This is a genomic window from Microcoleus sp. Pol8_D6 (assembly GCF_036700965.1).
Taxonomy (GTDB): domain Bacteria; phylum Cyanobacteriota; class Cyanobacteriia; order Cyanobacteriales; family Microcoleaceae; genus Microcoleus.
This window is the reverse complement of record NZ_JAUBPW010000058.1, coordinates 1-47,960: the sequence shown is the minus strand read 5'-3', so window position 1 is coordinate 47,960 and position 47,960 is coordinate 1. Positions and strand designations below refer to the sequence as shown.

The following is a 47,960-nucleotide window of genomic DNA, read 5'->3' as shown; positions in this document are numbered from 1 at the left end:
TTTGCACTTTACCCTCGCTCTCGCGAGCGCATAACCCAGGCTACGTCAAGTGCCATCGATATATTCAGCAAGCCCTATTTAATTTTTGTGGAACAGGCATCTTGCCTGTTGCTGACATTGGTGCAGTTTTTTACCCCAAGCGGATTCATGCTCAAAATAATATTTTAAATTATTTGAACCTTTTTCGCGATCGTCCTGTCTAAACACTTCAGATAACGAACTGGTGGGGGAGACTTCACAGGTGTTAGCTGTGTCAGCCAATGTTTTCATCGATAACTGTTCCGACTCGGACTTAGTTGCTGAATGTTTAAAGGGCGATCGCACCTGCTTTCGCCACCTTTACCAACGCTACCAACACAAAGTCAGGTCAACCCTTTACCAACTCTGCGGGCCCTCGCTACTTGACGACTTAACGCAAGAAGTATTCCTGCGAGTGTGGAAAGGATTGCCAAAACTCAAGCACCAAGACAACTTTTCTACTTGGCTTTATCGAATCACTTGGAATGTGGCTTCTGACCAAAGACAAGCAGTTGCTAAGCAGCATTCTTTTGATTCCAAACTCAAAAATCAAGAACAAATGGATCGGATTGTTGTCACAGATCGTACCTCTGACTTGATGCAGTTGCACTATCAAGATTTAGTGCAGCGAGGATTGGAGAAATTGAGCTTTGAACACCGCAGCGTTTTGGTGCTGCACGACTTAGAAGACATCCCGCAAAAAGAAGTAGCTCAAATTTTGGGACTGCCGGCGGGAACCGTCAAATCTCGCGTGTTTTATGCCCGAAATGCTGTGCGGCAATTTTTGCAAAAAGAAGGTGTCAGCGAGCTATGAATAATCCAAGCAGCGACCAAGAGTTAGTTAATTTCTTGAAGCAACATCGCCCAAATTTTCCTGAAGCTGCACCAGATTTAGAGCGAAAACTCCTAGCAGCAATCGAAAGTAATCAGGCGAGTATTTTCCATGAAAATCACCGCAAAAAAACGCGATTAATTGCGTCAGCCAAGTCTGATAACAGGTTAAAAATATTCTCTGTTTCTAAGTGGGCTTTGTCATCTGCGCTTGCTGCTAGCCTGCTAGTTTTTTGGTCTGGCTACCGTCCGTTTAATACTGCACAATTGCCAGATGAGGAAACAGCTAAGTTAGAAGCATTTTTAGTTACTAACTGGGAGGGTGTTCTCCATGATTCTACCCAAGAAAGTATGACCGATCGCTCGCAAACAGACTGGTTGAATGTCAGCCCTAGTGCTGACAGCCAACCGCCAACAAGTAAGTAATATCAAAGAGGTAATTTTCATGTCAATTCATCGTATTTCTGCCCTAGCAGTTTTAATGCTGACTCTCGGTAGTACAGCTGCAGCAATAGCAGTTCCTCATCCCCTCGAACCGGAAACATTTGCACAAAATCAGCGACCAAATCGACCTGCTGGCAAGGAAGGTGGGATGTTCGAGAAACTGAATTTAAGCGCTGACCAAAAGCAGCAAATGCAAGCAGTTCGCGATCGCTACAAAGACCAAGTTTCCCAGCGGATGCAAGCAATCCGCCAAGCGAGACAAGAATTGGAAACGATGATGTCCGGGACGGCAAATGCCAGCGAAATGCGCGAAAAACACCGTCAAATAATCGGATTGAGGCAGCAGTTGGAAGAGGTGCAATTTGAAAGTACACTCGCAATGCGAGAAGTGCTCACAGCCGAACAGCGCAGCCAATTAGCTCAAATGATGCAGCAGCGCCGACAAAATGCTAAAAATCGGATGCAAAACGGTCAAAAACCGCAGTAATAGTTCCATTTTGTTCACGGCTTATTAGAACCCCGACTTCTTTAAGAAGTCGGGGTTCTGGGTGTTATACTTAATATTTGTTGTTAAATATCAATTACTGAATGAATTTAAAAAACCATTCGAGTTACATTTATTTACACGGATTTGCATCAAGTCCCGATTCCCTTAAGGCAAAATATTTCCGTGATCGCTTTTCGTCCCTAGGAATTGACCTAAAAACTCCCGATCTCAATCAAAACAATTTTTCCTGTCTCACCCTCACCCGCCAGTTGCAGCAAATAGAAACAGAATTTCTGCAAACCCCATCCTCCCCATCGGCCGACAAGGTAAAACAATTAGGGGGAGTTACAATAATTGGGTCGAGTTTTGGGGGACTGACCGCGGCTTGGTTAACCCAGCGACAATTGTCAGTAAAGCAAATAGTTTTGTTAGCGCCAGCTTTTGACTTTATCTCCCACTGGCTGCCACTGTTGGGACAGCAACAGTTAGAAAAGTGGCAGTCTGAGAAATATTTGCCCGTTTACCACTACGGCGAACAGCGTTATCTGCCACTGAATTATCAGTTTGTGGCAGATATGGCTCAATACCCTGAAGAAAAATTAATTCGCTCAGTCCCTACGTTAATTCTTCACGGCAAACATGATACAATAATACCGATTCAAGCTAGCAGAAATTTTGCCGCTAACCGTCCCTGGGTGCAATTAATCGAATTAGAAGACGATCATTCTTTGGGAAATGTCCTAGCGGAAATTTGGGAAGCGATTCAAAAGTTTTGCCAATTCAAAAATTAAAATTTTACCAACTTGCAAGTCTCAACAATCAAATGACTGAACAAGATCGATCGACTCGCACCTTAGCCGTGGATATTGGCGGAAGCGGCATCAAAGTTATGGTTTTGGACAATGAAGGCGATCCCCAAACGGAACGCAGCCGTTTAGAAACGCCTCAACCACCGAAACCCGAACCCGTACTAGAGGCGATCGCCTCTTTAGCCAGCGGACAAGGAGAATTTGACCGAGTATCCGTCGGTTTTCCTGGAGTCGTGCGTCTAGGCGTCATAAAAACCGCAGTGAATTTAGATCCGTCTTGGATAGATTTTGACTTACAAACTACTCTCAAAGATCGCTTGGGAAAACCTGTGCGAGTGGCTAACGATGCAGATATTCAAGGATTGGGAGCAATTGCTGGGACGGGGGTAGAATTAGTAATTACCGTTGGCACCGGTTTTGGTTCTGCCTTATTTGTCGATGGGATCTTGGTGCCAAATCTAGAGTTAGGACATCACCCGTTTCGCAAAGGGGAAACTTACGAACAGCAATTAGGGCGATCGGCATTAGATACAGTCGGTTCCAAAAGATGGAATCGCCGTCTGGAAAAAGCGCTCACCTATCTGCAATATCTCTTTAACTGCGATCGCATTTACATCGGCGGCGGCAATACTAAAAAGATTGTTTTTGAGTTACCGCCGCAGGTTAAAATAGTACCAAATGTGAGCGGTTTATTGGGTGGCATTGCTTTGTGGCGGGATTGAATAAACTTTGTGGCCAAAATTCCCATCAATATCAAAGAAACCGGATTTTTTGCTCGGATTAAAGGCAATAATCCAGTCTTTCGGTAAAAAACCCGGTTTCGGAATCCACGACGGTTGATTTGTTTTTTGGCTTGTGCGACCGCCGTTTAAACAATTATTCGCCCATCGGATCGCGGTAGCGTTTGGGTTCGTCCTTGCGAAACAGATTCGCCAAACCGAGGATGCCCAACAAACCCAAAGCACCCCAATGATTGTTGTCTTCCTTGCTTTCTTGAAAGGGAGTTCTGTCTAGAACAACTCCATTAGAATCAGTATTGTTCTGGGCAGGAGCTGACTCCGTTTGAGCTGAGGCAGGCATAGCTGAAGGGAGAACAGCCAAACTCAAAGCTATGAGGGTAGCGGCGGCATTTTTAGATATATCGGAAGGCTTGACTTTCATACTTGGTTTCCACATATTAGCAGTTACTTTCTAAGAATAATCAATTGGCCACAGCCGACGCATCAATCGATCGACAGAAACTAAATGCCGCATCTCCTCTTGCTTTCGAGATAGAACAAGCTCTATGCTAAGTTCAGATGCTTCTAAGCAGATTATCTAAAATAAAAAGTCGTAAACTATACCATGCTTCCCTTTATCCGAAAAGATTTAGCCGAACTTACCGCATACACTCCCCATCCGGGCGGCACATCAGGAGAACCAGCGCACTCCGAAAGTGCGATCGATCGCCTCGATACCAACGAATGCCCCTACGACTTGCCCGAGGAATTAAAAAAAAAGCTAGCTTGGACTTACCAGCAGTTAATTGAGACCAATCGGTATCCCGACGGAGGCCACGCAGCGCTCAAAGAGGATCTCGCCCAATACGTCAATGAATCAATCACAATCCCCCCGCTAGAGGGGGTTACACTGCCAAAAACCGCCATTACAGCCGATAATATTTCTGTGGGTAACGGTTCCGACGAACTAATTAGATCCCTCTTAATAGCTACTTGTTTAAGCGGTCAAGGCTCTATTTTGGTAGCGAATCCTACATTTTCGATGTATGGAATAATGGCCCAAACCCTCGGCATTCCCGTTGTGAGTGTTCAGCGGAAAGAGGAGAATTTTGAAATCGATATCGAGGCGGCTAAAAGGGCGATCCTCTCCGTTGGCGTAGCCCCCGTAGGGGCGGGCTGCGCTAACGACCAAAATCAAAATCCCCCCGTGCGCGCCGTCTTTGTCGTTCATCCCAATTCCCCTACAGCCAATGCTTTGACAACCGATGAAATAGAATGGTTGTCAACTTTACCCGAAGAGATATTAGTAGTAATTGACGAAGCCTATTTTGAATTCAGCCAAAATACTTTAGCAGACCAATTGCACCAGCATCCGAATTGGATTATTTTACGCACATTTTCCAAAGCATTTCGACTGGCCTCAATGAGAGTCGGATATGCGATCGCCCATCCCGAACTCATAGCCACCTTAGAAAAAATCCGTCTCCCCTACAACCTTCCCAGTTTCTCGCAAACAGCAGCCGAGTTAGCCGTAGCGCAGCGGCAGTTATTGCTAGCAACCATTCCCCAAACTCTATCAGAAAGAGCCAAATTAATTGCAGCGCTAACTCAGCATCAAAAATTGCAAGTTTGGCCGAGTGCGGCTAACTTCGTTTACCTGCGGGTGAAAGCTGGCGATGGCGAATCTGCTGAACAGGAACACAAACAAATCATGCAGCAGCTAAAAGATCGAGGTACTTTAATTCGGCACACTGGAGGAGGTTTGCGAATTACGGTGGGCAGTCCCGAGGAAAATCAGCGAACAGTCGATCGAATAGGAGAAATTTTTGACAACTCATAATATTCGGTATCCAGTTTCTGCTTAACACAAAAATAACTTTGGAGAAGATGTATATGCTTCAAGGAAAGGTTTTACGGGTTGCTCGTCCAACGGATTGCCTCGATCGAGTTGTTCATTTTTACACAGAGGGTTTAGGGCTGCAAATCCTCGATCGTTTTGAAAACCATGAAGGTTTTGACGGAGTAATGGTTGGAATGCCAGGAGAAAGCCACCACTTTGAATTCATCCATCAACGGGGACATATTGTAGGTGGCGCTCCAACTCAAGACAATCTTATCGTCTTTTACCTTCCTAACCAACAAGAATGGCAGCAGGCTGTTGAGCGAATGAAAGCAAGTGGATTTGAGCCTGTAAACTCCTACAATCCCTACTGGGACAAAGATGGAGTTACCTTTGAAGACCCAGATGGCTATCGAGTCGTTTTGCAGAATGCCGAGTGGAGCTTGTAGCAGCGCGATCGCAGCATAACTCTCTTTTGTCACTCTGGGAAATTAAAAATGAGAACCAAATTTTCAACTGTAGATAGCTCAAGGATTTGAGCATTTATTTTCTAACAGAATGGCTGAAATCAAGGTTTTTGGTAAAAGTCTTATGATATAACCATCCCAGATTATTTTCTGCCGACACTGACAAAAGAGGGATAAGGTATCTACACCAATTTATAACTGATCATTTCCTTGCCGTGCCGCCCGAATAGTCTGGGGAAATACGCCTACTAAAAGTGCCAAAGCTTCATCGGGAATTTGTGCCACCGTTTCCGAATCCAAATATTGTTCAAACTGAGTTAAAACCATTTGTGCGCGTTCCAAAGCTGTCGGCTTTGCCGTTAACTGTTCCATTAACCGCACCCACTGCCGCCGAATTCCAAAAGCTTTCTGTATTTCTTCGGGAGATTGAGGGCAAACCAAACAAAAATCGCCCACGGGAATTACCTGCTGAGAGTCAACCTCAAAAGCGCCGCCAACGGCAGCCCCAGGCCCGGCAAACTCCGCGTGGAAACGTTTAATCAAAATTAGACCGTTCCGGCGACGGCTATCTATCATCAACAGCTTGCCGCTGTTGATTTCTGCGAGAATATCAGAGGAGTGGGGGTGTTCTGTCAAATCTGTGCCAAGGTTTCGATGTCGCAAGTCCGGGCCAGCAGAAAGGCCGGCGCGGACAATATAATTAGAGGTAAGATTAGAGCTGGATGAAGTATCGATTTTTTTCTCATCCCGCTGCCGATCGAGATTATTCATTTAAAGTTATAAATTAATACTGTCACAAGGTGGTAGTTTGAGCGCGATCGAATATCAAATGCAGGTAGAACAAGCAGTAGACACCCTCAAAGCGGAGCTCCCGACGCTGTTTGAGAAAGACATCTCCTACCACATCTACACAAAAGATGTTTATTTTCAAGACCCTGTTAACAAATTTAAAGGAAAAATCAACTATCGCATTATCTTTTGGACTCTGCGATTTCACGGCCAGCTATTCTTTAACGAGATTTACTTCGACCTGCACGACGTAGGTCAGACAGCCCATGATAATACTATTGTGGCAAATTGGACTGTTCGCGGGACACTGCGGGTTCCCTGGAAAGCTCGGATTTTTTTTAACGGCTACTCTACTTATAAATTGGATAAAGACGGCTTAATTTACGAACATATCGACACCTGGGACAGAGAACCCGGAGAGATTTTAAAGCAGTTTTTCCGCAAGGGGGAGGAGGCGACCCAAGTATAAGCCCAAAAGGTCGATCGCGCCCAGCCATCAGAGCCAGCAACCGCATTTAACTTATAATGGCTCAAATAATCATCATCCCTCCGATTCATTTTCTGCTATTTGTAAATTGCTAAAATTATCGTCGCCACAGATTTATTTTCTACTATTTGCACTCCTGAAAAACATCATGCCTGATATTGTCGAGACTGTCACCAATGCCGGTTCTTTCAAAACACTCGTAACTGTTATTGAAGTGGCTGGTTTGTTAGATTTATTGCAAAGTCCGGGCCCCTACACCCTCTTAGCACCCACTGACGAGGCATTTGCCAAAATTCCTACGAACACTATTACGTCTTGGTTGGAAGACATACCCAAGCTCAAGAAAATTCTGACTTATCACATTCTGTTTGGCGAGGTACTAACTGAGAATTTGCTTGAGTTAAGTTCGGCAGAAACAGTTGAAGGTTCGGTGGTAGGAATGGATAGTTCTGACGGCCTTAAAGTGAATGATGCTAAAGTTCTCACTTCCAATATTCTTGCTGACAATGGCGTCATCCATATCATTGATTCCGTGCTACTACCAGCAATGGTTGCAGCATAATCAAACTTGCGACATCTCTAAATTTAGTAGGGTGATTATGGCGCACCTTACATTTTAAACTAGAGAAATTACGCAAGTGTCACAATTAGTAAGGTACCTCAGAACCAAAACCATCGATCATCGGTTCATAACTCGGTCTAACGCACCCTACAAGTCGATTGGAGCGTGACACTTGCGTAATTGCTGAACTAATTATCCGAACCTAAAATCAATCCTGAGCGCGCCGGCAGCATCAATTCTAAAATGCGAGTTTCCCCGTCACCTTTCCAAACAAACTCGCCTTTCCCAAACAGCAATTTATCGTGAGGAGATTTCAACTTAGCTGGCTCAAAGCTAATATTAGCTGCTTCTGTCGCGACATTGACAGCAACAACTATTTCCTCATCCCCCAAAATTCTGGCAAAAACGTAAACCGTTCCCTCAGCAAACAGAATTTGGTACGAACCAGTGCGGAGGGCAGCGTATTTGTGCCGCAAAGCTATCAACTGCTTGTGGTAATCTAAAACATCAAGTTCCCAGTGACCTTGTAAGGGGAAACCGCGGCGAGAATCGGGATCTAGAGCACCGGGCAAACCAACTTCATCGCCGTAGTAAATGCTGGGAGCTCCAGGAAAAGTTAACAGTAGCAAAGTAGCGAGTTCGACGCTAGCTTTATCGCCTCCTGCAATTGTTAACAACCTCGCAGTATCGTGACTAGCCAACAAATTAAGTTGAGTTAGCTGTATCGGCCACGGGTACAGTTCCAAAACGTGCTGAATTTTGTCGCCGTACTCTTTAGCAAAAAGCGGCGGATAGGGATGATAAGCACGGCCTTCAATTTGAGTTAAATCTACCCTGTCCCCGGCTGCAAAAGCAATAGTCGGTGCAGCAAAAAGATAATTCATCACGCCGTCAAATTGAGTGCCGTCGAGCCATTCTCTCGCATCTTCCCAAACTTCGCCGACAATGTAAGCTTCGGGATTAACTGCTTTAACTCGGTCTCGAAATTCCTGCCAAAATCCCGGGTTTTTAATTTCAAAAGGAACGTCCAGCCGCCAGCCATCGACGCCGAATTTAATCCAATATTCGGCGATTTCCATGATGTATTCTCGCACTTCTGGATTGTCGTGATTGAATACAGGAAGGGCTCGATTCCCGTCCCAACCAGCATAATTAGCAGGAAAATTGCCGTCGTAGGCCGATAGCGGCCAGCCTTCAATTTTAAACCAATCTACCCAAGGAGAATGGGGGCCGTTTTCGAGGATATCATGAAAGAAGAAAAAGCCACGGCTGGCATGGTTAAATACGCCGTCGAGGACAACTTTGATGTTGCGATCGTGAGCGGCGTCTAGAAGCTCTTTAAAAGCCGGATTGCCACCCAACATCGGATCGACTTGATAGTAGTCGTGGGTGTGGTAGCGGTGATTGCTGGCCGACTGAAATATGGGGGTGAAATAAATTGCGTTAATGCCTAAGTCTTGCAAGTAGTCTAGCTGTTCCATCACGCCCCACAAGTCGCCGCCTTTGTAGCCTTGCAGGGTGGGGATTTCGTGCCATTCTTCCCACATGAAGTTTTGCAGCAGGCGTTTGCGAGGCTGTTTGCTTTTGGCGAAGCGATCGGGGAATATTTGGTAGAATACCGCGTGTTTAACCCAGTCTGGCGTTTGAATTTGCATACACTTTTTTTAGCTTTTAGGGGTTAGGCTACAGTAGCAGATGTTTGTTGCGGATCTAGCTTTTGGTAGAGAATAGACATTTTATCCCCTTTGGTCGATCGACAAATTGTAAAATATTACACAAATTTGCGGTCAATCTAAGATAGAAAACTGACTCTACCTAGAAGAAATTTATCGTCCCGACGGGGGGCGCTTCCTGAATGCTGTGGAGTCGGAGAAACTCAAATAACAGAAACGCCCGCAAAAAAAACCGGCTCAAACTCAAGCAGAACCAGAGCGCTAAGAAGGGCCCATACAGAGCGTCAGCGCCCGTGGTGGCGCGATCGACCTGCCTTGAAAAAGAACAACAGCGCCATGAGCCTCGATTGATAAATTGTGAAAACGGGGAATTTACCCAAAAGACTTATTATTAACAGCCCAAACCCCGAACCTTATTCTTTCCTTAAACTGCCTTTATTTATTGAAGGGTATTTTAAGTCACAACTCAAAACTTTTTTAAATATCCATTCTGGATAGATGGGTATTTTAACTCACAACTCAAAACTCCTAACTCCAATCCAGGACGTACTCTAACTCTGATAAACCGGGTTTTTTAACTCTTATTGAGAGTTTGAAGAAGTATTTGGATTAAACAACCTGGTTTCTGTGTAAACGACTCAACTCCTAACTCAAAACTCAAAACTTCCTTGCTCCCCCCCCTTGTCAAGAAGCCCTCACCATCCGACACTGTACTTGGAGAGTTAATCGACCCTAGGGAGAAAGTTCCTTGAAAAAAGTTTTAGCCATCATCCTCGGTGGCGGTGTAGGCACCCGCCTTTACCCCCTAACCAAACTGCGAGCCAAACCCGCAGTTCCCCTCGCAGGCAAATATCGCCTCATCGATATTCCTGTCAGCAACTGCATAAACTCGGAAATAGTCAAAATCTACGTCCTCACCCAATTCAACTCGGCATCCCTCAACCGTCACATCTCTCGCACCTACCAGTTTTCCGGCTTCACCGAGGGATTTGTTGAGGTGCTCGCCGCCCAGCAAACTCAGGAAAACCCCAACTGGTTTCAAGGGACAGCCGACGCGGTTCGCCAATATCTCTCGCTGCTAGAACAGTGGGACGTTGATGAATACTTGATTCTTTCGGGCGATCACCTCTATCGCATGGACTACCAGAAGTTTGTGCAGAGACACCGCGAAACCAACGCGGATATCACCCTCTCGGTTTTGCCAATGGACGAGAAGCGGGCGTCGGATTTTGGTTTGATGAAAATCGACGACACCGGCCGCATTGTTTCTTTCAGCGAAAAGCCAAAAGGCGATGCGCTCAAACAAATGCAGGTGGATACTACTACACTGGGATTGACAGCGCAGCAGGCTCAGGAAAGTCCTTACATTGCTTCGATGGGGATTTACGTCTTCAAAAGAGAAGTTCTGATTAAACTCCTGAAAGAATCTCCAAACCAAACTGATTTTGGTAAAGAGATAATTCCCAATTCTGCAAAAGACCACAACGTTCAAGCTTATTTGTTTGACGATTATTGGGAAGATATCGGAACCATTGAGGCTTTTTACGATGCTAACTTGGCTCTGACAAAACAGCCTCAGCCGCCTTTCAGTTTCTACGATGAAAAGGCGCCAATTTACACTCGCCCGCGTTTCTTGCCGCCGACTAAGCTTTTAAATACTCACGTGACTGAATCGATTATTGCTGAAGGCTGCATTCTCAAAGAGTGCCGGATCGACCATTCTGTGTTGGGAGTTCGATCGCGCATTGAAGCTGGATGTACGATTCAAGACACCCTGGTCCTGGGTGCTGACTTCTACGAACCCGACGCCGAACGGCATTCGAGTTTGGACAACGGCGGCGTCGCCCTTGGTATCGGTGCAGATACTACAATTCGCCGCGCGATTGTGGATAAAAATGCTCGCATCGGCCGCAATGTTCAAATAATTAATAAAGACCGAGTGGAAGAAGCCAACCGCGAAAACCAAGGTTTTTACATCCGCAGTGGCATTATCGTAGTTCTGAAAAATGCCACGATTCCTGATGGAACTATCATTTAGTTATTAGTCATTAGTCATTAGTCGTCAGTCATTAGTTTTTTAAGTTAAAATCTGTTACCTGCTTTTCAAGTGACTGATGATAAATAATGAAATTAGTGACAGATCACCAATGACCGATGACTGATGACTGATAACGAAATTCATTCTTTTTTTTGTTGATTATTAATTCCTACCGCTGATGCGAGTTTGTCGAAATACTTGGCTTTATTCAAAGGCTCGCGCATTATTAATAAGCGACAGTCTCTGTTACTGTCTGCCGCGATACAGATATGTCCGCTCGCCTGCGTCTGGCGAATAGCTTCTGATTCTTGTACTTGCGCTGGTAGCACGACTGACAAATGCGCTGCCCGTTTCTGAGTACCACAGCACTCTCGGAACTATCTTTCCAATCGTCGCAGCAGCCACAAGGCCAACTTAGCAAATAATTCATAATGTTAGCACCCTAGTAGCGTTAAAAGCTTATCGCTCTACTATCCTATCTTAATGTTTTATACAAGTGTGTGATTTAGCTAACAGACAGCGAAGAAATTATGTTATATTACTTTGACTTAAATGTATTCAGAGGTTGTAAAAATAAAATTCTCTAGCAGGGGTATGGGGTGAATAAAAAATATCTAGAAATTCTGTGTAAAAACGGCGCAATTTAGGGTATTATATAGTCACAATTCATAAACCAGATTTGACAGAACTTGCTGATGGAAACCTGCTAAGATTTATATGGGGTATCAAGCTCATATCGAGAAGTTCGTAGGCGTAAGCCGGGGCGTAGCCATCGCACCGTGCCCCGGAAAAAAAGACCAAAAAAAGTATTGATCGTCCGCGCCAGTCAACCCTCCTAGGCTCGCGCCCGCAACAGCAGCAGCTTTCCCCCCTCACCTCAACCGGGCTGCAGCCTCCCGAAAGCCCTAAGTCTCATAACTCCCCAAAAGTATTCGCTGCAGGAGTTTCACCGTCTCAAAGCTCACAGGTATAGCAACGCCCTGGAGGGTAAGGACGTTCTTAATTAATGAAAGCTATTGTTTGTGTTGTCCAATGCCAAAAGCATTTCTAGAGGCTGCTGCTTCAGCTCCCTTGGGCACGAGAGAGCCGAATGCTATAAAATCTTAAACAGCAGGGGAGTGCGGAAATTGCGATCGAACGCCAAGCAACAACCGAACTCGATCGAGTCCAAACCTTTGATAACCTATAATTTGAATGAGATGCCGCAGGCACTTCGGCTCCTGGCATTATACTAATGCGCCATCCTGCGGGTAATTTGGGATTTATTCTTTCTAACAACTAACAACTAACAAATAACAACTAATAAAGAGGGGATTGCTTAATGGCTGCAACAGATTTTAAAGACTATTACGCTATTTTGGGACTCAACAAAACTGCCAGTTCTGACGAAATTAAAAAAACTTTCCGCAAACTAGCCCGCAAATATCACCCGGACATGAACCCCGGCAACAAAGAAGCAGAAGCTCGTTTTAAAGAAGTAAACGAAGCTTATGAAGTGCTCTCAGACCCTGAAAAACGCAAAAAATACGATCAATACGGTCAATACTGGAAGCAAGCTGCCACAACTCCAGGCGGATGGCCCGGCGGGGGCAGTACGAATGTAGACTTTGGCGGGGTTGACTTCAGCGAGTACGGCAGTTTTGACGAATTTATCAATGCCTTGCTAGGTCGCGCAGGTAGTAGTCCGGGTAATGCTCGCAACGCCAAGTGGAATTACAGCAACTACCGCAGCACCAGCGGCGGGCCCACAGGTTTTGGCGGCTTTGAAGATTTCGCGGGGTACGAAAACCGCAGCGCAGTCAGCTCTCTCGACACCGAGGTGGTGGTTTCCCTGACTTTAGGGGAAGCATTTCGGGGCACTTCTAAGCGAGTCGCCACGGGCGAAGTTTCGATTCCAGCAGGAGTGAAAACCGGCAGTAAAATTCGGGTAAAAGGTAAAGGTCAAGTTGACCCGTACACGAAGCAACAGGGAGATTTGTACCTAAAATTAGAAGTGTTGCCTCACGCTTTCTTCCAGTTTGAGGGAGAGAATTTGGTCTGCGAAGTGCCAATAACTCCCGACGAAGCGGTGTTGGGATCTTCAATTGAAGTGCCGGCGCCTGAAGGTATGATCACTGTGAAATTTCCAGCCGGGATTCGTTCGGGTCAGTCTTTGCGGTTGCGGGGCAAAGGATGGCCGAAACCGAAGAAAGACGAGCGGACTGATTTGTTAGTAAAAATTGCGATCGTGCCACCGAAAGAAATTAGCAGTGTAGAACGCGAATGCTATGAAAAACTCAAAGCAAATCGCACTTTTAATCCTCGCAGTAATCTCAATCAGATGGTGCTTTGAAAAAGCGTGCATTTCTCGGACGGAAATAAGATTCTTTCTTCACTATTTCATCGGGACACAGCATTGTTGTGTCCCTAGTGTATGCAGGCGCGATCTCATTTGAAAAAAACCCTGTTAATAAGTCAACTTTTCTTCGCCCATAATTTGCACTTTCCCACCTTCTCAAGACTCTTCGCTAGCTCTTAACTGAGTAGGTTGGCTACCTTGTTTGAGGTTGATGGTAATTTTTTTAGCTCCTTTGTTCTCCAGGTCTCGGATGTAGCTGGTCGATCTGTCAGAAGCTTCCTCTCTGCTGTCATAGGGCCCAAAGTAATAGGTACGCTTTGGCGAATCTGTATCAACTTCTACCCACCATTCGTCGCGTCGAGTGCTGCTAGCAGGTTGAGCTAGTAGCCAAAAAGCCGTGAAAAACATACCCAACATAGAGATTTCAAACATATTTACCTCTGAGAATACTTAAGTAGTTTTTACTCTTCTCAATTTATCAACGCAAGGGGAGCGATCGGATCGTCCTCAGTGCTGATTTGACGCAGGTAGTTTTTGAGAGTATCTGCTGTCTAAAATCAGCATTTTGGTGGAGAAGAATTTTAGGCTGGGTGGCTGTAAGTCACTGGTAGACATACAAAGTCCGCAAGCTAAGGACTAGAAGAAGAGTGTGTTTATATTATTGTTGAGGTTTGAGTTAACTCAAAACTCAACATCCTTAAATCGCTACAGTTTCTGAGACTTCTTCTTCGCAAATGGTCAGATGCGAAGGCTGACACCGTTTGATGCGGATACTAACCCTTTTAGCTCCCTCGCTTTCCAAGTCTTCGATGTAGCCTGGAGTATTGCTGGAAGCTTCTTTGTCGGTATCGAAGGGGCCAAAATAGTAGGTACAGTGGGGCAAATCGGTGACAATTTCTACCCACCATTTCTCAGACCGGCGGTGGCCCGGCCCGGCAAACACGGACAAGACTGCGACGTAGATACAAAATAAATAAAATCCGAGCATCTTTATTCTTGAGAGTGGTTTAATTTATTATTTGAATCTATCAAAATAATTTGCCCAATCGAATCAACCTCAGTGCTGATTTTGCGTCGCTCGACTTTAGATGCGAGATTTTAGATCTTAGATTTTTCTTCCCATCTAAAACCTAAAGCAAAACCCGCCGGTGCGGGTTGTTTGCTAACTGAAAATGCTCTTTTTCCAAACTAGATGGCTGGGCAAACCTCAGCCTGCTGAGGTTTAGCGCTTGCCTTTGGGAAACTGTTCGATACCAGCCCAACCGTAGAAAACCAGCTCGTCGTTCTGAACTCGGCAGCGGTCTACTCGCAGTTGAGTGCCTTCTAAGGCAAATTTGTCTAAGTCTAGCAAGTTATTTACGTGGGCAATTATAGCTTGACCCAAGTCTACTGCTTGCTCGTCACCGCCGTAAGTAACGCTGACAAATTGGATTTTACGTCGGTCTTCTACTTGCAATTGAGCTGTAATATCTATTTTGACCGGTTCGCTGGCATCGCCTACGGTAATTTCGGACTGAAGCCGAATTGATTTGTCGGTTCCGAAGCTGACTTCAGTGTTTTGAAAGTGCAGAGATTGCTCTTGGTACTTCAGCTTCTGGAGTTTTTCAACTACAAAAGGTGTATTGAATGAGGTGGTTAAATCCGATCGACTTAAGACTACTCGCATATTTGCCTGGGTAGGCTGCCGCAATTTCACTTGACCTGCAAAAATCGCTCCAAAATCAATGGAGAGTGCTTGCAGGTAGAGTTCCATCACTTCTATGCGAAGGCCGTTGTACATCAACATACCTTTGCCAACGAAGTCAAAACCGTCGATGCTTCCCTGCAAGAGTTTGGCTACTGGTTCGACTCGGATGTTGGCCTCGGCCTTTTCAGAACGCTTGAATAAGGCTGCGATCGCAGCTCCTGCTACTTTACTAACAAGGCGATCGCCACTTTGACCTTGAAAGGATGTACCGCTAAACAAAGCTGCTACCATTTATTCGTTTGCTCATCTACAGTCGCCATTATAACCTCATATTAAGAAATGTAAAAATAGCTTGTGCTTATTCACCTCATAAGCAGATATTGTTTTTTGTATGTCTTCAAAACAACATTGTTGAAATTTAAAGGCTCAGGGGGGTGCCTTGGAGACAGGCGCGATCAAGCAACGCTCCATCCCAAAGGGTTTGTTCGATCATGGCGCAAAGCAAATTAGCCCCCGTCAGGTTAGCGCCGCGCAGTACGGCTCCATTTAGGATCGCTTCTTCCAAGTCAGCTCCCGACAAATCAGCGCCTGACAAATTGGCATTGCTCAAATCGGCGGAGTGCAAAATTGCCCGAGCCAAAGCAGCGCCCCGCAAATCAGCGCCGCGAAAATCGACACCGCTCAAATCCAAATTGCCGATGGATGCTCCCGTCAAAAAAGCACCCCCAAAACTTGCGTCGCGGACTAAAGCGTTAGCGAAGGAAGCTCCCCGCAAATCGGCATTGCGAAAATCTGCGCCTCGCAAGTCCGCCCCGCTCAAGTCAGCGCCACGGAGGTTGGCTCGCAATACGGCCCGCTGCAAGTTAGCGCCGGCGAGATTAGCTCCACTCAAGTTGGCTTGAGACAAGTTAGCATCGGCGAGATCGGCTCCCGCTAAGTCTTTGCCGGCTAAATCAGTGCCGGCCAACATCAAAATTTTGCCTTTACGTATGGCTTCGAGGTCATTAGTCATTAGTCAGTTGTCAGTTATTGGTTGTCAGTTGTTGGTCAACAGTCAACAGTCAACAGTCAACAGTCAACAGTTAACAGTCAACAGTCAACAGTCCAGTTATTTTATAATGCCGGAGCGGTCGCGGTCGTTCGATCGCCCAAATCCTCCAACCACACGTTAGGCAGTTGGCTGGGGCGGTTCGGTAACTGCATCAAACCCATTTCTGCCAGCCTGACGACGTTGCTGAGAGTTTCCACCAAAGCCGGATCGAAGCGAGTGCCCGACAGTTCGCGGCACTGTTCCAAAGCTTCGCTCAAACTCAAAGCCGCACGATCGCCACGCGGTTGAGTCAATTCTTGAAAATCAGCGACCAAGCCCAAAATCCGCGAAGCAACGGGTATGGTTTCGGCTCGCAAACCCTCTGGCCTGCCGCTGCCATCCCAATATTCGAGTTGATGCTTGACAATTTCCGCCACAGGTGCTAGTTCCGGCATTGCTTGCAGCAGTTGGGAACCAATGAAACTGCGATCGCGCCAAAAAGAGAAAGTTGCTGGGTCGAAAGCATCAGGAGTGCGATCGAACACCTCATTCGGGGCCGAAATTAAGCCGACTCGAAATAGCAATCCAGCCAGCCGCAGCCTCCGCAACTGCAAAGCCGGCAAATCCAGTAGTTGACCCAAAGTTTCCGACAAAGCCGCCACCTGCAAAGACGCTGTAGGATTGGAGGTATCGCGTTCGTCCACCCGCTGGGCCATCCGCAGAAAAGCTTGAAGTTTGTTAGCGTTCAAATTGCGGCTGACGCGCAAAGCTTGACCTTCCAATTCCCACAATTCGCGGGTTTGGCGGTTAATTGCCACCATTTGCTGCTGAGAACTTTGCAGGTAAGTGACTATCCGCGATACCACGCCACTAATATCTGCCAAGGGCGGACCTTTGGTTGCCAGGATTTCGTGGTACATTTCCAGCAAACTGTCGGCTAGCGGGGAGTTGTAATGTCGCGTCTGTTCTATAAAAATTTCTGCCGAGGCCGACACCAAAGACTGGTCAAACGACCACAAACCGTAGAACTTTCGTTCTGTATCGACTTCTGGCTTGCCCTCGGGCAAGTATTCCTCGGCTGAAAGTTCGCGGCAAAGCACCATTGCTTTGTATGTGGGGGCGACGATGATTAAATTCCATTCTTGGATTAGGGGGTCGCTCTCATCGAGATTTATTAAAGATACATTTTCTAATTGACCCGTTTTGTGGGTAGCGAAACCGCTGTCGGCTACTGCACCGATGACAACGCACCGAGAGGCATTAGCAATATCTAGGTAGCGATCGGCTTCCTGTAAATACCATTTTCCCTGCTGAAACGTTACCAAAACTAAGGGTTGGAGTTCGCTCTTGTCCCCGCCACTGGTTTGCAAAATGTGGTCTTCTAGGGCGTGACATAGGGCTACTAGGGTGTTTTTGAAGTATACCCCGTAGCTAGAAGGCAGTTTTCCGTCGGGAAGTGTAGCTTGTAGTCTAGCGAGAGTTGATTCTGAATTCATTGCAAAAAGCGGTGCCGGCTCTTACTTATTGTAGCGGGCGATCGAACTTCTAGAAAAGACTTTGGGCAAAAGTCCGAGTTTTTGAGTTTTCACCGCTTCGCAACCGAGTCAATGTAGAGTGCGCCGAAGAGTACCTGATTAATTTTAGTAATTTTCTGGAAACCCTCTGTCTTTGGCTGAGTTTTTTTCAGACGATAAACCTGCCGGGAGGAAGACGGTAAACGACTTAAGTATTAACTACTATTTCTTACAACAATATTATTAGGAATTCTGAGCGTGCTTCAACAAAATAGAAGTTTAGGGGAACAGGCGATCGACAAAGTGGCAGAGATTGCTATTGCGAGCAAATTAGACGAATCCGAAACTTTGTCTGTCACAGTTAACACCGATCCTGGCCAGCTAGCCCAAGGAGAAGTAGAGGCCGTTGCCGTTGAGGGCAAAGGATTGGTAATGCAACAAGATTTGCGCGTGGAAGAATTGCAAATTCACGTCAAGGATATTGCAGTCAATCCTCTTACCGCTATGTTTGGCAAAATTGAACTGAACGGGCCTGCCTTCGGTGGGGCGCGCGCAGTTTTAACAGAAAGCGATATCAACCGCGCTTTTAATTCCGAATACATCAGCAGGAAACTGAAAAACTTAAAAGTTAATGTTGACGGACAACAGCAGACAATAGACGTTAAAACTATTGAGTGCAAATTGCTAGCTGGAAAAATCGCTTTAAATGCTGAGGTATTGGTGCGGGAAACGGCCTCCACGGAAAAGATTTATTTCACAGCCAAACCTGAGATCGCAGCGGGCGGTTGGGCAATTTCTCTTCAGGATGTCGAGTATCCCGAAAACAAGGAATTTTCGCCGGAGTTAACTGAAGCTTTGGCTGACAAAGCTGGTGAAGTTTTAAACTTGCGAAATTTTGAACTTGAGGGAATGTCCCTGCGAATTCAGCAGCTAAATGTGGAAGCTGGTTTGCTGACCTTGCAAGCTGAAGCGAAAGTCGAAAAATTCCCTAATTAGGATCTTGTAGGGTGTGTCACAAACAAAAAAGCTCTTCAATTCCAGCAACTATTGGAACGGGCGCACCCTACCATTATGCTTTGCTTTGGAAAAATCTCCGCAGTTTATTCAATCCCTCTAAAGTTATAAAAAAGTCGATAGCAACTCGCAGCAAAATATCACCGCCGTTAGAGGCAGCCCTGGAGAGTTTACTTTTACTCTTAACAACTAGTAGTTGAAAAATGGAAACTTTTTGTGAACACTGTAACTGCTTTTTTGAAAAAACTGCGTAACGGTCAATTTTTGACTCAATTTTTGACTGTATTTATGGCAGGTGTGCTGCTGTTTACCAGCACCGCTTGCAATGCGGGCGATGTTCGAGGTGCTCGGCCTGATAATCCTCCCGTTCAAGCTGGAGGAATGAATAACCCTCACAAGGCGGGTGGGGATGGATACACGAATTATAAAACATCCACTGATCCTCAAGTAAATCAGTCGCCTGCTCAAGCAGAAAAGAATCGGGCTGATTTGTCGATGGTGGGCGATCGTCTCCTGGCCTCGACTACCGCTGAATCTAATTCCTCAAAGCTGCTTTATCCGGGCTCTGCACCCCTGGAAACTGACAAGTTCGACCTCGAACTCGGCGGAGATAAAACTCTGTTAGACGGGCCAGACGGACAGCCGGCTAAGGCTCAACCCGTATTCGATCGCAGCGATCCCGATGCCAATATTTTAGAGAAAGTAGGCGCCGCCTTTAAGGATGCTTCTGGTTTCCTGAAAGATAGCGCTGAAGATGCCAAGGAAAGTTCGGTTACGAAACTCAATCCGCTGCAAAAATAAGCAAGCAGAACCACAAATGATGTAGGGGCTGTCTGAAATTAGCCCCTACATAAATCATATAATTTATCGAAATTAGATAAACGCTTGTAGAGCTGATATTTGCTAAAAAAAATTACTCTTTTTCTTCTTTTTTAATATGATGAAAAGCAATATATTTGACATTTTTTATGATTGAGGCTGCGATTACAGACAGTATTTTTGGTAAATTTTAATCATGTTGAATATATTTAAAACATATTGATCAACATGAACCATTTTACCATAAATTAAACTAACTGGGTTGTTTAATTTCGTGAGCGCCTCCAGCGACTAACTGTGCTAAAATCGACATTGGTTCGGAGTGAATTAGCTGAAGATGCCAAGGAAAGTTTTGTTAAAAAACTTAATTAAATTTTAAAATTATTTTACATATCTATAGCAATCCTAAATGAGTCGTAAAGGTTTGACCCCACCCCAACCCTCCCCTTATCAAGTGGAGGGAGTAAGAACTTCGCAAATGATTGAGGATTGCTATATTAAGGGTAATCAAATACGATTTTTAGGGGGTCATTTTTGCAATTTTTGCCTCCTATATCATTTTATAATTACCTGGGAGGATGACTCCAAAAAACGGTGAAAATATTCGCTTAGGTGGGTTAATTGGTGGTTCGTTGACAGGCACGGGCATTTGGGCAATGCACTTTTTAGGAATGCTGGCTTATCACCGGCCATTAGTGATCGCCTAGGATTTACCCATTGTGATTGTCTCTTGGCTTTGCCTAGTCATTGCATCTGGTATTGCTTTCTACAACTTCCATTGAGGTTTTGCACACAGGTTCTCATTGTTAATCCCCGGTATTCTCATGGGCTATGGCATGGGAAGTATGCTTTATATTGGCATGGCGGCGATGCCAGTACCTGCCGAAAGGCACCATAATTACTCGATTGTGGCACTGTCTTTCTTAGTTGCCGTTATTTCCCAATCTATAAGGAAGTCCGATGTACGACTTGACGAGATTCACTTTAAGGGACATGGCCGAATGCGGGTTGGCTCTACGCCAGTTCGGCTTGGGGGTTGAAAGTATGGAAGAGGCGAGTAACAGAATTGTTAGGTATCTTTACGAAAATTTCTGTACTAAGCCAACTGGTGAGAAATCCTGCGCCCTCGTCCGTTTGTTCAAAACTCACCCTTATGAAGACTTAGAAGTCGAACTTGCCGAGTATGCCCGTAGTATGTTGGACCACTATCCCCCTTTGCCTGGCATGAAGTGCATGAATCTACTGGCAACGGTAGGAGAACAAACGGAATGGAACTCAAGACACACATCCGTTGGACACAAAGCTATTCCACTGGCAAGCGAATCTGTAGTCGCTCAGATGCCGATGATCTCACAACTCATCAGACAGCTCGGCTTAGATATAAAAACAGTTATCAACCCTGACCCGAATCTTTTGGTAGAAATCGAGCAGAGGAAATACAACGTCTTCTATGTACCTGAAGCGATTGGCAGCCCCTATATTCCCGCTCAGGACTCCTTTGTGATTCCCTTCGGAATCAAGTCTGTGTTGGGGTTTGGTGGTCTATTACCTTCAGGCAATATGTTTGCAATTATCATGTTCTTGAAAGTCCAGATTCCCCATAGCACGGCTCAGATGTTCAGCACTCTGGCGCTGAACGTCAAGACAGCACTGCTGCCCTTCTATCGAGGAGTTGTCTTCGCTCAAAAAGATGAATCTGCTACAGCATCTAGGCAAATATTCACAAGAAATACTGAGCAGGAGCTAGCGCAGCTTAAATCCAAAGTAGCGACTTTGACGCAGTTGCTGGATGTTTTTGACCAATCGATCTTTGTACAATCCGATCGACTCGAACAAGCCATAGAGCAACTGGCGGACTCCGCGCAAAAGTTAGATACCCTCAACGAGAGACTCAAGGAAGACAATCTCCGCATGGGTGCTGAATTGGATATCGTGCGTCAGATGCAGCAAATGATTCTGCCCAATGCTGAGGAACTGGAAATTGAAGGACTCGATATTGCTGCATATATGGAGGCTGCCGATGAAGTCGGCGGCGACTACTATGATGTTTTAAACACCGATGGCGTTGTCACTCTGGGCATCGGCGATGTCACTGGACATGGACTCGAAAGTGGCATCTTGATGCTGATGGCGCAAACCGCCGTTCGCACCCTCAAGGAAATCCCCGAAGTAGACCCCGTTCGGTTCCTAGATGCGCTCAACCGCACCCTCTACAAAAACGTGCAGCGCATGAAGTCCGAAAAAAGTCTCACCCTAGCAATTTTAAATTACTCCGAAGGACGGGTCAGCATTAGCGGTCAACATGAAGAAACAATTATTGTGCGCCTTGGTGGACAGGTAGAACGTATCGACACGATGGATTTAGGTTTTCCGATTGCTCTTGACGATGACATTGTTAAGTTCATCAGTCATATTTCAATGGAGCTACACCCAGGAGATGGTATAGTGCTATATACCGATGGTATTCCCGAAGCAAAAGACATTAAGAGAAAACAGTATGGCGTGGAGGCGATGTGTGAAGTCATTAGCCAAAACTGGGATTTGTCTGCTGAGGAAATTAAGCAAGCGGTGATTGACGATTTACGGCGACATATCGGCACTCAAAAAGTGTTTGATGATATTACATTGTTGGTTTTGAAGCGGACCCAATTAGGCGTAGAAAAAAAGTCACACCCTCAAGCCACCGGATTGCTTTAGAGCGATTGCCCATACCTCGAAAAAATAAACTTATGACGTTAAACTGAGAAATAATCGTCGGGGCGATCGCCTTATCCGCCAAATTTACGAATAGGTGGTGAGATGTCTCTAATGCAGCCTCCCCAAAGAGGCTGAATCTGAAAATAAGCTGTTACGCATTCAAATTGGAAATTTTGGACTGGCTAGAAGCCCGTCCCACAAGAGTTTTATTGATTTTTGACACACAGTTTAAATGTAGAACAGCTTCACTCCAAAGCTGTAGTGAACGTCTAAATTTCTCTGATTAAATCTATCTAATGATCTCTTGCATCAAGGTCAATCAAGGGTTCGAGCGCGGGATGAGAGCTCGCTTTATTGACATTAGTGCTTTCGGTCAATTAAAACTCTTCACTCAAAGCTTTTATATATAGGAGCGTAAGGCGCGCCGAGGCGCACCCTACCTAGATATATAAGCAAGGGTAATTTCTATTCCTCTCAAAGCTTTTTTTGCTCTTAAATAGCTTTGTTCTATTTTTTCTTTGAATCAGAAACCTCAGCAATCAAATCGTCTTTATCAACTTTCGGTACAAAATCAGGGCGTTCTTTGGATTCCCAACCAGGTGGGCGCTTGGAGTTGTACCAGGCGATCGAGCCGATCGTAACTGCGGCAATAAAGCCAGCGACAAGAACTAATATTGGGGTCGTCAAGCTGACATCTGTCATGATAGTTAAATCCTTATCTACTCTACTTTTACATTATCTTAAGTGCTAATGCCGTCTGGTTGATATATCGGAAGACAGAAAAATTGACAGAATTGCCGTCATAATGTTTAGAGGTTGAAAATAGGAGAGCTGATTTTATGCCGTTGCCGACAATAGCATTGCTGTTGGCTGCTAGTTTCAGCCTGGGTGCTCTACCGCTAACGGGATGGGCGATGCGAGTGTTTAGCCGCCGAGATTTGAGGGCGCTGGGCACGGGGAATGTGGGTGTGTCGGCAGCTTTCATTCACGGGGGGAAATTAGCGGGAATTGCGGCGGTGTTGGCGGAAATTGCCAGGGGTATTTTGCCAATTTTGGCGGGGCGATTTTTCTTTCCGGATGCACCTGCGATCGCGATCGCCCTGTTAATTCCGCTAGTTGCGGGCAGATATGCGATCGCCCGAGGTGGAGGCGTGACCAACGCTGTTTGGGGTCTTTTGGTATTTTCGCCGCCGGTGGCTGTATCATCGGGCATTTGGGGGCTGCTGGTGTGGGGTTTGGCACAGCGCTGCTGGGGTGAGGGCGATCGGGCGAGACTCTTTGCTTCCCGTTGCGGGTGTCTGTTTACTCCTATCTGGGTTTGGGTGTGGGGACAATCAATGCCCGAATTTTTAGCAGCAACAGGATTAGCTTTGTTGTTAGCAGCAATTAATTTCAATCAGGGTGATGATATGGCTTTATCTAAATCAGAGCAATTGTTTTCTCTTGATGACTCCTTAGATGCTGCAATCTGCGGTGATAAAGCGGCTAAATTGTCTCAACTCAAACGCGCAGGTTTTAACGTACCTGCGGGTTTTATATTGCCATCGAAGGAAGAGGGAAGTTCGGCAACGGATTATGTAACGGATGTAACGGATGGAAGCCAGAAAAAAGAAGTCCGACGGAAGAAGGAAGAAGGAAGAGGGGAAAAGAAAAATGCTGACCATTTGTCAAGTATTGATGTTTTAATCCAAAATCTAAAATCCAAAATCCCAAATCGAATGATTGTGCGTTCTTCGGCTGCGGGAGAAGATGGCGATACGAGTTCTGCCGCTGGACAATATCAAACTATTGGCCCTGTTTTTACTGAAGCAGAATTGCTCGACGGCATTAATCGCTGCCGCCAGTCTTATTGGACTTCCGAAGCTGTGGCTTACCGCCGACAGCGACAATTACCCGACACCCAAATGGCTGTATTAATTCAGCCTTATATTGACAGCCAATTTGCGGGAGTCATGTTCAGCCGCAATCCTTTAGATGGTGGTTCCCAGGTAATTATAGAAGCTTTACCGGGAGGAGCCGAAGCTGTTGTCGGCGGACAATGTACTCCGGTTCATTTAGAAATTGATTTTAGTCAACCTGAATTATTAGAAAAAAAATTAACTGAACTTCAAAGTAATTCAATTATTGCTCAATCGATTTTAACAGAATTGGTGAAACAAGCCCAAGCGATTGAAGCATTTTTTCACGGAATACCGCAGGATATTGAGTGGAGTTGGGACGGGGAAAAAGTTTGGATTTTGCAAAGTCGCCCAATTACTAATTTGCAGCCGTTTTGGACGCGCACTATTGCAGCGGAAGTGATTCCCGGTGCAATTCGTCCGCTAACTTGGTCGATTAATCGGCCGCTGACTTGTGGCGTTTGGGGAGAAATATTCAAGGTGGTTTTGGGCGATCGCGCGATCGGCTTAAACTTTAATGAAACGGCAACTTTGCTCGGTTCTCACGCCTATTTTAATGCGACTTTGTTGGGCGAAATCTTTCGGATGATGGGATTGCCGGAGCAGGGTTTGGAATTTTTGCTGAGAGGGCAAAAAATGGGCAAGCCACCTTTGGGGAAGATTTTGTCTTCTTTGCCTGGTTTGTGGCGTCTGGTGCAGCGGGAGAGGGCGCTGAATGCACAATTTAAGGGCGATCGTACTTCTCTTTTTATCCCAGCGCTGCAAATTATGGAGAAGGAAGAAGGAAGAGGTTCGAGCGAAGAAATATTAATGCCCAATGCCCAACGCCCAATGCCCACTTATCAATATTTGTCGGAATTGTTGGAGAAAGCCGAGCAAATTCAGGAGTGGCTAAAACCGATTACTTACTACAATATATTAGGGCCGATCGGGCTGGCTATTCGCAAGGCTATTTTTCGCGTTTCTGATGAATGGCTGGACAATGATAGCGCTCCTGAAATTGCTTCTGTGAGAGCTTTGCAGCAGTTGGCTCATAAATTGCGCCAAGCTGCTGTTTCGCAGTCTGAAAAAAATGTTTCAGTATCAGATTTAGCACATATATTTGCAGGAACTCCGGCTTTACAAGCAGAATTTAAAAAGTGGCTTGATACTTACGGATATTTGAGCGAGGTGGGAACGGATATCGCTGTTCCTACTTGGCGAGAACAACCGGAAATTTATCAAAAGTTGGTAATAACTATGGCTCAAAAAGCTGAAAATAATTTAATCGAAAAGCGTGAAAGAAGATTGACTTTTTCGCAGAAGTGGCGATTAGATAAATGTCAGGAAAGAGCCATCGTCAAAAACGAAATTAGCGAAATTTACGCGCGGTTGTTGGCTCATTTACGCTGGACTTTTTTGGAGATTGAAGCTTGCGGATTGGCAATGCAGGTGTTTCAGGAAAGCGGAGATATTTTTTATCTGGAATTTGGGGAAATTCAGCAGTGGATTCGCAGCGGTGCGAGTGTTTCGTTTAAGGATACAATTAGGGAAAGGCGCGATCGCCTGGTAGCCGATCGCGATCGCCCGATTCCCCCTGTAGTCTACGGCAATTTGCTGCCAAATTCTCAGAAAAGGGCGATCGAACTTACCCAATCCGCAACTAATATCATCCAGGGAATTCCTGCGAGTATCGGCCGTGTCGAAGGCTTTGTCAAGATTTGCCGAACTGCGAGCACAGATTTAGGAGAAAATGCGATCGCAGTAGTCCCCTACACCGATGCAGGTTGGGCACCGCTGCTATTAGGAGCAACAGCAATTATCGCCGAAGTTGGTGGCCAACTATCTCACGGAGCAATAATCGCTCGCGAGTACAAAATTCCCGCAGTCATGAATATTTCTGAAGCTACAACTCGCTTGCGAGACGGTCAAAAAGTCCGAGTCGACGGGTATCTGGGTACTGTAGAATTGCTCGAATAAACGGGAAGAGGAGTGTAAAAACTTGTTTGTAGTAACGTGAGTTTGACCGTCAGGCGATCGCCCTGGTAAACTCAGAGTGCGATCGGCATTTCTCACTCAACTTTAACTAAAGTGTAAGTAGTTGTATAAAAATAATGTACATCTTCAAAACCCCAGTTTCTTGGAGAAACCGGGGTTCGAGAAATTACCCAGTAGTTGTTAATTAGTCTCACGAACTTCCGGGGTAATTCCTTCAGGTTTTGCTGTTCTAGTCAGAAATTCCAAAATTTCGTCAGGAGTTAGGTTTGGATTCGCCTCAAGCATTAGAGCAACTACACCTGCAACATAGGGAGCAGCCATAGACGTTCCCGGCAGGAATCCATAACCTACGTTTCCCGGCGTAATCGGAATTGTAGATAAGACTTCACGGCCCGGAGCAACCACAAAATTTGTTGGTATCGAACCAGCAGGATTGGAAAAAACTGTTACCTGTTTGCCTGGAAAACTTGTTACTGCTCCGACAGCTATTCCCAAATTATCGAAAGCATAAAATGCGGGAAAGTTTGGTTCGCTAGGGTTGAATTTGTCCCTGTCATTTCCCGCTGACATCACCACAAAAACTCCTTTTTCCTTAGCATATTCTAAGGCTTTCCGTAGATTTGGATCGAGGAAATTTGCTCCGCCCAAACTCATATTAATCACATCTGCGCCATTGTTTACCGCATAGCGAATGCCGTCAATAAGATTTGGAACAGATACATCACCTCCAACACTTCCGACCCTAATCGGCATAATCTGAGCATCATAAGCGACCCCATTCATTTCCAGTGTAGGATTGGGAGAATTGATGTCAATTCCATTTCTTTTAGCCCCAATGATTCCTGCTACGTGAGTTCCGTGAAACCCAAGCTGATCGTTTGAATCTGGGGAGACAGTAGCATCGCCATCTACAAAATCCCACCCATTTACATCATCAGTTTTTTCGTTGAGATCGTCATCAATACCATTCCCCGGAATTTCTGTAGGATTCCGCCAGATATTGCTCTGTAAATCGGGATGACTCAAGTCAACGCCACTATCGAGTACCGCAACCACCACACCTTTACCCGTGTATCCTGCTTTCCAGGCTGGGGCAACATTGAGGAGGTTTAAGTCTCCTATGTTATTCAATTTAGCAGCACTGGTGAGCGGGTTAGCAGCATCCAACTGCGGTTTACCAGTGGCAGCCACAACTGCCGCTGCTGCATCCACCAGTCCGTAGCCAAACAAGCTGTTGAACTTATCTGTTGCCGGTGCAGCTAAGATGCTGAGGTTGTAGGGTGTGCTGCCTACAAAAGGGTTGACGCCGAGATAATAAGTACCTGCTGATAAACCCCTAAAGAAAATTTCCTCTGAATTGTTGCCTTGCTGTTGAGGAACGCCAAGAATTTCACCAAAATCAACCTTGTTGTTATTGTTGACATCTTGAAACAGCATTAAATCCGCATCTGTACCTGTCCACATTCCCCGCAAGTTGACTTGAAGGTTGCTGGGCTGTGGGAGATCAAATTTGTAGAGTTTCGCAGGTTGGTTCTCATCAACAAAGCCGTCCCCCGAACCCTTGACTCCGCTGCTGAATGTACCAAGAGAAGTAACTTGATTCAGCAAAACCTGAATTGGCTTGAAAGTTATATTCAGGTTGTAGCTGGTGTTAGCTCCCCGTACACCTTGTCGAACTAAGACAGAGTACGTACTTGGTAAAGAAAAGCGACTTATCATTACTTCTGGCTCAATTCCCAAATTCTGGGAGTCATAGATTTCCTCTGGGCTCAGGCTACCATCTTGATTAGCATCCCTCGCAAACCGTAAATCAGCGTCCGCACTTAAACCATTGAGTTCTAATGTGATACTACTGGGTGTGTCAGTGGTGAAAGTGTAAATATCTTGGAAGTTGTTTTCACCTACGAAGCCATTCAGCCTAATTGAATTTTTCAGAGTACCGAGGTCTGTTAATCCTACTGCTGCTTTTCGTTCGGTTTGGGGTACAAAAGAGTCATTGCCACTACCACCAATTAGCGTGTCTCCACCCACATTGCTAACCGAACTGTCTTGGTCATCAGAACCTGTAAGTATGTCGCTGCCTTGACTACCGTGCAGCGAGTCTGTTCCTTGACCTCCAACGAGGGTATTGTTCCCAAAGTTGCCAGAGATGAAGTCATCAAAGTTCCCGCCCAATAGAGAATCGTTACCGCTACCTCCTAACAGGAAATTCTGACCGCCACCGCCATTGATCGATTCTGGAGATACCGAACCAATCACAGTATCATTACCTTGTAAAGGCCGCAGTCCTCCGCTGATGGGATTTAAAAGTCCTGGGGTTAGCCTGAAGTAATCAGAATTGGGAGTTAGATCTAAAAAATTACCGTCACTGCTGGAACCATTCATAATCAGATGCTCCTGGTCATCTCAATAGGTATATCTTATCTATGGAAAAAGTTTTAACCCTGAAATCGCAAAGTTTTTTAATAATACTCAAAGAAAATTCTTAGGACTCAGGCAACAATCCTATGAATAGGTTTAACCCTACATCTTGCACCATTCTCAAGAACAGGCAAGATGCCCGTTCCACAAAGAGTAGATTTTCTTGTGAAACAGGCCGGAAAGCCTGTTCCTAAAAGGCTAATTGAGAATGGTGCAAAATATAAGTTTAACCCCACATTCCGCAGGTTTTAACATTAATTGGGGATTTGTTGGTAAGAGATAGTTGTAATTTTTTCTCTACAAACCGAACGCTGATATGTAGAAATATGAGTTTTTATTAAGGAGTATTTCTGGTTTCTCTATATTTATTAATTATCGAGAATATGTTAGGAATTAAATTTCTAGGATGATGTTTGAGCGTCAAAATATTTTTGACTATGTTAAAAACTGCCGAATGTGTGTTTAACGACGGGGAATTGCCCTACAAAACGCTATATAACGCAAGTTCGAAGCGGACGAGTGCAACGGTCAACATAGACTGTTTCTAAAGGTGAGTTCGACGACGGAAATCCGAATTAATTAAAAGTGTAAATAGGAGCCTCTATGTCATACATAGATAGCTTTTGAGCCTGGTATGTATAAGCAATTAGACTTGCTACTAAATTCACCATAAAATTAGCAACGTTGCGAGGGTACTAAGGAGTTTTTTCATGAGAAACTAAAAAGTAGAGTGAGGACTGAAGTCCTCACTACAAAACTATCGGGAACTGCTACTTTCCTAAACTAAGAAATTCTGGACAACATAGTTCCCCACATTTCTACCCGCACTCAAGCCATTTACGTTAGCACTCATGAAATGGATGCCTCCGTAAATGCGACTCATGCCCGATTCGTCGGCCGCTTCGCTGAAGTTCTCGTAGGTTCGCAAACTGTTGACAGATGGATCTCCCCGATCGGCAAAGCCGTAATCCGAACCAAATACAGAACTCATAACAGGATCTGCAGCACCGCTAAAGGTACTGTGGCCCGATGTGTACTCAGGGAACGGCGGAGTAGTTAGCAGCGGCGTCCACAGGGGGTCGGCTGTCGTGTTGGGATTGTTGTCCGTGTCAGCTTGGCGGATAGCTGTCACCGGCCGCCACAAGTTGTACTCATACTTGGCATCCCAGCAACTAATAGCTGCATCGGCCAGAGCAATATTTAGCAGGGCGAACAAGCGGGCGCTATCTTCCAGGGATGTGCCGGTGAGAGTAGCTGTTTCTTCGGCGATTTGGTTCCAGTGGCCCGGAGGCGTAAACGTCCCAGCGCCGTTGGCCCAGAATTTGGCGATCACAGTTTGGTCTGGGGTGCGCGTAAGACTGTCACTTTTGCCAATTTCTTTAACGTAGTTAACTTCCTCTGCGTACTTGGCGCTGTCAAGGGCGGGCGGGCCGGCCGGGCGGAACTGAGAACCGCTAGTCATGGCAAAGGGAGTAACTTCAGCCCACTGTGGTGCCAGCGCGGCCGCAAGGGCAGGGGGAGTCGGCACCCAACTACCGGGTTCGGTTTTGGGGGTGTACTGCACTACTTTCGTGATGCCGTCTGTACTCCGCGAACTGATAATTTGGTCAGCAACTTGCTGTCCGAGGGCAATCCCGTCTTCTTTAGCTTTGCCATCGGTAATTTTAGCTAAAGACGATGCGTATACTTCGTTGAATGTGGCTGCTTGCGCTGGGTAGAGGCTGACTAGGGTGCGGTGGGCTGCGGCTGCTGTCGCGGCTTCTGCTGATGTGCCTACTGGTGCATCTATGTTGACCCGGTAAGGGCTGTATTTTTTGCTGATCGAGTTAACAGCATCGTGAATGGCTGCGTGAACCATTGCCATGTTGCGGGAGGCGAGGGGAGGCGCGGTACTGGCTGTCCGCACTGCATTCAGCATGACTCCGTTCCACTCAATGACAGGGTTTCCCGATAGCTGATTTGTGAATTGGTCGCGGTTGATTGTGTTGCTGTTGACTCCCGCCAATACTACTAAATACTCGCCCGTGAGTTTGTCTTGAATTATAGTGCTGTTGCTGTTGGCACCGGTGCCTTGCTGGATGTTTAAATCTTCAAAGCTGAGGCCGTCTAGCAATCGAATTTTGTCATTGCCGTTGCCGAAGTCGGCGATGTAGTCGGCTGTAGCTACAGTTGGGCCACCGCTGCCTTTAGCAATGGCAAATATATCATCGCCTGTGCCGCCGCTGATGGTATCGCTACCTACACCTGCGTAGATGAGATCGTTGCCGGAATCGCCACTAATTAGGTCGCTGCCTTTCCCTCCCCAGAGGATGTCATTGTCTGCACCACCAACAATCGTATCGTTGCCTTGGTCGCCGCAGATTTTGTCTTTGCCTGCATCGCCTTCGAGATAGTCGTCTCCGCTGTTGGCATAAATTATGTCGTTGCCATCCAAGGCGTTAAATCTGTCTGGTTGGATGGTTCCTTCGAGATAGTCAAATTTAGAACTGGGGTTCAGGGATGCCATGTTTATTTATTGGATATTTTGTTGATTAAAGCGCAAAGGTTCGTACCGTCTGTAGATGCTTAGGTGTATTTACCCCTGATTTAATAGTATTAAACTTTCTGATTGATAAGTAAACGCCACAACCAAGGTTTATTTAATATTTAACGGGCTTTTTATGAAGTTTTGCGCTTTGAATTTGCGTAAAAATACAGACATTGAAACTGCATTAGATACTGCAACGTTGTTAATTTTTTATAAAAAAACGTTTTTTTATCTTTAGATAAAGATAATTTTTACCAGCATAAAAGGTGCGGATTGTGTAACTGAATAAGTATATGTTGATTAAGCACTTCTCAAAGCTGCGATCGGGTCGAGTTTGGCGGCTTGGCGGGCGGGAACAACGCCGAAGAAGAGGCCAACTGCACCGGATACACTGACCGCAAGGGCGATCGCCACGGGTGATATTCCAGCTTGCAGTGGCGTGAAATTACTTACAAGCAAGATACCACCAACACCTACGCAAGTACCGACTATCCCTCCCGCAGCAGATAAAATTACAGCTTCGACAATAAATTGAAATAAGATATCTTGTTGAGATGCGCCGATCGCCTTTCTGAGCCCGATTTCCTGAGTGCGTTCGCTGACGGACACCAGCATAATGTTCATAATCCCAATGCCACCGACTAATAGGGAAATGCTGGCAACAGCAGTTAACATCAGAGTCAAAGCGCCGGAAATTGCCCCCATTCTTGCCATTAAATCTTTCTGATTTCTGACAGTAAAGTCATCTTCGGTAGTAATTTTGTGCCGCAATCTCAGCAAGTTTTCCACCTGAAATTGCGCCGCGTCCATTTGCAATTCATCTTTAATCGAAATAAATATCGACGTGACAGCTAAACCATAGGGAGATTTGCGCCCGACGATGCGATTGGCCATTGTGGTGATCGGCACAGTGGCGGAATTGTCAAAATTCGTACCAAAAGATGTGCCTTTGGGCGCCAATACTCCAATTACTTTGACGCTGACATTTTGGATACGCACCTGTTCGCCCAAGGGATTTGTATTGCCAAAAAGTTTCTCTGCTAATTCTGAACCGAGAACCACAACTTGGTTACTTTGCTTAACATCTAGTTCGGTCAAAAACCGCCCTTTTGCCATTTCAAAGCTTCTGACTTCTAGAAATTCGGGAATCGTGCCAAAAATTAGAGACGAAACATTTTTGTTGCTGTAGCGAACTATTTCGGAACTGTTAAGTTCTGCTGATACGCCTTGAACGGATGGGACTTGAGTTGCGATCGCCTTTGCGTCTGGCAGTACGAGAGTTTGAGGCGCACTTGAGATGGTACTTCGCCTAGCGTTGGGAACTCCAGGCCTCACGATTAATACATTTGTACCTAGGGATTGAACTTGTCCTGCTACAAATTTTTGAGCTCCTTCTCCAATTCCAATCATGGCAATTACTGAGGCGTTGCCGACAATCATCCCGATCATTGTTAAACTGCTGCGAGTTTTGTTGGCTAGTAGCGTTTGACCGGCCATTTTGACGCTTTCAATAAAATTCATAATTAGTTAAAAAGGAAGAAGGAAGAAGGAAGAAGGAAGAAGGAAGAAGGAAGAAGGAAGAAAGCCCTATGTCATGCTTTGCTGTGCGTCACAATCCCAGGGCATTGGGATGGCGGCGCACAGCGAAAATGACACACTTAATAATTAATTACTACAGTCAACAGTCAACAGTCCACAGCCAACCGTCAACAAACTAATTAAGCACTTCTCAATGCCACAATCGGATCTAATTTAGCAGCTTGTTTTGCAGGTACGATGCCAAAAAATAAGCCGATGCTGCCGGAAACACCGACTGCAAGTGCGATCGCCATTGGCGAAACACTAGCTTGCAGGGGAGTAAAAGCAGCTACTAAAAGCACGCCACCGATACCGAATCCAGTGCCGATAGCACCGCCTGCTGCCGACAAAATCACAGACTCGATCATAAACTGAATTAAGATATCTTGCTGAGAAGCTCCGATCGCCTTTCTCAATCCAATTTCTTTGGTACGTTCGGTAACAGAAACCAGCATTATATTCATAATCCCGATGCCACCGACAAACAGCGAAATTGCCGCCACGAAAGCTAACATCAACGTCAAAGCACCAGTAATACTGCCCAACGTCTTCATCAAATCTTTCTGATTTCGGACAGTAAAATCATCTTCCTTAGTAATTTTATGACGCAATCTGAGCAGATTTTCTATTTGAAATTGGGCAGCTTGCATCATAGTTTCATCTTTAATAGCCACCGAAATAAATGTTACTTTTGTACCGTAGGGAGATGAGCGACCTACGATGCGATTTGCCATTGTTGTCAGCGGCAAATAAACATTCATATCTTGATTGTCTCCAAAACTTGAGCCTTTTGCCTGCATGACTCCAATCACTTGAAAGGTGGAGTTTTTGATACGAATGTATTGACCAACTGGCTGTGTATTGCCAAATAATTGTTCGGCTGCTTCCGATCCTAAAGCAACCACATTTTCTTGTCTTTCTAAATCTAATTTGTTTAAAAAACGACCTTGACCCACATCAAAGCTTCTGACTGTCAGAAATTCGGGAGTAGTTCCGACAATGGAAGATGAGACATTTTTATTGCGGTAAGTAACGATTTGACTATCATTAAGAGTTGGTGCGACTTCTTGGACAGAAGGTACTTGAGATGCGATCGCCTCTGCATCTTCCACTACTAAAGTCTGGGGCGGAATCACCGGGCGGGTTTGCGCTTCAGGACTTCCGGGAATAATAAATAGCAAGTTTGAACCCAGAGAGTTAACTTGTCCCTCGATAAATGTTTGAGCTCCTTCGCCGATACCGATCATAGAAATGACAGAAGCATTGCCGATGATAATTCCTAACATCGTCAAGGTGCTGCGAAGCTTGTTTGCCATCAAAGTTGTGACGGCCATTTTGACGCTTTCAACAATATCCATAATTCGATTTTAGATTTGGGATTTTAGATTTTAGATTAGGGAATTGGCATTATTGGTGTCAACTTAATATTTAAACCCATCATAAATCTCGCTTGTAGTCGAGTCTCGCTCCTCCTAAATTCCCCTTAATAAGGGGGACTTTGAATAGTCTTGTCCCCCTCTTATTAAGGGGTGTTAGGGAAGAGCTTGGGGCTTGAAAACACCATAGAGCGATCGAGATAATGCCCCATGTCCTATGCCCTATGCCCCATGCCCTATTTCTGATTCTTGATAATATCCTCCAGCTTTTTACCTTGAGGAAGTTCGGTAAAAACGCGATCGCCCGCTTTTGCACCCTCTAAAATCTGAATCTTGTTGCCAATAGTCGATCCAACCGTAACAGCCTTAAACTTCGGCTGCTGTTTCTCATCGGGAACTAGCACACCTGTTTGACCTTTATTAGTCACAATTGCCACCGTCGGCACAACTAAAGCATTGCTCAGCTTTTGACCTACAAATCTCAAATCTACATTCATCCCCGATTGCAGCGACTCTTTGCCCGTATCAATGGCAACTCGCACTTGAAATAGCGTCACATCCCGTTCCTTAACAGCTTCCGGCGCAATTAATTTAACGCGACCTTTAAACACTTTATCTGGATAAGCATCAGCCACTATTTCAACTTCTTGGCCCGGTTTAATTTGACTGATATCAGCCTCCGGGACTTTCGCCAAAACTTCCACATCTCTAGCTAGAGCGACAATCGATGTCGAAGTTGCCGAAGTAGCTTCCGAGGCCGAAGTGGCCGGAGTTACAAAAGCTCCTTGGATGGCGTACCTTTGGGTAATAATTCCCGCAAAAGGAGCGCGAACTTTCGTATCTTCTAACTGCACTTCTTGAAAGCGAACTTGAGCTTGAGCTTCCTCTAATTCAGCTTTAGCTTGAGCTATTTCTTCGGGGCGAGAACCGTTTTCTTGTGCGTCCAATTGACTTTTGGCTTCAGCAACTGCTGCTTCGGCTTTGGCGATTTCTTCGGGACGGTTGCCGTTCTCTACTTGCGCTAATTTGCTTTTAGCTTCGGCAACTTCTGCTTCAGCTTTGGCAATTTCTTCCGATCGCGTGCCGTTTTGCAATTGGTTCAATGCTTGCTGCTCGACTTGCACAGCAGCTTGCAGTTGCTGAATTTGCGACAGCCGATTTTCTTGTAGTTGTTGCAGGCGTCTTTGAGATTCTATTAATTTAGCTTGGGCTGTACGATTTTCTTTAATTAATTCATCGAGTTTATCTTTAGCCAAAGCACCTTCTTCCACTAGCGGTCGATTGCGTTCTACCCTTTGAGCTGTTAATTCGGCTTGGGCTTTACTCGAGTCAATTTGCGTTTGTGCTTGGGCAATTTCTTGTTTGACACTGCCGGTTTGAGCGTCTGCTAAACGAGCTTGAGATTGGGCTAAACGAGCTCGCGCTTGGCTGACTTCTTCAACGCGACTGCCGGCTCGCAGTCGCTGCAACCCTGCTTGAGTTTGCTGCAAGCGGGCTCTGGCTCCTGCAACTTCTTCAACGCGGCTGCCGGCTTGGGCTTGCGCCAGACTGGCTTCGGCTTGATCTAAGCGCGCTCGGGCGCTGGCGATGTCTTCCAATCGATTCCCGGCTTCAATTTTGGCGAGTTTTGCTCGCACACTGGCTTCGCGGGCTTTAGCTTGAGCTAGTTGAGCTTCTACATCGCGACTTTCCATGCGGGCAACGATTTGTCCTGCTTCGACTTTATCGCCCTGTTCGACAAATAATTCTGCGATCCGGCCGGAGCCTTTGGGGCTGAGATTCACGCGCTGTACGGGCTGCACCGTCCCGCTGGACGTGATCCGCACCGTGAGGTTTTGCGCTTCCACCGGCACTGTCATAGTGGCGATCGCATCTACTTTGGGCTGCGATCGACTTTTTGCTACATATATAGTGGTCGGTACAGCTAGCAACCCGGCTGCAACCAACCCAATCGCCCACCGCTGCGGTTTGCGCGCGGGTTTCTTCGGAGAGTGCTTTTGGGCGGTTTTATTATCTGCAATTTTGGTCTCTGCGGCCTTGGTGTCTAGAGTCTGAGAATCTTCCACTTTGACCTGAGCAGTTTCCTTTTTAGGGCTAACGATCATACCGACTCACCTAATTTAATCTCAGGATTACCTTAAAGGTAAAATTTTTGCTGATGCTTGGCATCGTCTTTCAGACTCATCCGATCGGGTGAATTTAAAAAAGTTCCCCAACCAGCACCTGTAAACAATTATAGCTAATTTTTGCAAATTATTAAAAAATGTTAAGTTTTTTCAGCCTAAAGAGGTGGGCGGGGCGAAAGTTGGGACAGTAATCGGCGGGGCGATCGCGCTTTTCGCGACGATTAGTCTGTATTTTTCCAGGGGCTATCGCTTCTCAATCTCCCATCACCAGGGAAATGCGATCGCACTTCTCCGATCGTAAATGCGATCGTATACAGTAGGCGTTTCACCATCGCCCTTCTCCCCACAAAAACGCGATCGCACTCCTGTAAATCAAACAAAAAGCGATGTCTACGACGGGCTTCGCCTACGCATTACAAGATCCGTAATCGCACTAAAACGTAGAGTGGGTTAGCGAGAGCATAACCCACCCAGTTTAATGATAGGGGTGGTGCGTTACATTGCATTAACGCACCCTACGAAGACTAGATCAAGTGAGTATGAGCTTTGGAAAAATGGAATGACGATGGCAGAAGGAGATCGCACTAAGTTTCTTTCTTTGGGTTCGGCAAAGCACTTTACTACTCGTGAAACATACTTAGTCTGGTCAGATTCTGACTTTTTCAGGCCTAGGCCTTTAGATGTGCGCTTCCTGACGTAATTCTTTATTCCTGCGTCGCACGTACACGAACAGATCGACTAAACTCAGGCCTATTTCTTTGCATATTTATTACCCTTACCGGATATATACCCATTCTTTTGGATATACATTGTTCTTTAGCGCTAGCCTGTAAATCTTCTATTTTTACGTCTATTCCGCCCGCCCTGTCGGTGATATAAAGCAATTTTAGGTTCCCCACTAAGTTATCAGTTGTCTGGAAGCAAAGCGTTGTATTCCTCATATCTTTTGGTCTTAAGTCCAATGTCTCTTGAGGACCGAGAGTCTTCTCTCCTAATAAAATCGTTTCTGCTAAGGCTGTATCGGCGAAACCACAAGAGATTCCAACAGCAGCGATTAAAACCGCTGGTAGTTTTTTGACAATACTCATACGACAATACCTTATTTGTTGAAGTTTACGTTGATTAGTGGTTTTCTCTGACCACTACCTTTAGGTAGACGTTGCCCAACCCCAACTTGGGAATTTTTCGAGTTAGCAGCAATTTTTATCCCGAAAAATTCACTCTCAACCCCCAGAAACCTTCCTGCCCTTACCTTTCAACCGCCGCAAACTCTTCTCAACCTCCCCACGCGCCGGATACAACAACTGCTGACTCACCGCACTTTCAAAAGCCTGTATCGCCCCCAACTTATCCCTCAATCCCACCAAAGCTCTCCCTAACCAGTAATCAGCTATAGCCGGATTAAACTCTCTCAATTCCTGACATCCCTCACCGGCAACTTTCCACCAGCGCTGACTAGCCCCAACATCCCCCAGCACCCGGTAACTCTCCCCCAGCCACAACGCGACCGGCACGAATTGCAGAGAAATTCCGGCTGGTAACAACTCCCATCCTTTCTCCAAAGCCTCCACTGCTTCTCGATGTTTTCCAGCTAAAGCCAACACCCGCCCATGACGAAACCAAGCATCAGCTAACTGGGGCTGAAGTTTCGTCCCTTGCTCAGAAACACTACATCCTCGTTCAATTTCTTTGAAGTGTTCCACCAACACCCGCCCCGCAGTCGCCCAAACACTCCAACGTTTAGGAAACCGTTTCAGCATCTGTTCTACCACAAAACGCAATTCTTCCCAGCGTTTGGCAGCCGGTAAAATTTCACACAATGCCCGATAAATTTCACAATCATCGGGATACAGTTGATAAGCATTCGCCATCATCTGTGCCGCTTTTTGATATTCTCCCGTGTCGAACAAGCACCGCCCATAGTGATACCAACCATAAGGATGATTGGGGTGTTCGGCGGTAAACTCTGCTAACACCTCCACACCTTGGGGCCAATCGCCTCGGAAAATGTGATAATAGGCAAGACAATTGTGAGCCTCAGCTCCATGAGGAGCTTGTAGCAGTAAAGAGGTAATCATCTTTTTCGTCAGTTTCCCCTCTTCACAAGAAACCAATCTCTTCTGAAAACGTTGCTCGATTTGTCGTTGCAGTACCCTAAAATCATTGGGAAATAAAGCTATAAGCTTGCTCAACTGCTCTGTTGCGGCGCTCATATCCCCCACCGCCAGCAGCGCATCATGGCTGTAAATTAACGCCACAACATCATCTGGGTTGATTGCCAAAATTTGCTCCACAGCATTTTAGCAGGCCAAGATGATTTTCTATCTGCTGATGCACCTGTGCCAAAGCCAGCCGGTGAACTATTTTTTCAGGTTCTAAACTAGCTGCTAAATTAAAGGCAATTATTGCTTTCTCACTCTCACGCTGACAAACTGCAATCAATCCCTTGATATGATGCTGAGTCGCTTCGTTTTCGGAACAAAATAAGGCTTTTTCAGAGACTTCTATTGCCTCTTTTTCTCGTTTCATTAGCTGCAATATTTTCCCCAGTTGCAGCCGCACACCCATTAATTTTGGTTGTCGCTCAATCACTTGATGATATTCTGCAACCGCTTCTTGCCAATCTCCCATTTGGTAAAGTAAATTAGCCAGTTCTAATCTTTTTTTCCATCCTTGGGGATATTTCTGAACATACTTACTTAAGGTGGTCAATTTCTGCTCTTGTCTAGTCGGCTTTTGTTCTAAGAACAGGTGAACATTCATCTCCAGCCCAGAGGATTCGCAGAACTGCACCAATGATGTGGTAAAGTGTCCAGACATAATTTAGACTGGCTTCTTTTTGAGTTTGGGTATTTTTGGGATTTAGTCTGTGTCGTAAATAAAAAGCGATACCGCCCTTCGTAGCGTGCACTACGACAAGCTGATCGCTTTTTCTTCAAGTTTTTGAACACTGAAATGGAGCAGCACTAAGTTGGTAATGTCCCCAAGGTCAAAGAGATTTCACTCTCACGCATTATGGATTATTTTACCTTTACATTCTTCTTGCTTCATCAAATATATTGTTTAGCTCATCGGAGTCCTTACGGTTGGCAGATTCCAATGTATCGTCTGCCCAAACTGTTAGCAGTCTAAAACATAGCTTAACTGATAACGCTTTTTGAGTGTTGCAGTGATCAAATAATCTTGTCTTCCTGTCTGCTGGATTCTTCCATATCTCGTCAAATGCTCTGAACGTCTCATATCCCCCAGGTACTCTACTCAGCATATCCCTGAACTGACCAGCAATTAAATAAGTATCTGGTGTTAAATTTAACTGCCTAGATGGAATACTTTCCACAGGAAGTTTTACCGTGTCTGACTGAAACTTTCCAGAAGTAATCGTATTGGTAGCAGCAAAGCTGCTGACTGAGGTAGATGACCACAGGAGACTTGCCACGAGTGCGATCTGGATTTTGCGGGATGTACTCATTTTTTGTTAAGAAAGATGTAACTAATGCCTGGACTCTAAGCGGTTTTCTCTGACCGCTTATTTATTAGTTAGACGTTTTCCCACCCCAATTTGGGAATTTTTCGAGTTACGGGCAAATTTTCTATCCAAAAATCTCCCCTAAAACGCTAGAACCCTTGCTCATCTTAGCGTTTAGCCGCTGCAATATTCTCTCAACTTCCCCACAGGCGGGATAAACAACGGCTGACTCAACGCACTTTCATCTCCAGACTAGAAGAGTAGTAGAGATGTAGGAATGATGGGGTAAAGTTTCCAGACATAGTACGGTGACTTGATAGCTAATTTCTTCATCGTGGCTTTTTGGGGGAATTATTGATTCGCAATTGCATTCTGGTTGAGATTTTTCTGGTAAAGGAATTACCAATTTTAAGGCGGGCGAGGAAGAATTTAAAGAAGTATCATCTTCACCTGCCAGATATTTGATTAAATGCCTTCGCAGAATACGTCCGGCTTTTCTCACGCATTTGCGGACGTTTTGTTCAGAGAATGGCAAGACCTTGGCAATATCTTGATAAGATTTATTTTGGTAGTAGTATAAGACAAAAGTATCGCGGAGTTTGGGAGGCAAGGATTCAATTTTCTGGTGGATATATGCCCGCAACTCTAAGTCTAGAATATTAGAGTCAGGGAATCCTACCCGAGAAGCAAATGCTGGATAACCTTCAAATTTAATATCGTCTATGTTTTCAATTGCTAGTGCTTCTCGCTTGCGTTTTCGATGCACATCCATGCAGAAATTATGGATAATTCGAGTTAACCAAGCTTGCGGATATTTAATTTTACTTCTATAGTTTTGCCATTCATTCCAGGCTTTAAGCATTGCTTGACTCAGTACCTCTTCGGCATCGATTGGGTTCGAGTTCATCCACTTGAGACAGCAACGGTAAAAATGAGCTTGATGCACCTGCCATTCCTGCCAAAAATCTGAGTTTATTTCTTCAGGCTCATCCCCCTGGATTGATGGAGGAACCGATCGAGAAGATGACCTGATTCTCTGAGATCTATGGGTAGTAATTTCCATTTATGTCGATCTTAGATATTAGAGAATTACTTTAGTTGCTCAGATTATGTCTTATTTACTCAAACTAAACAAGCCCAGGAATATTAATTATTATTAAAAAAATTCAATGGACTGACGCAGAAGATATCCGCCAATCCTTTTAAAAAGCTTAAAAGCCCCCTTTTTTAGCTAGGCCTTACTCACATCTTTCTTAAAAAAATTAGGCTGGACATCCGGGGGGGAATGGGTACAAACTAACTTCCATGTAGCAGCAATGCCATGCAAACGTTGCCAGCCTCGCCAGAGGGTCAAGACACCCGGTTCATCCAAGGCCGTTTCGGGGCAACCACGGGGGGATTGCCCCTACGGAAAACGTGGCTTTTGTAGGGGGTAGTACCCCCGTGCCTACCCCCCCACTAACCATCGAATGGGCATTTCAGCAATCGGGGCGATTCCCTAGGAGATAGCTTCGCTTCACGTGGGGGGTTTGCCCCTACAAAGAATGAAACCGCCCTGGGTGATGGGGGTGCGATCGCAGTTAGGATCGAGGGCGATCGGCGCCGAAAAAACTGCTCAACAGGTTAAAATGTTTTCCAAATCCCCTTAAAAATGGAAAATAAAAACAATGAATCGTCCTCAAAGCGTTACAGTTCTGGCAATCTTGCAGCTAATTAGCGGCGTATTCAGCCTCCTTGACGGCTTGTTCATCTTACTTTTTGCCGGCATTTTTGGCGGTATCGGTGCGGCTGTCGGCGGCACGAAAGTTGGCACTGTAATCGGCGGCTTCATTGCAATTTTTGCTGCGATTAGTTTTATTTTAGGTCTCCTCTCCTTACTCTTAACTTGGGGTTTGTTTCAACTCAAAAATTGGGCTTGGACTGGAACATTAATTGTCCATATCATCGCCACCCTCGCGCAAATTGCCAAAATGTTGGGCAGCGGCGGTACAGCAGTCAATTTTTTAACTCTGGGTTTTGCAGTAGCTAGCATTTACTACCTGCTGCGGCCAGATGTTAAACAAGCATTTCGTGTTTGATTTCCTTTTCATTAACGGTACTGAATTCTCGGATCTAAAAAAGCATAGGAAATATCAACCGCCAGATTAATCAGTACAAAAGTTACAGCCACAAAAATTACTCCTCCTTGGACTATTGGGTAATCCCGTGTCAGAATACCGCTATAAATCCAAGAACCAATTCCCGGCCACGAGAAAATCGTTTCAGTCAGAATAGCGCCGCCTAAAAGAGTGCCGAACTGCAAACCGATAGTTGTGACGATCGGCAAAAACGCATTTTTCAAAGCGTGTTTCAAAATCACCCAATATTCCGGCAATCCCTTAGCCCTCGCAGTGCGAATGTAATCTTGAGAAAGCACTTCCAGCATTGCAGAACGAGTGATGCGAGCTATAATAGCCAGAGGAATAGTTCCTAAAGTCAAAGCTGGAAGGATTAAATGGGCGATCGCATCTCGCAAAGCAACCAAATCCCACCTCAGCAAAGAATCCACAACATAAACACCCGTAATCGACTTAAAACCAAACCCCAAATCTACACTAATCCGCCCGCTTGGAGGCAGCCATTTCAAATAAACAGCAAACAAATAAATCAACATCAATCCCAACCAATAAACTGGCAAAGATACGCCAATTAACGAACCACTCATGGCGAGATTATCCAGCCAGCTATTTTTCCGCACAGCAGCCAAAATCCCCGCCGGAATTCCGATAAAAAGTGCTACCAACATCGCCACTACAGACAGTTCAAAAGTAGCAGGCCAGCGACTTCTAATTTCATCAATTATCGGAATACCGCTAATAATACTATTTCCCAAGTCAAAGCGAAGTAAACTCCATAAAAAAGCCAAATATTGCAAAGGTAAAGGCTGATTTAAACCTAATCTCGCTTTCAAAATTTCCACCTGTTCGGGAGTTCCCCGTTCTCCCAAAAGCACTGTGGCTGGGTCTCCCGGTATCAAATGCAAAAATATAAATACTAGCAGAGTGATTCCGAAAAGGACTGGCAATAGTCCCAGCAAACGTTTAACAATATATTGAAACATCAGTTGCTCTCATTCACCTTGCAAATTTGCCAAAATCCGATCGACCGTTTCTTCTACCGTTAGATGGGTTGAATCCAGCCAGTAGCCAAGGCGAGGAGTTTCGGTACGGAGAATGCGATCGAAGGCATAAACCATTGTTTCGTTGGCATATCCGGTTTTCGTTCTTGCTACATCCCGTGCCGCTACAACTTCTGCATTGGGACACAGAACGATCGCGGACAACGGCACATCGTGGAAAGTGGCAAGTACCTCAGCCAGTGCCGAACCAATGATGATGTCTTGATAAACGACCGTAAAACCAGCCTGGAGGTAGTGTCGCGCTGCCATTGCTGCCAGGTTATACCGCAGTTGAAGCTGCTGATATGCCTCTGCTGACAAATTTAACGTCATTTCCGCCTGTCCATTCACAATCATGCGACGAAAGATATCGCCGCGAAGGTGGACACTTTTGGGCAACCGTTCGGCAAGTGATTGGGCCACACTTGATTTTCCGGCAGCCATATTCCCGGTAATCAAAATAATTTGTGGCTGATGATTTGCAGGTTGCTGATTGCTCTCCATACCGTTTGTTAAGGTAAATTCATGTAAAGTATGATAACCCCGGAGAGGTGTCTCGATCTAAACTCTCAATTTTTGCTCACTTCCTCAAAAGACTCAGAACCCAAAGGACTCGGAATCCAACCTTGAATATTCTTGCGTTTCCCTAAAAGCGGCTGCGAATGTACGATCGGCAAACGCACAGCTTCCTCGTACAAAATATCGCTAACTTCCTCATTAGATATGAGATTTGAGATGTGAGAAGAAGAATAAAAATTGAAAATTAAATTTATGTAAAGTATGAGGAACCAAAGAGAAGATATTTTGAGCGACAGTGACATACTTACGCACATACTTACGCAGACATAGGCTGTTGTAAAATAGATTTTATTTGGGCTGAATCTTGCAGGCGATCGCACTAGCACTAGATAAAAACGAGCGATCGCACTTTTAACCGGAATATACGCATTTTGTGACATAAATGAATTTGTGAGGTGTATTATGCCTTCCTCAACAATATCAGCAAGCGCGATCGCAGATGCCGTTGCAGGTACAATCCCTGAAACCACACTGGCTATTGGAAAACTAGCGCCTAGCTTTGAATGGCTCAAGCAATTCGGCACACCCAATGACGATCGCTTCCAGAGCGCAGCACTTGACAGTGCAGGCAATGTCTATCTGACAGGAAGCACCTTTGACCCTTTGAGTGGCACCAATCCAAGTACAAATGCCTGGGTAGCCAAATATGACAGCAGTGGCAGTCAGTTGTGGCTCAAGCAGTTAGGGGGCAGTAATAACTATCCCAGTGAAGTGACTGTTAATAGTGGTGGCAATATCTACCTGACAGGAAGCACTGCTGCCGCTTCACCACTGGGATCTTTTGACAAATACGACGCTTGGGTAGCTAAGTATGACGGCACAGGCAGCCAGTTATGGCTCAAGCAGTTCGCTTTAGGAAACTTTGATGACTTTCCCTCAGATCTAGCTGTGGATACTGCTGGCAATGTCTACCTGACAGGAACAAGTGGCTATACAACTTCAGGTGCAGGTGGAGGCCCCAAAAGCGCCTGGGTAGCCAAGTATGACGACAGTGGCAACCAGTTGTGGTTGAAGAATGTCAATTCTGACACCCACGACATCTCCGATGGCATAAAAGTGGACAGCAGTGGCAATGTCTATCTGACGGGCACAAACTATAACTTTTCAAAAGGCTATCCACCGGATGTTCACACCTGGGCAGCCAAGTATGACAGCAATGGCAATCAGTTGTGGTTGAAGGAATTCCCGACTGCTGACTCTGACTACCGAGAAATCACAGCCCCCTCAGATTTAGCGGTGGATAGCGCTGGAAATCTCTACCTGACTGGAGAAACCAACGGCTCTTTGGGAAGTCCCAATGCAGGCAGTGAAGATATTTGGGCAACTAAGTACGACAGCAATGGCAATCAGTTGTGGCTCAAGCAATTCGGGACTGCTAAATCTGACTCCCCCTCAGACTTAGCAGTCGATAGCGCTGGTAATGTCTACCTCACGGGCTCAACCGAGGGCGCTTTGGGAGGCACCAATGCAGGCGGTCAAGATATTTGGGCAACTAAGTACGACAGCAATGGCAACCAGTTGTGGCTGAAGCAATTCGGGACTGCTGAATCTGACTCCTCCTCAGAATTAGCACTCGATAGCGTTGGCCATCTCTATCTCACGGGACAAACTAATGGCGCTTTGGGAGGTCCCAATGCAGGCGGTCAAGATATTTGGATTGCTAAACTCGGCACAATCACAGAGGTAGTCACACCAACGCTGACACCAACACCAGTAACAGCACCAATACTAATATCGACGCCTACTCCCACAACAACGCCGACGCCTACTTTCACACCAACTCCTACGGCCACACCAACGCCCTCAATCACTCCAACGCCCAATCCTACATCACCACCAACGCCATCTGTCACACCGACACTAACGCAGTCCAATTCTGATCCAATTATCGGTACTGATGGCGACGATTTCCTTGCAGGCGATCGCAGCAACGATACCATCAGTGGCAAACAGGGAAATGATACTATCAGTGATCTTGATGGCAATGATGGAATGTATGGTCATCAAGGTAATGATTTTCTCGAAGGTGGTAATGGGGATGATAGCCTTTACGGTGGCAAGGGCAATGATACTTTGCTTGGCAATAACGGTGAGGATGTTTTATTTGGCGATCGCGCTTCTGACAGTCTCATTGGCGGTGAAGGGAATGATACTCTCTACGGCGGTAAAGGAAATGATACCCTATTTGGCAGCTTGGGAAATGATTGTTTAATTGGAGGTTTGGGGAGCGATCGATTCCTCTTAGGACTTGATGCTGGAACGGATACCATTTTAGATTTTGAAGACGAGAAAGATTTACTCACACTTGCTAGCAGTATCACCTTCTCTCAATTAGCAATTACTCAAAGTAACAGTGCAACTTTAATCCGGTTTGTACCAACAGGAGAAATCTTGGCATCTCTGAGTACGATATCGGCGAGTCAAATTAATGCTGCCGACTTCACTTTCCTCTAAAACATGACTTACCCATAACCTCTATCTGTAGGGTACATCTCGCTCTAACTTCTCAATTTTTGCTCACTTCCTCAAAAGACTCCGACCCCAAAGGACTCGGAATCCAACCTCGAATATTCTTGCGTTTCCCCAAAAGCGGCTGCGAATGTACGATCGGCAAACGCACAGCTTCCCCATGCAAAATCTCGCTAACTTCCGCATAAATTTTCGCCCTAGCTGCTTTATCCCCACTCGCCCTCCCCCGATCCAAAAGTTCCAGAACTTTCGGATTTTTCCAATTTCCCAAATCCGCCGTCGAACCCGGCCCGAAGTGAGGATAATAAAAATTGTCTGGATCGCCATAATCTCCCGTCCAACCCATCATAAAAGCTTGAAATCCCGGAGGCTTGAGCCGATCGGCTAAATAAGCAGACCAATCCTTTGTCAGCAATTTTACCCGAATCCCGATCGCGCTCAAATCCGCCGCCAAAGCCTCAGCGATCGGCTTCGGCGTGGGAAAATAGGGACGGCTGACAGGCATATACCACAAATCCAAATCAAAACCGTTCGGATAACCGGCTTTCACCAGCATTGCTTTAGCTTGCTGTGGGTTAAATTCATAATCTTTAACTTGATCAGACGCCGCCCAATTCAGCGCAGGGGGGATAAATTGGGAATCATGTTTTCCGAGTTCTCCCCAGAAAGCTTGGACTATTGCTGGCTTGTTAATTGTTTGGGCGATCGCCTGCCTGACTTCTGGTTTTGACAAAGGTTCGTAAGTCGGATTTAAGGCTAAATAACCGACATTAAAAGAAGGTCGCACAACAGCTTCTAAATTAGGATCTCCCTGAACTTCTTTGAGTTGATCCGGCGTTAAATCCACAGTAAAATCAAGTTGTCCTGCTCGCAACTGAGCGAGTCTCGCCGCCGGATCATCAACAAAACGAATTAGCAATTGATTGACTTTTGGCGTGCCAGTTTTCCAATAATTAGGATTTTTCTCCAAAACTATGCGATCGCCAGATCGCCATTCCTGAAACACAAAAGGCCCCGTACCCACAGCCAGCGACCCCGGAGTGCCGTATTTAGCACCAGCTTTTATCACCGCCGCCGGACTCGCCATCCCGAAATAAGCGGAACCTATCGCCGACGGAAAAGCAGCAAAAGGTCGATTCAAAACAAATTTAATTGTAGACTTATCAACAACTGCCACATCTTTTACTAAAGAATCTGTTTCTCCCTTAAACCCGCCAAAAAAATTTTTCCAAATCGGATAATTCTTGCCCGCTTCTCGAAAACCGTTAGGATTTTTGGCATCCCACCAGCGATCCACATTAAACTTAACAGCTTCCGCGTCAAAATCCGTACCGTCGTGAAACTTTACCCCAGAACGCAACTTAAAAGTCCAAGTTTTACCATCTTTAGAACTTGACCATTCAGTAGCGAGACTCGGCTCAAGTTCCACAGTTCCCGGTTTAAAATCAGTCAAGCGATTGTAAATTTGATCGATAACAATCACCGAATTGCCATCAGTAATATTTCCCGGTTCCAGATTGACCGGCGGCCCGCCCGCACCGTAAACTAAAGCCCCAGCCGGAACCGCAGCAGGAGTTGGCCCAGTTGGAGAATTATTGCTAACCGTGTTTGAAGGAGTGCCGCAATTTGATAAAATTACAGCCATTCCAAAAACTATACTTAATAAAACTAAACGCCAAGCTTTTAACAATCTCATTTCAATAGCTCCGATTTAATATGAAATTTTACTCATATCAATAAATTCTAATTTGCTCTTTCTCTCCCCTCTGTGGTCTCTGCGGTTCATTTAGTAAATTCTATATTAACAACCCATATAAATTAACAAACCAAATAGAGCAGCCTAATGATATCATGCTGGATGGCAAAATCTCAACCCACGCATTTACATTAGGTGACGTAACCAGCATGAAAGCCAACGTTTTCGCCCCAGCTAGAGGGGTCATTCGATTTTCGATTTTAGATTGTAGATTTTAGATTTCCTCCATGAATCTGGGGGGAGCCTAAACATTCCTTTTCACACCCAAAATATTTTTGAATATCTGCATATAATACCAATTCTCCAAAATTATGCTACAGTATTTAGTGCCGATAGAATATAATCCCATCCCGTGATAGATGCGATT

The 47,960-nt window shown here is 45.5% G+C and carries 45 protein-coding genes; 20 read left to right on the top strand and 25 right to left on the bottom strand.

Translation table 11 applies throughout. The features are described 5' to 3' along the window. From QUA10_RS21320 to QUA10_RS21295, 6 genes are all read left to right on the top strand, one after another. Positions 1-203: hypothetical protein (locus QUA10_RS21320; protein ID WP_333084501.1), on the top strand; the 203-nt coding region annotated here is incomplete at its 5' end. A 38-nt stretch (positions 204-241) separates the two neighbouring features. Continuing rightward, the gene (locus QUA10_RS21315) at positions 242-832 is read left to right on the top strand and encodes a sigma-70 family RNA polymerase sigma factor (protein WP_333084500.1); all 591 of its coding nucleotides are present in this window, start codon (positions 242-244) and stop codon (positions 830-832) included. Beyond that, complete coding sequence (locus QUA10_RS21310; protein WP_333084499.1) at positions 829-1,275, top strand: hypothetical protein; 447 nt, start codon at positions 829-831, stop codon at positions 1,273-1,275. The genes QUA10_RS21315 and QUA10_RS21310 overlap by 4 nt, the downstream gene beginning before the upstream one ends. Beyond that, complete coding sequence (locus QUA10_RS21305) at positions 1,232-1,780, top strand: Spy/CpxP family protein refolding chaperone (RefSeq protein WP_333084497.1); 549 nt, start codon at positions 1,232-1,234, stop codon at positions 1,778-1,780. The genes QUA10_RS21310 and QUA10_RS21305 overlap by 44 nt, the downstream gene beginning before the upstream one ends. Positions 1,781-1,881: 101 nt before the next feature. Further along, positions 1,882-2,571 (top strand): YqiA/YcfP family alpha/beta fold hydrolase, encoded by a 690-nt coding sequence (locus tag QUA10_RS21300; RefSeq protein ID WP_333084495.1) that lies wholly within the window; start codon positions 1,882-1,884, stop codon positions 2,569-2,571. Positions 2,572-2,603: 32 nt separating this feature from the next. Further along, positions 2,604-3,311, top strand: a complete 708-nt coding sequence (locus QUA10_RS21295; protein ID WP_333084494.1) for an ROK family protein — start codon at positions 2,604-2,606, stop codon at positions 3,309-3,311. 154 nt (positions 3,312-3,465) lie between these two features. On the opposite strand, the gene QUA10_RS21290 is transcribed toward QUA10_RS21295, so the two are convergent. After that, positions 3,466-3,750 carry a WGxxGxxG family protein gene (locus tag QUA10_RS21290; RefSeq protein WP_333084493.1) on the bottom strand — a complete coding sequence of 95 codons (285 nt, stop codon included), beginning with the start codon at positions 3,748-3,750 and terminating at the stop codon, positions 3,466-3,468. Between the two features lie 183 nt (positions 3,751-3,933). On the opposite strand from QUA10_RS21290, the gene QUA10_RS21285 reads away from it, so the two are divergent. Both QUA10_RS21285 and QUA10_RS21280 read left to right on the top strand, forming a co-directional pair. Beyond that, the gene (locus QUA10_RS21285; protein WP_333084491.1) at positions 3,934-5,148 is read left to right on the top strand and encodes a histidinol-phosphate transaminase; all 1,215 of its coding nucleotides are present in this window, start codon (positions 3,934-3,936) and stop codon (positions 5,146-5,148) included. 53 nt (positions 5,149-5,201) lie between these two features. Further along, complete coding sequence (locus tag QUA10_RS21280) at positions 5,202-5,597, top strand: VOC family protein (RefSeq protein WP_333084490.1); 396 nt, start codon at positions 5,202-5,204, stop codon at positions 5,595-5,597. Between the two features lie 210 nt (positions 5,598-5,807). Here the strand turns inward: QUA10_RS21280 and QUA10_RS21275 are convergent, their stop codons facing one another. After that, positions 5,808-6,386, bottom strand: coding sequence for a hypothetical protein (locus tag QUA10_RS21275; RefSeq protein WP_333084488.1), 579 nt, complete (start codon positions 6,384-6,386; stop codon positions 5,808-5,810). Positions 6,387-6,444: 58 nt separating this feature from the next. Between QUA10_RS21275 and QUA10_RS21270 the strand changes: the two genes are divergently transcribed. Further along, positions 6,445-6,873, top strand: a complete 429-nt coding sequence (locus QUA10_RS21270) for a DUF2358 domain-containing protein (protein WP_333084502.1) — start codon at positions 6,445-6,447, stop codon at positions 6,871-6,873. 166 nt (positions 6,874-7,039) lie between these two features. After that, complete coding sequence (locus QUA10_RS21265; protein ID WP_333084487.1) at positions 7,040-7,453, top strand: fasciclin domain-containing protein; 414 nt, start codon at positions 7,040-7,042, stop codon at positions 7,451-7,453. Positions 7,454-7,641: 188 nt separating this feature from the next. On the opposite strand, the gene QUA10_RS21260 is transcribed toward QUA10_RS21265, so the two are convergent. Then, positions 7,642-9,108, bottom strand: a complete 1,467-nt coding sequence (locus QUA10_RS21260; RefSeq protein WP_333084486.1) for a glycoside hydrolase family 13 protein — start codon at positions 9,106-9,108, stop codon at positions 7,642-7,644. 766 nt (positions 9,109-9,874) lie between these two features. Here QUA10_RS21260 and QUA10_RS21255 point away from each other — a divergent pair. Then, positions 9,875-11,164: a glucose-1-phosphate adenylyltransferase gene (locus QUA10_RS21255; RefSeq protein WP_333084485.1), complete on the top strand. Its 1,290-nt coding sequence runs from the start codon at positions 9,875-9,877 to the stop codon at positions 11,162-11,164. Between the two features lie 226 nt (positions 11,165-11,390). Here the strand turns inward: QUA10_RS21255 and QUA10_RS21250 are convergent, their stop codons facing one another. Further along, positions 11,391-11,594, bottom strand: a complete 204-nt coding sequence (locus tag QUA10_RS21250; protein ID WP_333084483.1) for a hypothetical protein — start codon at positions 11,592-11,594, stop codon at positions 11,391-11,393. A gap of 891 nt (positions 11,595-12,485) precedes the next feature. Here QUA10_RS21250 and QUA10_RS21245 point away from each other — a divergent pair. Continuing rightward, positions 12,486-13,496, top strand: coding sequence for a J domain-containing protein (locus QUA10_RS21245; protein ID WP_333084482.1), 1,011 nt, complete (start codon positions 12,486-12,488; stop codon positions 13,494-13,496). A 162-nt stretch (positions 13,497-13,658) separates the two neighbouring features. Here QUA10_RS21245 and QUA10_RS21240 read toward each other — a convergent pair whose 3' ends face one another. The 5 genes from QUA10_RS21240 to QUA10_RS21220 form a co-directional block, all read right to left on the bottom strand. Then, positions 13,659-13,934 (bottom strand): DUF1816 domain-containing protein, encoded by a 276-nt coding sequence (locus QUA10_RS21240; protein WP_333084481.1) that lies wholly within the window; start codon positions 13,932-13,934, stop codon positions 13,659-13,661. Positions 13,935-14,199: 265 nt separating this feature from the next. Next, positions 14,200-14,490 carry a DUF1816 domain-containing protein gene (locus QUA10_RS21235; RefSeq protein WP_333084478.1) on the bottom strand — a complete coding sequence of 97 codons (291 nt, stop codon included), beginning with the start codon at positions 14,488-14,490 and terminating at the stop codon, positions 14,200-14,202. Between the two features lie 234 nt (positions 14,491-14,724). Then, the gene (locus tag QUA10_RS21230; RefSeq protein ID WP_333035730.1) at positions 14,725-15,480 is read right to left on the bottom strand and encodes a DUF2993 domain-containing protein; all 756 of its coding nucleotides are present in this window, start codon (positions 15,478-15,480) and stop codon (positions 14,725-14,727) included. Between the two features lie 127 nt (positions 15,481-15,607). Then, on the bottom strand, positions 15,608-16,201 hold the full coding sequence (locus QUA10_RS21225) for a pentapeptide repeat-containing protein (RefSeq protein WP_333084477.1): 594 nt from the start codon (positions 16,199-16,201) through the stop codon (positions 15,608-15,610). Positions 16,202-16,302: 101 nt separating this feature from the next. Next, a complete protein-coding gene (locus tag QUA10_RS21220) occupies positions 16,303-17,715 on the bottom strand; it encodes an HD domain-containing phosphohydrolase (protein WP_333084476.1) in 1,413 nt (470 codons plus the stop codon). Between the two features lie 276 nt (positions 17,716-17,991). Here QUA10_RS21220 and QUA10_RS21215 point away from each other — a divergent pair, with 276 nt between their 5' ends. The 5 genes from QUA10_RS21215 (at position 17,992) to QUA10_RS21200 (ending at position 22,263) form a co-directional block, all read left to right on the top strand. Next, entirely contained in the window at positions 17,992-18,729 is a 738-nt protein-coding gene (locus QUA10_RS21215) for a DUF2993 domain-containing protein (protein ID WP_333084475.1), read from the top strand. A gap of 234 nt (positions 18,730-18,963) precedes the next feature. Next, positions 18,964-19,548, top strand: coding sequence for a DUF6658 family protein (locus QUA10_RS21210; RefSeq protein ID WP_333084473.1), 585 nt, complete (start codon positions 18,964-18,966; stop codon positions 19,546-19,548). 596 nt (positions 19,549-20,144) lie between these two features. Then, positions 20,145-20,273, top strand: coding sequence for an MHYT domain-containing protein (locus tag QUA10_RS21205; RefSeq protein WP_333084471.1), 129 nt, complete (start codon positions 20,145-20,147; stop codon positions 20,271-20,273). Between the two features lie 117 nt (positions 20,274-20,390). Further along, positions 20,391-20,606, top strand: a complete 216-nt coding sequence (locus QUA10_RS29165; protein WP_445251695.1) for an MHYT domain-containing protein — start codon at positions 20,391-20,393, stop codon at positions 20,604-20,606. After that, positions 20,527-22,263, top strand: a complete 1,737-nt coding sequence (locus tag QUA10_RS21200; protein WP_333084469.1) for a PP2C family protein-serine/threonine phosphatase — start codon at positions 20,527-20,529, stop codon at positions 22,261-22,263. Before QUA10_RS29165 ends, QUA10_RS21200 begins: the two co-directional genes overlap by 80 nt. A 507-nt stretch (positions 22,264-22,770) precedes the next feature. On the opposite strand, the gene psb35 is transcribed toward QUA10_RS21200, so the two are convergent. After that, positions 22,771-22,965, bottom strand: a complete 195-nt coding sequence (gene psb35, locus QUA10_RS21195) for a photosystem II assembly protein Psb35 (RefSeq protein ID WP_333084467.1) — start codon at positions 22,963-22,965, stop codon at positions 22,771-22,773. Positions 22,966-23,102: 137 nt separating this feature from the next. Between psb35 and QUA10_RS21190 the strand changes: the two genes are divergently transcribed. Next, entirely contained in the window at positions 23,103-26,120 is a 3,018-nt protein-coding gene (locus QUA10_RS21190) for a glycerol-3-phosphate acyltransferase (RefSeq protein ID WP_333084465.1), read from the top strand. A 198-nt stretch (positions 26,121-26,318) separates the two neighbouring features. On the opposite strand, the gene QUA10_RS21185 is transcribed toward QUA10_RS21190, so the two are convergent. The 11 genes from QUA10_RS21185 to QUA10_RS21135 all read right to left on the bottom strand — a co-directional run bounded on the left by QUA10_RS21185 (position 26,319) and on the right by QUA10_RS21135 (position 40,695). After that, positions 26,319-28,523, bottom strand: a complete 2,205-nt coding sequence (locus tag QUA10_RS21185) for a S8 family serine peptidase (RefSeq protein ID WP_333084463.1) — start codon at positions 28,521-28,523, stop codon at positions 26,319-26,321. A gap of 814 nt (positions 28,524-29,337) precedes the next feature. Further along, positions 29,338-31,065 (bottom strand): chemotaxis protein CheB, encoded by a 1,728-nt coding sequence (locus QUA10_RS21180; RefSeq protein WP_333084461.1) that lies wholly within the window; start codon positions 31,063-31,065, stop codon positions 29,338-29,340. A 321-nt stretch (positions 31,066-31,386) separates the two neighbouring features. After that, positions 31,387-32,607 (bottom strand): ABC transporter permease, encoded by a 1,221-nt coding sequence (locus tag QUA10_RS21175; protein WP_333084460.1) that lies wholly within the window; start codon positions 32,605-32,607, stop codon positions 31,387-31,389. Between the two features lie 197 nt (positions 32,608-32,804). After that, on the bottom strand, positions 32,805-34,022 hold the full coding sequence (locus tag QUA10_RS21170; RefSeq protein ID WP_333084459.1) for an ABC transporter permease: 1,218 nt from the start codon (positions 34,020-34,022) through the stop codon (positions 32,805-32,807). A gap of 254 nt (positions 34,023-34,276) precedes the next feature. Next, the gene (locus QUA10_RS21165; protein ID WP_333084458.1) at positions 34,277-36,145 is read right to left on the bottom strand and encodes an efflux RND transporter periplasmic adaptor subunit; all 1,869 of its coding nucleotides are present in this window, start codon (positions 36,143-36,145) and stop codon (positions 34,277-34,279) included. Between the two features lie 242 nt (positions 36,146-36,387). Beyond that, positions 36,388-36,546 (bottom strand): hypothetical protein, encoded by a 159-nt coding sequence (locus QUA10_RS21160; protein ID WP_333084457.1) that lies wholly within the window; start codon positions 36,544-36,546, stop codon positions 36,388-36,390. 324 nt (positions 36,547-36,870) lie between these two features. Continuing rightward, on the bottom strand, positions 36,871-37,254 hold the full coding sequence (locus QUA10_RS21155) for a hypothetical protein (RefSeq protein ID WP_333084456.1): 384 nt from the start codon (positions 37,252-37,254) through the stop codon (positions 36,871-36,873). A 135-nt stretch (positions 37,255-37,389) separates the two neighbouring features. Then, a complete protein-coding gene (locus QUA10_RS21150; protein WP_333084455.1) occupies positions 37,390-38,448 on the bottom strand; it encodes a tetratricopeptide repeat protein in 1,059 nt (352 codons plus the stop codon). Then, entirely contained in the window at positions 38,429-38,986 is a 558-nt protein-coding gene (locus tag QUA10_RS21145; protein ID WP_333084454.1) for a tetratricopeptide repeat protein, read from the bottom strand. The genes QUA10_RS21150 and QUA10_RS21145 overlap by 20 nt, the downstream gene beginning before the upstream one ends. 211 nt (positions 38,987-39,197) lie before the next feature. Continuing rightward, on the bottom strand, positions 39,198-39,635 hold the full coding sequence (locus tag QUA10_RS21140) for a hypothetical protein (RefSeq protein ID WP_333086360.1): 438 nt from the start codon (positions 39,633-39,635) through the stop codon (positions 39,198-39,200). A gap of 238 nt (positions 39,636-39,873) precedes the next feature. Continuing rightward, positions 39,874-40,695: a sigma-70 family RNA polymerase sigma factor gene (locus QUA10_RS21135; protein WP_333084452.1), complete on the bottom strand. Its 822-nt coding sequence runs from the start codon at positions 40,693-40,695 to the stop codon at positions 39,874-39,876. Positions 40,696-41,299: 604 nt separating this feature from the next. Here QUA10_RS21135 and QUA10_RS21130 point away from each other — a divergent pair. Then, the gene (locus tag QUA10_RS21130) at positions 41,300-41,710 is read left to right on the top strand and encodes a hypothetical protein (protein ID WP_333084451.1); all 411 of its coding nucleotides are present in this window, start codon (positions 41,300-41,302) and stop codon (positions 41,708-41,710) included. Between the two features lie 11 nt (positions 41,711-41,721). Here QUA10_RS21130 and QUA10_RS21125 read toward each other — a convergent pair whose 3' ends face one another. The 3 genes from QUA10_RS21125 to QUA10_RS21115 form a co-directional block, all read right to left on the bottom strand. Then, the gene (locus QUA10_RS21125; protein WP_333084450.1) at positions 41,722-42,732 is read right to left on the bottom strand and encodes an ABC transporter permease; all 1,011 of its coding nucleotides are present in this window, start codon (positions 42,730-42,732) and stop codon (positions 41,722-41,724) included. Between the two features lie 9 nt (positions 42,733-42,741). After that, positions 42,742-43,293, bottom strand: coding sequence for an AAA family ATPase (locus tag QUA10_RS21120; protein ID WP_333084449.1), 552 nt, complete (start codon positions 43,291-43,293; stop codon positions 42,742-42,744). 65 nt (positions 43,294-43,358) lie between these two features. Next, the gene (locus tag QUA10_RS21115) at positions 43,359-43,748 is read right to left on the bottom strand and encodes a hypothetical protein (protein ID WP_333084447.1); all 390 of its coding nucleotides are present in this window, start codon (positions 43,746-43,748) and stop codon (positions 43,359-43,361) included. A 22-nt stretch (positions 43,749-43,770) separates the two neighbouring features. On the opposite strand from QUA10_RS21115, the gene QUA10_RS21110 reads away from it, so the two are divergent. Beyond that, entirely contained in the window at positions 43,771-45,822 is a 2,052-nt protein-coding gene (locus tag QUA10_RS21110; RefSeq protein WP_333086359.1) for an SBBP repeat-containing protein, read from the top strand. A gap of 52 nt (positions 45,823-45,874) precedes the next feature. On the opposite strand, the gene QUA10_RS21105 is transcribed toward QUA10_RS21110, so the two are convergent. Beyond that, complete coding sequence (locus tag QUA10_RS21105; RefSeq protein ID WP_333084443.1) at positions 45,875-47,533, bottom strand: ABC transporter substrate-binding protein; 1,659 nt, start codon at positions 47,531-47,533, stop codon at positions 45,875-45,877. Between the last annotated feature and the right edge of the window lie 427 nt (positions 47,534-47,960).

Excerpts from the sequence above, each read along its gene's own strand:
- QUA10_RS21135 (WP_333084452.1), bottom strand. The coding sequence starts at position 40,695 with ATGGAAATTACTACCCATAGATCTCAGAGAATCAGGTCATCTTCTCGA.
- QUA10_RS21165 (WP_333084458.1), bottom strand. The coding sequence starts at position 36,145 with ATGATCGTTAGCCCTAAAAAGGAAACTGCTCAGGTCAAAGTGGAAGAT.
- QUA10_RS21130 (WP_333084451.1), top strand. The coding sequence starts at position 41,300 with ATGAATCGTCCTCAAAGCGTTACAGTTCTGGCAATCTTGCAGCTAATT.
- QUA10_RS21220 (WP_333084476.1), bottom strand. The coding sequence starts at position 17,715 with ATGAATTCAGAATCAACTCTCGCTAGACTACAAGCTACACTTCCCGAC.
- QUA10_RS21205 (WP_333084471.1), top strand. The coding sequence starts at position 20,145 with ATGACTCCAAAAAACGGTGAAAATATTCGCTTAGGTGGGTTAATTGGT.
- QUA10_RS21275 (WP_333084488.1), bottom strand. The coding sequence starts at position 6,386 with ATGAATAATCTCGATCGGCAGCGGGATGAGAAAAAAATCGATACTTCA.
- QUA10_RS21190 (WP_333084465.1), top strand. The coding sequence starts at position 23,103 with ATGCCGTTGCCGACAATAGCATTGCTGTTGGCTGCTAGTTTCAGCCTG.
- QUA10_RS21270 (WP_333084502.1), top strand. The coding sequence starts at position 6,445 with ATGCAGGTAGAACAAGCAGTAGACACCCTCAAAGCGGAGCTCCCGACG.
- QUA10_RS21250 (WP_333084483.1), bottom strand. The coding sequence starts at position 11,594 with ATGAATTATTTGCTAAGTTGGCCTTGTGGCTGCTGCGACGATTGGAAA.
- QUA10_RS21175 (WP_333084460.1), bottom strand. The coding sequence starts at position 32,607 with ATGAATTTTATTGAAAGCGTCAAAATGGCCGGTCAAACGCTACTAGCC.
- QUA10_RS21155 (WP_333084456.1), bottom strand. The coding sequence starts at position 37,254 with ATGAGTATTGTCAAAAAACTACCAGCGGTTTTAATCGCTGCTGTTGGA.
- QUA10_RS21310 (WP_333084499.1), top strand. The coding sequence starts at position 829 with ATGAATAATCCAAGCAGCGACCAAGAGTTAGTTAATTTCTTGAAGCAA.
- QUA10_RS29165 (WP_445251695.1), top strand. The coding sequence starts at position 20,391 with ATGGGCTATGGCATGGGAAGTATGCTTTATATTGGCATGGCGGCGATG.
- QUA10_RS21240 (WP_333084481.1), bottom strand. The coding sequence starts at position 13,934 with ATGTTTGAAATCTCTATGTTGGGTATGTTTTTCACGGCTTTTTGGCTA.
- QUA10_RS21230 (WP_333035730.1), bottom strand. The coding sequence starts at position 15,480 with ATGGTAGCAGCTTTGTTTAGCGGTACATCCTTTCAAGGTCAAAGTGGC.
- QUA10_RS21140 (WP_333086360.1), bottom strand. The coding sequence starts at position 39,635 with ATGAGTACATCCCGCAAAATCCAGATCGCACTCGTGGCAAGTCTCCTG.
- QUA10_RS21170 (WP_333084459.1), bottom strand. The coding sequence starts at position 34,022 with ATGGATATTGTTGAAAGCGTCAAAATGGCCGTCACAACTTTGATGGCA.
- QUA10_RS21180 (WP_333084461.1), bottom strand. The coding sequence starts at position 31,065 with ATGGCATCCCTGAACCCCAGTTCTAAATTTGACTATCTCGAAGGAACC.
- QUA10_RS21300 (WP_333084495.1), top strand. The coding sequence starts at position 1,882 with ATGAATTTAAAAAACCATTCGAGTTACATTTATTTACACGGATTTGCA.
- QUA10_RS21200 (WP_333084469.1), top strand. The coding sequence starts at position 20,527 with ATGTACGACTTGACGAGATTCACTTTAAGGGACATGGCCGAATGCGGG.
- QUA10_RS21235 (WP_333084478.1), bottom strand. The coding sequence starts at position 14,490 with ATGCTCGGATTTTATTTATTTTGTATCTACGTCGCAGTCTTGTCCGTG.
- QUA10_RS21225 (WP_333084477.1), bottom strand. The coding sequence starts at position 16,201 with ATGACTAATGACCTCGAAGCCATACGTAAAGGCAAAATTTTGATGTTG.
- QUA10_RS21260 (WP_333084486.1), bottom strand. The coding sequence starts at position 9,108 with ATGCAAATTCAAACGCCAGACTGGGTTAAACACGCGGTATTCTACCAA.
- QUA10_RS21265 (WP_333084487.1), top strand. The coding sequence starts at position 7,040 with ATGCCTGATATTGTCGAGACTGTCACCAATGCCGGTTCTTTCAAAACA.
- QUA10_RS21110 (WP_333086359.1), top strand. The coding sequence starts at position 43,771 with ATGCCTTCCTCAACAATATCAGCAAGCGCGATCGCAGATGCCGTTGCA.
- QUA10_RS21305 (WP_333084497.1), top strand. The coding sequence starts at position 1,232 with ATGTCAGCCCTAGTGCTGACAGCCAACCGCCAACAAGTAAGTAATATC.
- QUA10_RS21245 (WP_333084482.1), top strand. The coding sequence starts at position 12,486 with ATGGCTGCAACAGATTTTAAAGACTATTACGCTATTTTGGGACTCAAC.
- QUA10_RS21290 (WP_333084493.1), bottom strand. The coding sequence starts at position 3,750 with ATGAAAGTCAAGCCTTCCGATATATCTAAAAATGCCGCCGCTACCCTC.
- QUA10_RS21120 (WP_333084449.1), bottom strand. The coding sequence starts at position 43,293 with ATGGAGAGCAATCAGCAACCTGCAAATCATCAGCCACAAATTATTTTG.
- QUA10_RS21145 (WP_333084454.1), bottom strand. The coding sequence starts at position 38,986 with ATGTCTGGACACTTTACCACATCATTGGTGCAGTTCTGCGAATCCTCT.
- psb35 (WP_333084467.1), bottom strand. The coding sequence starts at position 22,965 with ATGACAGATGTCAGCTTGACGACCCCAATATTAGTTCTTGTCGCTGGC.
- QUA10_RS21285 (WP_333084491.1), top strand. The coding sequence starts at position 3,934 with ATGCTTCCCTTTATCCGAAAAGATTTAGCCGAACTTACCGCATACACT.
- QUA10_RS21125 (WP_333084450.1), bottom strand. The coding sequence starts at position 42,732 with ATGTTTCAATATATTGTTAAACGTTTGCTGGGACTATTGCCAGTCCTT.
- QUA10_RS21105 (WP_333084443.1), bottom strand. The coding sequence starts at position 47,533 with ATGAGATTGTTAAAAGCTTGGCGTTTAGTTTTATTAAGTATAGTTTTT.
- QUA10_RS21280 (WP_333084490.1), top strand. The coding sequence starts at position 5,202 with ATGCTTCAAGGAAAGGTTTTACGGGTTGCTCGTCCAACGGATTGCCTC.
- QUA10_RS21115 (WP_333084447.1), bottom strand. The coding sequence starts at position 43,748 with ATGTCACAAAATGCGTATATTCCGGTTAAAAGTGCGATCGCTCGTTTT.
- QUA10_RS21185 (WP_333084463.1), bottom strand. The coding sequence starts at position 28,523 with ATGAATGGTTCCAGCAGTGACGGTAATTTTTTAGATCTAACTCCCAAT.
- QUA10_RS21295 (WP_333084494.1), top strand. The coding sequence starts at position 2,604 with ATGACTGAACAAGATCGATCGACTCGCACCTTAGCCGTGGATATTGGC.